Raw genomic sequence first — 44024 nt, 5'->3', positions numbered from 1 at the left:
GCTGTGCTTTCCCCACCCTACAGTCACGGCTACATCGCCGGCACGCTCATCACCACCAGCGCGCAGCCGACGAGTGCCAGCTCGCCCGGCAATGTCTCGCGGGCGCGGCGCACGATGCCTTCGCCGAGACGACCGAAGAAGCGCATCCAGCGCTGCATGCGCCAGTACAGCGAGTTCTCCAGCGTCACGGCGCGCAGTGTGAAGGCCTTGCCCTTGGCCCAGGCATCGCATTCGAGCTTGAGCGGATCGCTGTAATATTGCGCGATCTTCTCGGCGTTCATACCGGGCGTGACCAGCCAGTTCGGGATGTGCACGCTGCACAGCTGCACGACATCGGTGAACACCTTGTCGGTGCCGCAGCCGCTGCCGGGGCACGGCGAAGCAAAAGCATCGCCGACAAGGACGATGCCGGGCTGCACCACATTGTCGCTCTCATAGAGATCGATCGGGCGGATCCGGATATCGCCGGAAATCGAGTAATCGCCGATCAGGCGGCGCAGTTTCGGCAGGCAGCTGTCGAGCGCCGCCTCCGGCGTGCGACGCATGGCGCGCACCCAGGGATCATTCGCCTCGCGATAGACGAACAGATTGCCGCGCATCGTCTCGCCGATCGGAAACAGCGTCAGATAGGCAGTGCGATGGCGCGTTGCTTCTGCAAAATAAGTAAGCGCCGGGAAATCGAACTTTTCACGGTTGATCGGCGCAATGTCGAAGCCGACCGAAATCGAGTGACAGGCCGAGATGACCGGACGGCCGATCTTCAGCTGATCGCGCAACCCGATGCTGGCGCCATTCGCCAACACCACGAGGCGCGCAGAGATGTCTTCGCCGGTGGAGAGACCGATGGTCTGGCGATCGTCGGAAGTGCGGATCGACACGGCCTTGGCATGGATCGTTTCCACCGTGGGCGGGATTTCAGCGCGTACGGTGTTGACCAGCGTCTCATAGAGGAAGCCATGCTGCTGGCTCGGCCGCTTGTCGATGACCCGGCCGAAGCGGGCCAGCCAGATTTCCTGATCGTGGGTCGCGGCATTGAACACCGCGTCACGGAGGCCGGTCCTGGCCAGACGATCGATCTGCTGCTGGCCGCCGATCTTCTCGCAGCGCAGCTCCGGCGGATGCAGGCGATGCGGCTCGATGAGGATTGCGGACACACCGGCGCGGCCCAGCATGGCCGCCGCGGTCGAACCTGCAAGGCCGCCACCAATGATCGCGATATCCGTCTGACGCACGGGAACTCTCCGCCTGCGACATCCGTGCACCCGAAATCTTAAAAATCGGGAAAGGATTGTGATGGGTGGTGAACGGCTACCGCGGGAGTTTTGTTTCGCGAGGTTTCGCGCGTTCTTGTAGCCTGCATGGAGCGTAGCGTAATGCAGGGACCGGCGCTCCGATTGAACAGCCGGTCCCCGGATTGCGCTGCGCTCCATCCGGGCTACGATTTCACACCGATGCCGTTGTCACGCCGCCATCGATCACCATGGTCTGTCCGGTGGTGAAGGTCGAGACATCCGAGCTGAGATAGGCTACCGCGCCGGCGATCTCGTGGGGCTCGCCGATGCGGCGCAACGGCGTGTTGGCGGTGCGCTTCTTGAGATTGACCTCGTCCTCCCATAGCGCCTTGGCGAAATCGGTCTTCACCAGACCCGGCGCGATGCAGTTGACGCGCACGCCCTTCGGCCCCCATTCGCCGGCAAGGCTGCGGCACAGCGCAAAATCCGCGGCTTTGGAAATGCCATAGGCGCCGATCACCGTGGAGCCGCGCAGGCCACCGATGGAGGAGATGATCACCACCGAGCCCTTGCCCCGCTCGGCCATGGCCGGGATCGCCTTGGCACAGAGCCAGATATTGCTCTTCACATTGGAGCCCATGATCTTGTCGAACGCCTCGTCGGTGATGTCGAGCAACGGACCGTAATAGGGATTCACCGCGGCGTTGCAGACGAGGATGTCGATCGGGCCGTAATGCTTCACCGTGCCGTCGATCAGCGCCTCGACCTCGTTCTTGCGCGCGATGTTGCAGGGAATGACATGGGCATCACCGCCATTCTTGCGGATGCCTTCGGCAACTTCCTCGCAGGCGTCAGCCTTGCGGCTGGAAATGACGACCTTGGCGCCGAGCTGTGCCAGCAATTCCGCCGAGGCCCGGCCGATGCCGCGGCTGGAGCCGGTGATGACGGCAACCTTGCCGGTGAGGTCGAATGGATTTTTCACGGGGTGTTTCCTCCTGTTGTTGGAGGCATTGTGGGGATGGAGGTCGCGGGGTCAAGCGCGGTTCGTAGGATGGGTAGAGTGAAGGCGCGTCAGCGCCGTAGCGAAACCCATCAATGCCGGAGCGCGGAATGATGGGTTTCGCTTCGCTCTACCCATCCTACGAATTACGATCGTGCCACCCGCGTCGCGATATAATCCTTGCCCTTCGCCGTAAACGTCTCGCGGATGATGAACCCATCCGCCGGCGACATCGGGCCGATCGGGACCGGGCCGGTCGGCATGATCAGCGTCGCATGGCTGCCAACAAAGATGAGAAGATGCCGCCGCTCCTCGAGCAGCTTTGCCGACCATGCGATCAGGCCATTCAGCAGCGGTTGTTTCTGCCAGGCGGAAGGCGCGCCGGGATCAACCTGCCCATAGATGAAGCCGGTGGTCGGATAGACCGAGAACACGATCTTGGAATGCTCGGGCTTCCAGGCCTCCGCCATCTCGTGGTCCTGCACCCAGACGCAATCGAAGGCGCGGCACTGCTGCGGGCGGGTGTCGTAGATCTTGCAGCCGGAACCGATGGCGCAGTGCTGGCACCATTTGCCGGCCGGCTTCGGCACCTCGTCGATCCGGTAGACCTTGCAGCACATGGTGCAGGTTCCACAGGGACGGTTCTGGGGAGCGGGATCGGCGGTGACGAGCGGCGGCTGCATCCCGGCGATATGCGTCAATCCGGCCCCCGGGATCAACCGGGCCGTGCGGCGCTGACATATGAGTGATCAGCCGGGACATTGGCCGCTGCACGTGCTAAGAGCCGCGCTTCACCCCATATGGAACATGAAATGCCCCCGGGCCGCTTTGACGCGCGGGCATTTTAGAGAGCAAAATCATTGAGTTACGCGGTCAAAGAGATTTTCCTGACGCTGCAGGGCGAAGGCGCCCATGCGGGCCGCGCCTCCGTGTTCTGCCGTTTTGCCGGCTGCAATCTCTGGACCGGCCGTGAACAGGACCGCGCGGCGGCGGTCTGCCAGTTCTGCGACACCGATTTCGTCGGCATGGATGGGACGCTGGGCGGCCGCTACGCCACCGCAGCGGCGCTGGCAGACACCATTGCCGCGCAATGGGCCGGGCCGAACGACAACCGCTATGTGGTGCTGACCGGCGGCGAGCCTTTGCTGCAGGTCAACGACGAGCTCGTCGCCGCATTGCATGAGCGTGGCTTCGAGATCGGCGTCGAGACCAACGGCACCGTGGCGCCGCCAGCTGGCATCGACTGGATCTGCGTCTCGCCGAAAGCCGGCGCCGATCTCGTCATTCGCGCCGGGCACGAATTGAAGCTGGTCTATCCGCAGGCGGCCGCGATGCCGGACAGGTTCGAGTCGCTCGCCTTCGAGCGATTCTCGCTGCAGCCGATGGACGGACCGGATGCGATCAGCAATACCGCGCTGGCAGTGGACTACTGTCTGAAGCATCCGCAATGGCGGCTGAGCGTGCAGACGCACAAGACACTCGGTATCAGGTAATTTGGGATCAGGTAGTTCAGGTATCAGGTGATGTGGGAACTAACGAAATCGTTTCGCTTCGAGGCAGCCCATGCGCTGTCCTATACGACGCTCGGCGAAGCGAGCCAGGAGATTCACGGCCACTCGTTCCGCGCCGAGATCACCATCCGCGGCGAGCCCGATCCGGTCACCGGCATGGTGATGGATCTCGGCCTGCTCGACCGCGGGCTGGATGATCTCCGCAAGACGCTGGACCACAAGTTCCTGAACAAGATCGAGGCGATCGGCATCCCGACGCTGGAGAACCTGTCGCGCTACATCTGGGACCGCGTTGCCGACAAAGGACCGGTGGTCCGCGTCGGCGTCTTCCGCGACAGCTGCAATGAGAGCTGCGTGTATTTCGGACCGAAGACGTAAGCTCGACCGCAGGGCGGATCAGGCGAAGCCGTCATCCGCCCTACAGCTGATCATTACTTCTTGCTGATCTTGTTGCCGATACCCGAGGTCGAGATCGCAGGCGCCTTGACGCCGTTTTCGGCGGTCCAGGTCAATTCGTTCTTCGACCCCTGCACATCGATCTTCGCTGCGCTGCCCACCGTCAGCGAAACGTCCTGTTCTGCACCGGACACCGAGACTTCCGCGGGTGCATTCTCGGACTTCAGCTTGGCCTGCACGGTGTTCTTGTGCAGTTCGACCAGCAGCGCGCCGGTCTCGCCGCCCGTCGCCTTGATCGACATGCCGCTGACAGCGAGCGATTTCGCCTCATCGAAGCGTACCTTGTGATCGGCGCCCAGCACCTTGATGTCACCGCAACGCCCGGTGAGCTCGACCGAATTACCCTGTCCCGCAATGATGACGTTCTGGCCGTCACATGCGAAGTCGCGCGACATCTGCACGCCTTCGACAGTGATCTCTTCCGCGGATGCGGCAACAGGAGCGATCACGGCAAAACTCGCGACAACAACGTGCTTCAGCTTCAAGATAATTCCTCCAGATGAGATGCAGGCCGGCAACCGAATGCGGCTGCCACGGACGGGCCTTTCGACTAGGAAGCGAATATGGCCGCGATGGGGCTGCCTGCATCGCGCCGTCGCGAATAGATGCGTTCTCAAAATGAAGTCGGCATGACGCCGCATTGCGTTGCGCATCTCACCACAAAGTGAGCCCGCGACACATCTTTGTCGCATATGCGATTTCTCATGCTCTGCATTGTCGTAACCATGGGGGCTTCATGGAGTGACAATGAATTTGATGCCGTCCTGGTCATTGCGCGTGCTCGGCACGCTGGCTTTTTTGACTTGCGCCCTCGGTCCGTCGCAGGCATCGGCCGATCGTGCGGTCAACGAACAGATCAGGCGTATCGTGACCAACGAGCTCGCATCCAAGGTCAATAATCACGGCGGCCTCGCCGTGGCGGTGCACGCGGCCGGACATACGCAGATTTTCACCTACGGCTTTGCCGATCAGGCGGCCCAGCGGCGGATCGCATCCGATACGCTGTTCAACCTGGCCTCGGTGCGCAAACTGTTCGAGGCGACGCTGGTGTCACTTGGCTCGATCCGCGGCGAGTTCAGTCTCGACGATCCCGCCAGCAAATACGTTCCCGAACTGACCGGCGACTATGTGAAACGCATCACCATCGGCCAGCTCGCCACCCACACATCCGGACTGCTGCTGCCGACGGATCATCCGCCATGGCCGACGGACTCCTACTCGCTGCCGCGCTTCTTCGACGTCCTGAACAGCTGGACGCCGAAGGCCGGCGAAAAACCCGGCAAGCAGCGTGTCTATACGCATGCAGGCTACGTTCTGCTGCAACTGGTGCTGGAGCGTCGCTACGGCCGGCCGATCGCGGAGCAGATCTCCGAACGCGTGTTGAATCCGCTGGGCATGAAGGAGACGTTCCTGCCCGAGCGTGGCGCGGGTGATCACGCCCTGCTCGCGCCAAAATATCTCGCACGTGTGGTGCAGGGCTATGACGACGACGGATCGACCGTCGGCACGCCCGGCAACCAGCAGGGCTATTACAGCTTCCCCGGCACGGGACAGATGTTTTCTTCGCCGAAGGATCTGGCGATCTTCCTCGCCGCCAGCCTCGACGATCACGTGGTCGATCCACAGCTCCGGCAGGCGCTGAAGGCGACCCAGCTCGAAATGTTTCGCGTCGACAACGATTTCGGCCAGGCCATCGCCTGGGAAAACGTGCATCGCGGCGGCATCGAGGTGGTGGACAAGCCCGGCGGGCTGAACAATGCCACGGCCTATGTCGGCCTGCTGCCGCGGCAGCGCATGGGCGTCGTCGTCCTCGCCAATCGCGGCGAGTTTCCGTACGAGGTTGCGCGATATCGCGTCTTGCCGGAGCTGGCGCGACTGCGCGGACAGTAGCGCGCGCTGGCATTCCTATGCACATGATGCTTGGATGCCGGCATGCGCATCCTGCTGATCAATCCCAACACCACCGACAGCGTCACGGCGCTGGTGACGCAGCATGTCAAGGCCGTCGCCGGTGATGCTGCGACATTCATTCCCGTCACCGGTCGCTTCGGTGCACGCTACATCTCCACCCGCGCGTCTGCCGCGATCGCCGCGCATGCGGCGCTCGATGCCTATGCGGCCCATGGCGCGGGATGCGACGCGGTCTATCTCGCCTGTTTCGGCGATCCCGGCCTGCTGGCGCTGCGTGAAGTCGCCGAGGTGCCGGTGGTCGGCATGGCGGAGGCGTCCTGCCTGGAGGCAGCCAAAAGCGGCCGCTTTGCCATCGTCACCGGCGGCGCGCTGTGGGGGCCCATGCTCACCGAATTCGTCGCCGGCATCGGACTTGCCGACAAGCTCGCCAGCGTCCGGACCATCGCGCCCACCGGCGGCGAGATCGCGACCAATCCCGACGCGGCGCTGACCTCGCTCGCCAGGGCCTGCACGGCCTGCGCGACGGAAGATGGCGCGGAGGTCGTGATCCTCGGCGGCGCGGCGCTGGCCGGGCTTGCCGGGCGCATCCAGCCCGACGTTCCGGTGCCCGTGCTCTGCTCGGTCGCCACCGGCACCCATGCCGTCATCGCCGCGGCGAAGCGACAGCGCGATGACGGCGTGCGTCCGCCGGCGCTGGAGAGCATCGGCCTGTCAACGGAACTTGCGACACTTCTGCATCGGAAATAACGCCGCGCCATCCCGCCGTGTTCGGACTGTCATGACCCGCGCCTAGTCTTTGCGTGCGATTCAACCCACGCACAGGAGCCGATCATGGAATTGAAAGCTGGTGACGTCGTCATGCTGAAGTCGGGCGGCATGCCGCTCACCGTTGCCGATGTGGATGGCAACGATATCGAATGCGTGTGGCTCGGCGAAGAAGGCGACCTGTTCCGCGAGACGCTGCCGCGCGCCGTTCTCGAAGTCGCGCTGCTGGCGACGGATGACGACGAGGATGAAGAAGACGAGGACGAGAAGGCCGCCTGATTCCGGCGGATCGTTTATGCTTTCGCACCGAGCGCGAAGGTTTCGCGCTCGGCCTCTTCGCCACGTTCGCCGTCGATGAAGAAGGCTGCAGTCGTCAATTTCGCCGGGAAATGATAGACGGCGACGGCGCTGCCGGGACCACCGCCGGTGTGCCCGATGACATCCGCGCCATCGCGCGCAGTGCCCGTCATAACGCCGAGGCCATAGGCCGCAGCCAGCCAAGGACGATCGGCACCAGGATCGCCCACGGGCAGACCGATCTTCATCTCAGTCAATAGATTCTGCGGCAGAAGATCCGATGTCAGCAAGCGATGCAGCAACAGCACCGCATCGCGCAGGCTGCCAGTAGCCAGCCCGTGATAGACCCATCGTGGATCGTAGGACGCGCGCGATCCCATCTGCAGTGTTTGCAGATCGCTGCGCCGTTCCGCAATCAGCGGGCCATCGACACCGAGCGGCCTGAAGAGGCGTTCGCGCAATGCCTCGCCGAGCGGGCGCTCCATGATGCGTTCGAGATGACGACGGACCAGCAGATAGCCGATATTCGAATAGGAGAATTCGCCACGCATGACCTTCGCATGCAGCGACGCAACCTGCGCCAGCAGATGCTCCACCGGCCACGCGTCCTGATCCGCAGCCACTGCCTCGTGATAGGCTGCCAGCGCGCCGTAGTCGGCAAGGCCGGCCCGATGTTGCAGCATTTCGCGTAGGCTGAACGGCTCGCCGGGCAACGGATCGTCCAGCGATGTCAAACCGTCGCGTACCAGCGTCAGCGTGAGGGCCGCAATCAGTGTCTTGGTAAAACTCCACCACGGCACCACGGCATCGGCGCCATCAGCGATCTCCGGTCCATCCGCATGAAGAACGAACTTCACGACCGGCGCATCCTATAGCCGATGATCGTGCTTGAACCGTGCGATCGTCTGGTCGGCGATCACGGTGATGACGTCGACTTCCATCGGAAAGTCGTTCGCCATCCAGGCGTCTTCCGCCAGCGCCAGCACATGACCGAGCGCCGGCCCCTTGGCGATGCCGCGGGCCATGAAATCGGCTGCCTTGAGCGGAAAAACCGGCGGCGTCCAGCGGTCGGGCAGCGCGAACAGATGGGCCCAGCCTTCCGCATCGGCGTCGCGGCCGGCACGCGCCCAGCCGAGCAGCATCCGGTTGCGATACCGCGCAGTGCCGAGGCGATACAGCCGCTGCCGGGCGCGGGCCTCATCCATGCCCTTCAGCCGCCACCAGCGATGGCCCATGGAATCCAGTGCCTTGTTCTCTTCATTGGTGAGACGCAGGCGCTGCGTCAGCCGCTTGGCATCCTCGGTCACGGCCACACCGAGCGCGCCGAGCCGCAGCACGGCACTGGGCGCCAGTCCGAGTGAATGCTCGATACCGATCATCTTGCTGAGCGGCCCGAGATAGGTGACCCCGCCCAGGATGCGCAGCATCAGGCCGGCATCGACCATCGCTTCGGTCGCCGCATAGGCGCCCGGCGCCACCAGCAGCTTGAGCAGCTCCATCCGGATGCGCTCGGCGGAAAGACCGGCGATGCCCTCGCGGCCACGGATCGATGCGAGATAGCCCTCGCGATCCGGCGCGCCTTCACCATAAGCGGCATGGATACGGAAGAAGCGCAGGATGCGCAGATAATCTTCGGCAATGCGGCGGTCGGGATCACCGATGAAGCGCACGCGCTTCGCATCCACGTCCGGCAGGCCGCCGACATGGTCGTGCACCACGCCATCGATAGAAACCGAAAGCCCGTTCATGGTGAAATCGCGCCGTTCGGCATCCCGCTGCCAGTCGCGGCCGAACATCACCTTGGCCTTGCGCCCGAAGGTCTCGACATCTTCCCGCAGCGTGGTGACTTCGACGGGTGAGCCCTCGACCACCAGCGTCACCGTGCCGTGCTCGATGCCCGTCGGGACAACCTTGAAGCCGGCCGCCTTCGCACGACGCACGACCTCTTCCGGCAGCGCCGTGGTGGCAATATCGATCTCGCCGACGGCCAGCCCCATCAGCGCATTGCGCACGGCACCGCCGACTGCGCGTGCTTCCTCGCCATCGCCGTTCAGCAGAGCGAGCACGCGTCCGGCCGGGCCGGTGGTCAGCCACGGCGCGTCAACGAGCCGCCGCTGCGAGGTCATTTATTCTGCCCCGGCACAAGCTTGCCGTTCTCGATATGTGCCGGCGTGTAGGTGGCGGAAGGCGCTGCGCCGGAGAAATGCGAGAGCAGGATGAAGCTGAAAATCACCAGGAGGAATGCCGATATCAGCAGCTTGAGCACGACGCGGGCCGGCCATGACGTCGATTCCGTCACACCCTTCGACGTTGCCAGCAGGAACAGCGCATAGATCACGAACGGGATCAGGAAGATGCCGACTTCAGTGAGCACAGGACGGATCATTTCTGCACGATCCGCTCATACAGCACGCGCAGAATGCCTGCGGTGGCGCCCCAGATATATCGCTCGGCAAACGGCATCGCATAATAGCTGCGCTCGACCCCGCGGAAATCCTTGCTGTGCAACTGATGATTGCCCGGATTCATCAGGAAGGACAGCGGCACCTCGAAGGCGCTTTCGACTTCGTTCTCGTTGATGGTGAGATTGAAGCCCGGCTTCACCCGCGCCACCGTCGGCAGGATGCGAAAGCCGAAGCCGGTGGCATAGAGATCGAGATAGCCGATCGGGTCGACGAAGGATCGATCGAGGCCGACCTCTTCTTCAGCCTCGCGCAATGCGGCGTCGAGCGGCGATGCGTCCGTCGCATCGATCTTGCCACCTGGAAACGAGATCTGCCCGGCATGGTCATTCAGATGCGCGGAGCGCTGGGTGAGCAGGATGGTCGGCTGCTCATGCTCGACAATGCCGATCAGCACTGCGGCGGGGCGGATCGGGCGCTCCTGGGCGACGATCTGGATCATACGGTCATTGCCGGCATCGCCGGTGGTCGGGATGATGCTGGCGTCGTTCAGGCCGTCGGGCACATCGAAGGTCAGCCGCGCCTTGGCGCGCGCGAAAAATTCGGCTGAATCCATCACAGCCGATTCCACCGCTGCAGAATTTGCAGCGGGCACATCCGTCTTCAGCACCGAACTAGTCAATCACGCCCCTCGACGACAATCTTACATAGCTTGCCTGACTTGCTCGGCATCTGCCATGGCAAAAAAGGCGCCCCCGGAAGCGATGCCGAACATCGCGGACCCATCGACCATCCGCTCCTCGCCCATGTCAACAAGATCGTAATAGATCGCCCGCGTCACCTTGGCCCATAGATCGGCACGGACATGCAGATAGGGCGTGAGGCCCCCGTCCTCGGCTTCCTCGAAACGGAGCTTGTGGTCGGCATCGCAGGTGACCCAGTCGTCCACATTGGTGCGGAATCTGAGCACGGCGCCCGACGCATCCTGCTCCTTCTGCATCTCGACGGCGAGAAACGGCACGTCGTCCACGGTGATGCCGACTTTCTCCACCGGCGTGACAAGGAAATATTTGCCATCTTCCCGCTTCAGAATTGTCGAAAACAGCCGCACCAGCGCTGGCCGGCCGATCGGGGTACCCAAATAGAACCACGTACCGTCCGCAGCGATTCGCATGTCGAGATCGCCGCAAAAGTCCGGATTCCACAGATGGACGGGCGGCAGGCCTTTGCCTTGTTTGGCGCCATCCGTCGCGGCAGCGGCCAAACCATCCAGTCCCTGCGCCGTCCCTCGCGCCGTTTCTTGCCCTTGCTTCGCCATTGTTTGCCCTGACTTTACCTGCGCCTTTCTGGCACGATCAATGCACGCCTTGAAACGTGCAGCATGGGTTTCCAACTCGCCACAACGTGATGCAGTTCATAGCGGCATCGGGATATTGTGGGGATAGTTTAATTCAACAAATACATGGCCTTCGCTAAAGTCTAGCATCAGGCTTGTGGAATATTGAGACGATATCCGGCGGCATGTTTCAAACGCCGTTCACCCGAAGGAGCAGTTGATGGCTGGCGCTGACAGTGTCGAGAAACTCGAAGACGTGATCGTCCGCTCCGCGGAACAGGTGGCCGGCCAGATGCGCGCCGCCAAGGAGGCGATCGCCACTGTCATTTTCGGCCAGGACCGCGTGGTGGAAAACACGCTGGTGACAATCCTCTCCGGCGGCCATGCGCTGCTGATCGGCGTCCCCGGCCTCGCCAAGACCAAGCTTGTCGAGACCCTCGGCACCACGCTCGGCCTCGACGCCAAGCGCATCCAGTTCACGCCCGACCTGATGCCGTCGGACATTCTCGGCGCCGAAGTGCTGGACGAGAGTGTCGCCGGCAAGCGCTCCTTCCGCTTCATTTCCGGTCCGGTCTTCGCCCAGCTGCTGATGGCTGACGAAATCAACCGCGCCTCCCCGCGCACGCAGTCTGCATTGCTGCAGGCCATGCAGGAGCAGCACATCACCGTCGCCGGCGCGCGGCATGATCTGCCCAAACCCTTCCATGTGCTGGCCACGCAGAACCCGCTGGAGCAGGAAGGCACCTATCCGCTGCCGGAAGCACAGCTCGACCGTTTCCTGATGGAAATCGACGTCGACTATCCCGATCGCGATGCCGAACGCCGCATCCTGTTCGAGACCACCGGCGCTGAAGAAACAGTCGCCAGGGCCGCCGTCGACATCGAGACGCTGCTCACCGCACAGCGCCTGGTACGCCGCCTGCCTGTGGGCGATAGCGTGGTCGAAGCGATCCTGACACTGGTGCGCTCGGCGCGTCCCGGCCCAGATGCCGGCGATGCATCGAAACTGATCGCATGGGGCCCCGGCCCGCGTGCCTCGCAATCGCTGATGCTGGCGGTGCGCGCCCGTGCGCTGCTGGATGGCCGTCTCGCGCCATCCATCGATGACGTGCTCGATCTCGCCGAACCGATCCTGAAGCACCGCATGGCGCTGACCTTCTCGGCTCGCGCCGAAGGCCGCACGGTGGCCGACGTCATCGGGCAGCTCAAGTCACGGATCGGTTGATGGCGGCAGCGCCGGACCACGCCACCCAGGAGATCACCGCAGTCCGCCGCGCCGATGGCGAGAGCCGTTCGCTTGCCGCGTCGCTGCCGCGCCTTGTCCTTGAGGCGCGGCGCATTGCCGCGACCGTGATCCACGGTCTGCATGGCCGCCGCCGCGCCGGCCATGGCGAGAGCTTCTGGCAATATCGCCGCTTCGTGTCCGGCGAGCCGTCGCAGAATGTCGACTGGCGCCGCTCCGCACGTGACGATCATCTCTATGTGCGCGAGCAGGAATGGGAAGCGGCGCATACGATCTGGCTGTGGCCGGATCGCTCGCTGTCGATGGCCTTCGCGTCGAAAGGCGTGCGCGACAGCAAGCTCGAACGCGCGCTGATCGTCACCTTCGCACTGGCTGAACTGCTGGTCTCCGGCGGCGAACGCGTCGGCGTGCCCGGCCTGATGAACCCGACCTCCAGCCGCAGCGTGATCGACAAGATGGCGCAGGCGATGCTGCATGACTCGACCGGCCGCGACAGCCTGCCGCCGGCCTTCGTGCCCTCGGCGCTGTCGGAAGTCGTCGTGCTCGGTGACTTCTGGTCGCCGATGTCGGAGATCAAGACGATGCTTGCGGGCCTGTCATCCGCCGGTGCCCATGGCGCGCTGGTGCAGGTCAATGATCCCGCCGAAGAGACTTTTCCCTATTCCGGCCGTGTCGAATTCGTCGAGCCGGAAAGCGGCAATGTGATCACCGCCGGCCGCGCGCAGACATGGGCGGAGGATTACGTCGCCCGCGTCGCCGCGCATCGCGATGAAATCCGCAGCGAGACCGGCAAGCTCGGCTGGCTGTTCTCGACGCACACGACGGATCGCTCCGCCGCCGAATTGCTGCTGTTCCTGCATGCAGGCATGGCGGTCAATCGCGCCGCGGGCGGCAGCATGGTCAAGGTGGGACGCACGGCATGATCGGTGGCTTCCCGCTCGCATTCGCCCAACCTCTGATGCTGCTTGGCCTGGTCTCGCTGCCGGTGCTGTGGTGGCTGCTGCGCGTGATGCCGCCGCGCCCGCAGCGCATCGCGTTCCCGCCGACGCGACTCCTCTTCGACATCACGCCTAAGGAAGAGACGCCCTCGCGCTCGCCCTGGTGGCTGACGCTGCTACGCTTGCTCGCCGCCGCGCTGGTGATCTTCGCCGCTGCCGGCCCGATCTGGAATCCGCAGACCGCCGGCACCGTTTCAACGGCTCCGTTGACGATCCTGATCGATGATGGCTGGTCCGCGGCCGCGAGCTGGGACGCCCGCGTCCGCGCCGCCGACGAACTGATCGCCAATGCCGACAACAACCGCCGCGGCGTCGCGCTGGTGCCACTGTCGGAGCCCACGCGTGACATCACCATTTTGCCCGGCGGTACCGCGCGCGTGACGCTGCGCCAGCTCGCGCCAAAACCCTATTCCATCGACCGCGTCGATGCGCTGCCAGCGCTGGAGCGTTTCCTGCGCGCCACCGGCGACAGCGAGATCGTCTGGCTCTCTGACGGCGTCGACACCGGCCGCGGCAATGATTTCACGCAGGGACTCACGAAGGCCATCGGCGACCGCACGCTGACCATCTATGACGGCGGCGCGGCACCTGCGCATGCGCTGGTCGCTGCCGAAAACGCCGCGGCCAAGATGACGGTAAAGGTGCTTCGTGCCGCTGCCGGTGGCCCCGAAGCCGGCATCGTCCGCGGGCTCGACGCCAAGGGCTCTCCGGTCGGCGAGGCGAAATTCCTGTTCACGCCGAACGAGCGCGAGACCGAAGCGGCTTTCGACCTCCCCGTCGAGTTGCGCAATGACATCGCGCGCCTCGAAATCGCCAGCGAACGCTCGGCCGGCGCGGTGCAGCTGCTCGACAAGCGCTGGCGCCGCCGCGCCATCGGTATTGTCTCCGGCACCACCGCCGACACCGCGCAGCCGTTGCTCGCCTCGACCTTCTATCTCACCCGCGCGCTCGCTCCCTTTGCGGATGTGCGCCAGGGCGACCGCGGCGCGCCGCAACAGGCGATCACGCAATTCCTCGACCAGAAGCTCCCGATGATCGTGCTCGCCGATGTGGGCACGCTGTCGCCGGAAATCCGCGAACGGCTCAATGCCTGGATCGACAATGGCGGCGTGCTCGTGCGCTTCGCCGGCCCACGGCTCGCGCAGGCCGAAGATGACCTCGTGCCGGTGAAACTTCGTCGCGGTGACCGCAGCCTCGGCGGCAGCCTCACCTGGGAGAAGCCGCAGCGCATGGCGTCATTCGCTGCGGATGGTCCTTTTGCCGGCCTGCCGGTGCCCAAGGATATCACCGTCACCCGCCAGGTGCTGGCCGAGCCGAATGCGGCATTGGCCTCGAAGAGCTGGGCGTCGCTGGAAGACGGCACGCCGCTGGTCACCGGCGAGCGCCGCGGCAAGGGCCTCGTCTCGCTGTTCCATGTGAGCGCCGATATGCGCTGGTCGGACCTGCCTTTGTCTGGCACCTTCGTCGAGATGCTGCGCAGGGTCGTCGATATTTCCGGCTACACCTCCACGCCCGGCGCCGGTGTTGCCGGCGAAACCGGCACCGAGACGGTAGCGCCGCTGCGGACCCTCGACGGCTTCGGCGCCTTCGGCCCGCCGCCCTCGACCGCAAAGCCGCTCTCCGCCGATTATCGCGACCGCGCCACGCCGGAGCATCCGCCCGGCCTCTATGGCCCCGCCGATGGCCCGCTCGCTGTCAATGCCCTCGCCTCCGCCGATCGGATCGCACCACTGGACTTCTCCGCGTTGAAAGCAAACCACGCCAGCTACACCAATGCCGAACCACGCGACCTGCGCGGCATCCTGCTCTCCACCGCGCTCGCGCTGTTCCTGATCGATGCGATCATCGTGGCCCTGCTCGGCGGCGCCATCGCCTCGCTGTTCCGCCGCCGTGCAGTGTCGGCGATGCTGGCCGTGGCTCTCGCACTCGGCACGGTCACGGGCATGCCGACACAGGTGCGCGCCGATCAGGCCAGCGATGATTTCGCCGTCAAGGCGGTGTCGCAGACACGGCTGGCTTACGTCGTCACCGGCAATGCCGATGTGGACGGCATCGTGAAATCAGGCCTCACCGGCCTCACACTGTTCCTGGCACAGCGGACTGCGCTGGAAGCCGGCGAGCCGATCGGCATCGATCCGGCCAAGGATGAGCTGTCCTTCTTCCCGTTGATCTACTGGCCCGTCATCCCCGGCGCGCCGAAGCCGCCGCAGGAAGCCATCAACCGCATCGACGCTTACATGAAGCAGGGCGGCACGGTGCTGTTCGACACCCGCGATGCCGTCGAGGCACCGGGCGGACCGAATGGCGAGTCGCAGACCCCGGGCATGCAGACGCTGCGCACGATCCTGTCTTCGCTCGATGTGCCCGAACTCGAGCCGGTACCGCCGGCGCATGTGCTGACAAAAACGTTCTTCCTGCTCAGCGACTTCCCCGGCCGCTTCAATTCCGGCCCGACCTGGGTGGAAGCCTTGCCGCGCGAGGACACCGACGAAGCCGCCTCACGTCCCGCCCGCGGCGGCGACGGCGTGTCGCCGATCATCATCACCTCGAACGACTTTGCCGGCGCCTGGGCCATGCGCCCGGATGGCCAGCCGATGCTGCCCATGGTGCCCGGCGAACCGCGCCAGCGCGAATACGCCTTCCGCGCCGGCGTCAACATCGTGATGTACACGCTGACCGGCAACTACAAGGCCGATCAGGTGCATGCGCCCGCCCTCATCGAACGTCTCGGTCAATAGGAGCGCGGCATGCAATACGGCATCGCATTCACGCCCCTCGTTCCGACGCTTGTCCTGTGGATCGGCCTCGCAGCTATCGTCGTCATCGCAGCACTTCTGCTGCTTGGCCGTGCGCGTGGTGCGGCAGTGCGTGTCGCGGCACTCGCATTGATCCTGCTCGCGCTCGCCAATCCCTCTTTCACCAGCGAGGAGCGCGAGCCGCTGTCATCCGTGGCGGCTGTGGTGGTCGACAAGAGCCCAAGCCAGTCCTTTGGTGAGCGCACCAGGGAAACCGAAGAGGCGCAGAAGCAGCTCGTCGACCGGCTCAAGCAGGTCAAGGGCCTCGAAGTCCGCACCGTCGAGGCCGGCCAGGCCGATGGCGAGACCGATGGCACAAAACTGTTCGGCGCATTGTCGTCGGCGCTGTCGGACGTCCCCACCGACCGCGTCGCTGGTGCGTTCCTGATCACCGACGGCCGTGTGCATGACATCCCGGCCAATCTCGACGGCCTCGGCTTCAAGGCGCCGCTGCATGCGCTGGTCACCGGCCGCAAGGACGAGCGTGACCGCCGCATCGCCATCACCGCCGCGCCGCGCTTCGGCATTGTCGGCCAGTCGCAGCGCGTAACGTTCCGCCTCGACGATCAGGGCGTCAGCAATGAGCGCGCCCGCGTCGTCATCCGCCGCGACGGCGACACCATCGGCGAGCGCCAGATGGTGTCCGGCCAGACGCTGAGCGTGGATGTCGACATCAAGCATGCCGGCCCGAACATCGTCGAGATCGAGGCTTCGCCCATCGACAATGAGCTCACCCTCGTCAACAACCGCGCCGTGGTCGCCATCGACGGCGTGCGCGACAAGCTGCGCGTGCTGCTGGTCTCCGGCGAGCCGCATTCCGGCGAGCGCACCTGGCGCAACCTGCTGAAGTCCGATGCCTCCATCGACCTCGTGCACTTCACCATTCTCCGCCCGCCGGAGAAGCAGGACGGCACGCCGATCAATGAACTGTCGCTGATCGCCTTCCCGACCCGCGAACTGTTCCAGCAGAAGATCCACGAATTCCAGCTGATCATCTTCGATCGCTATGCCCGCCAGGGCGTGCTGCCGATTGCCTATTTCGACAATATTGCGCGCTATGTCCGCAATGGCGGCGCAGTGCTGGTCTCGGCCGGGCCGGACTATGCGTCGAACACCTCGATCTGGCGCACGCCGCTGGATTCGGTGCTTCCCGCCGAACCGGTCGGTGTCAGCGAGAAGCCGTTCTATGCGCATCTGAGCGACGTCGGCAAACGCCATCCGGTGACGCGCGGCCTCGAAGGCTCCAACAGCGAGCCGCCGAAATGGAGCCGCTTCTTCCGCACCGTGGAGACGCGCAACACCACCACGCCGCCCGTCATGACTGGCGCCGACGGCAAGCCGCTGCTGCTGCTGTCGCGCGCCGGCGAAGGCCGGGTCGCTTTGCTGCTGTCGGATCACATCTGGCTGTGGGCCCGCGGCTATGAAGGCGGCGGCCCGCATCTCGATCTGCTCCGGCGGACCTCGCACTGGCTGATGAAGCAGCCCGATCTCGAAGAGGAATCGCTGAAGCTGCAGACCGCGAACAAGGATCTGGTCGTGGTGCGGCAGACCATGGGTGACACCGTCGCGCCGGTCACCGTGACCTCGCCCTCAGGCAAGACACGCGAGCTTACGCTGAACACTAGCGAGCCCGGCCAGTGGCGCGCAACGACTCCCGCGGACGAACTCGGCCTGTGGCAGGCCACGGATGGCACGCTGAAAGCGCTGATCAATGTCGGTCCGGTCAATCCGAAGGAATTTTCGGAGGTGACGTCGACCACCGAGATGCTGCGCCCGCTCGCCCAGGCATCAGGCGGCGATGCGCGTCGTCTCAACGAAGGTTCGGGCATCGAGATGCCGCGCGTGGTGCCGGTGCGCTCCAGCACCACCTTCCGCGGCGATGGCTGGATGGGTGTTCATATGCGCGATGCCAGCGTGGTCCGCGGCGTCGGCGTGCTGCCGATGTTTGCGGGGCTGGTCGGGCTGTTGCTGCTGCTGGGAGCGTTTGCTGCGACTTGGCTGCGGGAGAGCCGCTAGCCATGAATTTCGTAATCGAAGAATAGTCCGTCCGGATCGATGTAAACACGGCTCAGGAACTCGTCCCACTCGAAGTCGGAGATGCCGTCCGGCTTCTCGAGGGTCGGCGTATCGATCTGGAACACCCGACCCGCGGCCTTGATGTGCAGCGCCTTCTTGATCGACGGCAGGGGATGCACCCATGGCGGCGTCACCTGCAGAGCCCATTTGTTGACCGCCGTGATCATCGCAGTGAATTCGTCCGCATGTTTGCCTTGGCCCATCCAGTCCAAGCACGGATAGTCGCCCTCTACTGTTCCGCTCAGCGTGGCGTTGTGGCTGCCGTGATGACCGACCTTGTAAAAGACCGTCCGCCCGAGCAGATCGCGGACAATGTCGGTCCGGTCCCCCTCTTTCTTGTTGGTGGTCCAGGACTTCCAATTGCCGCGCTGGGCATCGCCGATGAACAGCAGGACTTTACCCGAGGATTTCAGTTCGAAGGCGAGGACGAGACTGGTATTGTTGATGCCCTTGTTGAGCACGAGCGCGAGTTCTTCCGCGGAATGCAGCCAGTCTTGGTCGATCCGTCGCCACGCCGCACTGCTGGAACATTCGAATTCATCTTGTCCCGGCACTTCCGCTGCGCCGCTCTGCCCATAATGGCTTGTAAAGAAGTCGCCATGTTGCGGATCGGAGAAAGCGGCATCGAGCGGGATAGCGAAACGTCGGGAGAAAGGCTGCACCCGGTCCAGCCCACTTCCGCTGCGTGCTGCGGCAAAGAATGACGGACGCCCATCGATGCCATGGCCAGGAAACGCCTCCGATCCCTGCGGATCCTCGTCCTTGAGCAGATCGGCATCGTGCGGCGGCCCCAATGCATGGACGCGCACATCATCGACACCGGGAATTTTCAGCCCCTTCTGATGCGGCAGAATATACTTTGTCCGGGCCTTGCCGACCTTCTCCTTAATCAGCTTCATCCCTTGCTTATTGACGGATTTGTCCGGATCGCTTTTCTTTGCCGCACCGAATTGCGATCGATCGATTCCGAGTTCGAGTTCGAGCAGCTCGTCGATGAGACCCACGCTCGTGCCATCCGCGGCAAACATCATGTTCCGCGCCGCGAGCAACCCGACCAATTGATCACGATGGCGACGCCGCAATTCGTTGGCGAGCTTGTCGGTCGGGCTTTCGGTCCAGGCGAACCACGCTTCGTGCATATTGATCTCGTCGAATGGTGACGATCCGGCTTTGCCGAAGCCGTTGACGTGATCCTGATGCTCATGCGTCACGACGACCAGATCGAGGCGATTGCCGGTCGATTTGCCGATATGAGCGATGATCTCGCCAATGCCGGCGAGGCCATATTTGACGTTCGAGCCCGGCTTGTAGCCACAGTCGATCAGGACATAGACGGGCTTACCGCTCGATCCCGGAAAGGCCAGCAGGAAACAGTCGCCATGCCCTTGGCGATACATCCTGACTTTGACGCCGGATTTCGGCGCCATCATGCGATCGCCTGCATCGTCCTGCTTCGAACCAGAGGTGGCTTTTTTCGTTTTCCTGGCGCTCGATTTCCGAGCCACGCTGCGAGCAGACTTGACCTTGCGGGACTCCGCGGCCTTTTTGACCGACTTGGCCTTCTTTGCGACTTTCGCTGTTTTCGCCACGATTATTCCTCCGAATGGCGATGCAACATCGCGAAGGGCTCGATAGAGGCCCTGTCGCGTGAATCGCGCAGACTGCATTGACGGCGTCCGTCGAACGAATTGCCGTCGGACTCCGCCTCGCCTGCGAGATAGGCTCTCACGAGAGCGAGGTCTTCACCCTTGTCGATCGGAGTCGGCGTGCGGATGATGTGACGAAATGTATTGGTCGAACTATCGATCACCACCGTGCAGCCTGCACGAAATTTGAAATCGCCATCCTCGCGCGGTGCAAACGGGGTCGTCCGTGCGTCTGCGGCTTCCTGTTCCGCCTTGTCGAAATAGCCGCGCCGTCGCTGCGTGAGTTCGATCACGACATCGGTCACGGTCTGCCCACGCGCATCACGGCGCAGTGCGGTACGTACCGAATGTACTTCCACGGTGGGAACACCCTGCTCGTCGCGATAGATGGTCGGTGGCGCATTGCTGTCCACGACAAGACCAAAGGCCGCAAGATATTTCTGGCCGTTGCCCCGAACGAGCCAGCGCCACACCGCGGCGCGACTTTCCTCCATATTTCTCCAGACTTGATAACGCTCGCTGCTGAGATCCCATTTGTGGAAGCGTGAACTGCCGTCATAGGTCGAGGCGTCCGATCCGTCGCCGCTCACCTCCAACAATTCGTTGTCGAACAGCGCTGCGATATCCTGCGCGCTGTCGTCCCGCGCCGACCTGACCGCCGCCTTGGAGGGCATGGCGCGAGAGCCCATAGACATGGCTACCGCCTGGTTCTCGGCAATCACCTCCGCGCCTGATGGCCAGACCAGCGCCTCGATCGACATGCTGCGAATGCCGCGGGGATAGATGCCCCAAGCACGAAAACTCTCTACCAGAGGAACGCGGTAGCCGGCATCGTCATCAGCATTGAGATTGACGTCGCCGGTCACAATGGCGCGCAGATAGGTGCCGAAAGTAATGCCGACGGGCGGACAATAGTCCAGCGCGCGGATGCACATCAGAAGAATATCGCGCGCACAGCGCGACGCTTCCTCGGCCAGACGGTTGGCAAGATCGGGCGAGATGTCGCCTTCGGGCAGGATGCCGGTGCCCTGGGTCGCGATGCGGAAGAGGTCGGCGGTCCGCTGTTCATAGACCAGCAGAAATGCACCGAACACGGCGGCGACGAGAATGGCCCCGCGCGCATGCGGCTCCATGGTGGTTTCGAGCGCGCGCGGATCGGGCTGCCGCCGTCGCCATTTGCCTTTCACTTCGCTGCCCAGTGCATCGCGCAAGGCACCGCCACGCCCAGTCGCACGGCCGAACTGCTGCGCGAGCTGGCCAAGCATGCTTTCCCGATCGCTTAGCTGCCCCCGCGCCCGCATGATCTGGTCGCGCAGCACGCCCGGATAGGAAAAATGCTGAAATATGGCGACGATGTCGGCGAAGCCTTCGTGGAAGGCATGAACGTCGGGGTTGCTCGGCTCGTTGAAGCGCGGGTGAATGCCGTCGAGCAGCGCATGCGTTACTTCATGCGCGACGATGTCATGCGACAGGCAGGCAAAGACGATGGTGCCTGGTGTGTTGTGCCGATCCTTGGCCGTCACCGGAAAATAGCCGAACAGCAGCGCTTTCTTGGCCGGACTGTAATAGGCGTTCTGATCGCGCAGCGCATGCGGATAGATGCGCAGGCGACGGACGAACTCGCTTCGCCACCGACCGGTCGGGCTGTCTTTCGGCTCCAGCCGGCGCGGCGCCCATAATGCAACCCGCCCGAGCGCACGCTCGAAATGGCCGATGGTCGCCATCGCCACGGCATAGACCATCTGCTGATGAAATTGCGGATTGCCCTCGGACGGGGGCAGCCCGTCCTGCGCGAGCAGATAGGGATCGTCCAGATTCACCGGCGGATAAACGACCTGGCTGGCCGGATCGATATCGATCACCTCGATATATTCGCCGATCGGACCCGCGGGGAGCGCACTCCCATCCGGTGCTCGCTCCCAGGGAATACGCACCACGATTTCCTGGATCGCCGACGTTGCCATCTGCTGCGCCAGACTGGGATCGAAGGCAAAAATTCGCAGCCGGCGTGAGCGAGGCGCCTCGATGACGGACAATCGCATCTTACACCCGATAAATTATGAACATCTGAAAGATGCATACTTATATGTAAACTACCTTAAATCAACTTTCTGATGGCGCACTTTGCGTTGAATTTGCAGGTCTTCCGTCGTTGCCGGAAATCCACAGCCACGCGCTTTCGAACGCCTATATTCCTCCGTTCGCACTCCGCTTGTTGACACCCCGCCCCTTACCGCGCGATGTTACATTATAACATCGGTACTGGCTGACCTCTCCGCCGGCCGATGTGGGGGCGCCCTTGGGCATGAAGTGGTTTCGCGACAATCTTGGACATGGGGCAAAACTCGCGCTGTTCGCGCTGGCCGTGCAACTCGTCCTGTCGCTCGGCCATGTCCATCTCGACGACGTCCATGCCGCGCCCGGCGATGCTACCGGGATCACGCATGTGCAGGCGCCCTCGACGCCGGACAGCGATCAGCAACAGCACCGCGTTGGCGTACCTTGCGATATCTGCGCGGTCATGGCGATGGCCGGCAATGCGCTGGTCTCGGCGCCGCCGATCCTGTCGCTGCCGGATGCCGCCGAATTCGCCCATGCGGCCATCAAGGCCGAGTTCGACCATCTCGACGCCATCAGTGGCGCACCGCAGCCGCGCGGACCACCGATTATCTGACTTCACCTGTGACCAACGCCGCCCGGAATCCGTCCGCGCGGCACCACCCATGTGAATTCGCATCACCGCGATCATCGGCTCCGGCGCAACCATGCGCAGCCGGTGAAGTCAGGACCAATCATGCCTATCTCCATCAAGCGCGCTCTCCTGCTCGGCTCCACCGCCGTCATCGGATGGAGCAGCCTTCCCACTTTCGCCCATGCGCAGACGCAGCTTCCCGCCGTGGAGGTCACCGCGCCGAGCCCGATCGTGCGCCGCAAACCGGCGGCCCATCCGCAGGGCCACACCCACGTGACCCGCACCGCGCCAAACCGCACGCAGGGAGTGCCGGTGGAAGCCGAGCCGCCCGTCGCATCAGCGCCGCCGCAGGGCGAGCTGCCCATCGTCACCGACCAGTTCGCCACCGTCACCGTGGTGCCGAATGAGGAAATCCGCCGCTCCGGCGCCAATACGCTGGGCGATCTCCTCGCCAACAAGCCGGGCATCTCCGGCTCCGGCTATGCCCCCGGCAGCGCCAGCCGCCCGATCATCCGCGGCCTCGACGTCAACCGCGTCGGCATTGTCGAGAACGGCCTGTCGAGCGGCGGCGCCTCCGATCTCGGCGAAGACCACTTCGTTCCGCTCGATCCCTTCGCCGCCAATCAGGTCGAGGTGATCCGCGGCCCGGCAACGCTTCGCTATGGCTCGCAGTCGATCGGCGGCGTGGTCTCCGCCTCCAACAACCGCATTCCCGATGCACTGCCCAATTGCGCCGTCGCCGCGCCCTTCATGAGCTATGGCCTGCCGGCCAAGGCGCCGGCCGCGGGCCTCGCCGCGCCGGGCTGCATGAATGCGGAAGTGCGTACCTCGATCAATTCGGCAACGCGCGGCGTTGATGGCGGCATCCTGCTCGACGCCGGCGGCGGCAATGTCGCGGTGCATGCCGACGTCTATGGCAGCAAGGTCGGCGACTACAATGTCCCGTCCTATCCCTATGCGGAGCCCGGCATCCCCTTCAACGGCCGTCAGGGCAACACGGCGGCGCAGAATGGCGGCGCCTCGGTCGGCGGTTCGTATTTCTTCGACGGCGGCTATATCGGCGCAGCGATCACGCATAACCGCGTCAATTACGGCATTCCCGGCGTCGAGGGCGCCGAACTCGGCACCCGCATCGTCGGCGAGCAGACCAAAGTCACCACCAAGGGCGAATATCGCCCCGACGCCGCAGCCATCGAGGCGATCCGCTTCTGGGCCGGCGCGACCAATTACAAGCATGACGAGATCGGCCTGGAGGAAGGCGGCGAAGGCGCGCCGCATGTCCACCAGACCTTCACCAACAAGGAGCAGGAAGGCCGCGTCGAAGTGCAGATGATGCCCTTCAATGCCGGCTTCGCTGCGGTGACCACTGCGTTCGGCATCCAGGCCAGCCACCAGGAACTGACGGCGCCGAGCCCGGAAGCCGCCGGCAGCCCGATCAACGGATTGTTCGATCCCAACAAGAACACCAAGGTCGCGGGCTACGTCTTCAACGAGCTGAAATTCACCGACTGGACCCGCGCCCAGATCGCCGGCCGCATCGAGCACGTGTCGCTGTCCGGCTCGGCACCGAGCTTCGTGCCGGAAGTGTTCGACGTCGATGCCGATCCCACCTCGATCGGCCCGGCACTCGGCCTCAACAAGTCGTTCACGCCGAAGAGCGGCAGCATCGGCCTTATCCAGGACCTGCCATGGGGCGGCCTCTCGGCCAGCGTCACGGCCCAGTACACAGAGCGCGCGCCGAAGCCGGCCGAGCTGTTCTCACGCGGTGGCCATGAGGCGACGGGCACCTTCGATATCGGCAATCCGAATCTCGGCATCGAGACGGCGAAGTCGGTGGAAGTCGGCCTGCGCCGCGCGGCGGGCCCGGTGCGCTTCGAACTCACCGGCTACTACACGCAGTATCAGGGCTTCATCTATCGCCACCTCACCGGCAACACCTGCGAAGGCGGCGCCTGCATGATCGGTGCCGGCATGGAGCTGAACCAGGCGATCTACACCCAGCGTGACGCGACGTTCCGCGGTGGTGAATTCCAGACCCAGATCGACGTCACCCGGCTCGGCAGCGGCATGTTCGGTGTCGAAGGCCAGGCGGATGTGGTGCGTGCGACCTTCGCCGACGGCAGCAACGTGCCGCGCATCCCGCCGGTGCGTGCCGGTGGCGGCCTGTTCTGGCGTGATGCGAACTGGTTCGCCCGCATCAACATGCTGCACGCTTTCGCACAGAACGACATCTCCGATGTCGCAGAGACGCCGACCAATGGCTACAACCTGCTAAAGGCGGAAGTGAGCTACAAGACGCTGCTCGACCCGCGCATTTATGGTGCGAAGGAAATGACGGTCGGCCTCGTCGGCAACAACCTGCTCAACGAGAACATCCGTTACTCCACGTCCTACAACAAGGACAACGTGCTGCAGCCGGGGCTCAATGTGCGGGCGTTTGCGAGCGTGAAGTTCTGAGACGTCACGCTCCAACTGTCGTTACCCGCGAAAGCGGGTAACCCAGTAGACAGCGGCGCTGTTGATGGACGTCGTCAACGTCGAATACTGGATCGCCCGGTCAAGCCGGGCGATGACAGCCAGGAAATTACTTCGCCGCGTTCCAGTCCGGCCGCACGGCACCGGCGAGACCTTCCGCAGCGCCGTCCACCAGCTCAAGCACCAGCAGCCGCTTCTGGTCCACCGGACCCGGCATGGTCACGGCGCCCTTCGGGATCGCCTTGAAGCCCACCCGGCTGTAATAGGGCTCGTCGCCCACCAGTACGATCAGTTTGTGCCCCTTGGCGCGCGCATCAGAAATCGCACGATCCAGCAGCTTGCGGCCGACGCCGCGGCTGCGGAAAGGCGGCTCCACCGTCAGCGGGCCGAGCAGCAGCGCTGGCGTATCACCGACACAGATCGGCAATTGCCGGATGGAGCCCACCAGCAGTGTACCGATCCGCGCCGTGAAGGACAGATCGAGCAGATGGCCCACATGCTCGCGCAGCCGGTAGGCCGACAGCACGAAACGGCCGGGGCCGAAGGTGCGGGCCACCAGCCGTTCGATCGGCTGGGCGTCATTGGCGGTTTCCGCCGCGATGATCAGGTCGAGGTCACTCATGTCGGCCCGCGGGATAGCATCTGGCGGCGGCGCGGTCCATCGCGGGTGTCACCGTGCCCGCCAGGTCGGGATCACGGGCTTGCCATCGAAAATCTCGGCCAGGCGCTGGCGCGTGCCTTCGGTGGTGTCCGAGGGCAGCGCGTTCAGAGCAAAGAAGCCGGTTTCGGCAATCTCCTTGTTCGGCTCTGGCACCCGGTCCTGATGGAAATCCCTGACCACATAGACCACCACATGATCGCGCACCGAGACATGGTCGTTGAGAAACACACCATGCAGCACCGGCTCGCCAGTGAGCGCGATCCGCCCCTCCTCGCGCAGCTCCATCTCCAGCGCCTCGCGAAATGTCTGGCCGACCTCGACGCCACCGCCGGGCAGATACCAGCCGGAGACATAAGTGTGCCGGACCAGGAACACGCGGCCGGCATCATCGACAACCACCGCGCGCACGCCGAGCGTCATGCCACGGGCGAAGCGGAAATACAGATGGATGAACCTGCGCAAGGTCGGCTCCAGCCGCTGGCGTAGCGTCGGCGCAGTCATCGCGGCGGTCCGGAACGGGGCAAACGGCTTGGTCCTTGCGTCATCGGCCCCACCTTGCCAAAACAAAACGGGCTTTCACAGTCGAACGATTTGCCAGCGCACAACAATCCATGACCGCATTCACCCTCGCGCATCTGTCCGATCCGCATGTGCCGCCGATGCCCGAGCCGGCATGGCGCGAACTGCTCGGCCAGCGCGTGCTGGGCTATATCAACTGGAAGCGCAACCGGCATCTGTATCACCGCCGCGACATGCTCGACGTGCTGGTATCCGACATGCAGACGCAGGCGCCGGACCATATCGCCGTCACCGGCGATCTCGTCAATCTGGCACTCGCCGCCGAATTCCCGCGCGCAAGGCGCTGGATCGAAGTGGTCGGCAAGCCCGATCAAGTCTCGCTGGTGCCCGGCAATCACGACGCCTATGTGCAAGGCGCGCTGGAGAAATTTGTCGAGACGTTCGGCGACTACATGCGCAGTGACGGCGCGACCGCGCCGACCTTCCCCTATCTGCGAATCCGCGAGCCCGTTGCATTGATCGGCGTGTCGTCGAGCGTGGCCACCGCGCCGTTCATGGCGACCGGCTGGCTCGGCGATGCGCAGCTCGAGGCGCTGGATCGCCTGCTGGCTAGCCTTGCCGATACACATCTGTTTCGTGTGCTGCTGATCCACCATCCGCTGCGATCGGAGAAGTGGATGAAACGCCTGACGGACTCCGACGCGCTACAGGTTCTGCTCAAGCGCCACGGCGTCGAACTGATCCTGCAGGGTCATGACCACATCCATTCGACCATGTGGTTCGAAGGCCCGCAGCGCCGCATCCCGGCGATCGGCGTGCCAGCCGCCTCGTCGCTTGCACACGGCCACAAACCCGCAGCCGCCTATAATCTGTTTGCGATTGAACGCGACGGCGAACGCTGGCGCTGCGAGCAGACCGTGCGCGGATTCGGCGACGGCAATATGGTGCATGAACTGAAGCGGATGCTGCTCGTCTAGCGCAGCGTCAATGCCCGTGCGTCGACACGAACAGCGCCAGCGCGAACAGGCCGATCACACCAATGATCATGCCAAGCACGAACGGCCAGAACCGGCTGCGCTGCTTCACCACCGGTGCCGGCTTCGCCTCCGGCGGCGGCACCGCTGTTGCCAGCATGTGCTCGCGCTCGACCATGCGGCGGGCGATGTAATCGGTGACCGCCTTCACCATCGCCTGCACATCATGCGATTCGGCGAGCAGCTTGCGGCCGAAGCGGCTGTCCTGCACCAGGCGATAGCTGCGCTTGTCGCGCCCCATCACCACATGGACAATCATGTCGATCCACAGCCGCGGCGTGTCGCCCTGGCTGATGCCGCGATCGAACAGTTCGATATCGTGGGGGATCTCGTTGAACAGCGGGTCGAGTGCCTCGTTCAAGATTTCCAGCCGGGCGACCTCGGCATCGCGCAGGTCGACCACGACGCCGGTGCGGTCCGCAGCCTCGATCCGGGCCTGCCTCAGGGCATCCCGCAGCCGCTTCGGCTGGGCATCGTTCGCTGCACCATTTGCCACAACCATCTCAACTCCGCCTCAAGACTGCCGCAACCCGGTAAATTAACCTATCAGCAACCATAAGCGCCGGAAAGGGCGTTTGTTTCCAGAGGCTTGGTCGCAAACGCGCTGCGGCCCCAGCCGGTTTTCCCGGATGAGGCCGCAGACGATGTTTGAGCGTTTCCGTTGAGGCAGGCTTGCGGCGGCTCTGTGGCCGCCTGGCGGCAAGCGATCCGGCGCGGTTTAGGCGACCTGGCGGCTCGGCTCCTCCACGATGGAGAAGCGAACACCGGCGCGATGGCGGTTTTCCTCGGACACAGTCTTCCAGGCTTCCTCGGCCTGCTTGCGGGTCTTGAACGGGCCCTGCACCTGGGCAGAACCCTCGACCAGCTTGTGGAAGTTCATCGAACCGAACTCGCCGCCGATGACCCAGAAATTGCTACCCTGTGACATCTCGTTCTCCTGGCATTTCTCTTACATTCGTGACATGCGCGCTGCAGTCACCGTGTGAAGAGATAACGACAAACACAGCGAAATCGCCAGATGGCTTGTGTTTGAATGGTGATGCGATGTAACATCATCACTTGTCACAAATGTCATAATGTAAAGATTGTCACAATGGCGGCTGAGACCAACAAGAAGCTGTTCGTGGGCCCCCGTTTCCGGCGGATCCGCCAGCAACTCGGCCTGTCGCAGACCCAGATGGCCGAGGGGCTCGGTATTTCGCCGAGCTACATCAACCTGATCGAGCGCAACCAGCGCCCTGTGACGGCGCAGCTTCTGCTGCGACTGGCGGAGACCTATGATCTCGATCTGCGGGATCTTGCGACGGCGGATGAGGATCGCTTCTTTGCGGAGTTGAACGAGATCTTTTCCGATCCGTTGTTTCGGCAGATCGATCTGCCGAAACAGGAATTGCGCGACCTTGCGGAACTGTGCCCTGGCGTCACGCATTCGCTGCAGCGGCTTTATGCGGCTTACACCGAAGCGCGGCGCGGCGAGACGATGGTGGCGGCGCAGATGGCGGATCGTCATGACGGCGCGTCCTATGAAGGCAATCCGATCGAGCGCGTGCGCGATCTGATCGAAGCCAATCGCAATTACTTTCCCGAACTGGAAACGGCTGCGGAAAATCTGCGCGACGAGATCAATGTGCCGTCGCAGGATCTGTTTGCGGCGCTGAGCACGCGCCTGCGTGACAAATATTCGATCGTCACGCGCATCATGCCGGTAGACGTGATGCGCGAGACGCTGCGGCGCTTCGACCGGCATAGGCGGCAATTGCTGATTTCGGAAATGGTCGATGCGCCGGGCCGCGCCTTTCAGGTCGCATTCCAGATTGGCCTCGTGGAATGCTCTTCGCATTTCGAAAGCATTGTCGGCCGCGCCGGGCCGCTCGCCGACACGCAGCGCCGGCTCTATCGCATCACGCTGGCGAATTATTTTGCCGCTGCCGTGCTGATGCCTTACGCCGCTTTCCATGCAGCGGCAGAAGCGCTGAGCTATGACATGCAGGTGCTCGGCCAGCGCTTCAATGTCGGCTTCGAGCCGATCTGCCATCGCCTCACCACGCTGCAGCGACCGAATGCGCGCGGCGTACCGTTCTTCATGCTGCGCGTGGACAATGCCGGCAATGTCTCAAAACGCTTTTCATCGGGCACGTTCCCGTTCTCGAAATTCGGCGGCACCTGCCCGCTGTGGAATGTGCATTCCACCTTCGATACGCCGGACCGCCTGCTGCAGCAGGTCATCGAACTGCCTGATGGCAATCGCTACTTCTCCATCGCGCAGACGCTGCGGCGTTCACCCGCACCGCATCCACATCAACAACCACGCTTCGCCATCGGGCTCGGCTGCGAGATCCGCCATGCGAGCAAGCTGGTCTATTCGGCGGGACTCGATCTCGACAAGGTCGAGGGCACGCCGATCGGCGTGAACTGCCGCTTGTGCGAGCGGGAGAATTGCAGCCAGCGTGCAGAGCCGCCGATTACACGCACGCTGATACTCGACGAGAACACGCGACGGGTGTCCAGTTTTGCATTCAGCAATGCGCGGGAACTGTAGAACGGTTTGCGCGGCACGATGCGTGTCTCGTCATTTACATGACGTCGCCTGGCAGGAGATAGTGCGATCATCCGAACCAATCATGGAGGTGTGATCGCATGGGATCACTGTCTATCTGGCACTGGTTGACTGTCGCATTCTATCTCGCCCTTCTCGTCCTTCCCGTCGCCAAGATCCTCAGCAAGGCCGGCTTCAGCGGCTGGTGGTCGCTGCTCTCGATCATTCCGATCGTCAATGTCATTTGCCTCTGGCTGTTCGCTTTCATCCGCTGGCCGATCACGGCAGCGCCGCCGCAGCGATAGAGCGCGGCGCGCTTGAGCCTCTCCGTCGTGGCCGGGCTTGACCCGGCCATCCACGTCCTCGACAAAGACATGGATACCCGGCACGAGGCCGGGCTTGACGATGGAGAGGCCCGTTCCATGCTGCAGACGTCCGTGCGACTTGCGATCCTCCTTGCAGCATCGGTCATTACGCTTCTTGCCTCCCCCGCCTCCGCCCAGCGCGGCGCGTCCTGTCATGGCGGGCAGAGTTTTGATCAATTCCTCGCCGGGCTGAAGCAGCAGGCTGTCGCCGCCGGCGTCTCGCAGCGTGCGATGGCGGAAGCGGCGCCTTACCTCGTTTACGACCAGGGCATCGTCAATCGCGACCGCGGACAGAAAGTGTTCGGACAGCTGTTCACACAGTTCGCCGGCCGCATGGCGGCGGATTACCGGATGCAGAACGGGCAGTTGAAGATCAAGCAGCATGCGGCCGCCTTCGCGCGCGCCGAGAAGGAATATGGCGTGCCGCCCGCGGTGATCGCGGCATTCTGGGCGCTGGAAAGCGATTTCGGCGTGCAGATGGGCAACCTGCAGACGCTGCGCTCGCTGGTGTCGCTGGCCTATGACTGCCGGCGCTCAAAAATGTTTCAGGACGAAACGATTGCGGCGCTGAAGATCATCGATCGCGGCGATCTCTCGCCGGCTGAGATGATCGGCTCATGGGCCGGCGAGCTCGGCCAGACGCAGTTTCTGCCGACGCATTATTTCAACTATGCGGTGGACTATGACGGCGACGGCCATCGCAATCTGCTGCGTAGCCCCGCCGATGTGATCGGCTCCACCGCGCATTACATCTCGACCGGATTGAAATGGCGACGCGGCGAGCCGTGGCTGCAGGAAGTGCGCGTCACCAGAGACATTCCGTGGGATCAGGCCGATCTCACCGTGAAGCTGCCGCGCGCGCAATGGGCTTCGTTCGGCGTCAGCTATCCCGACGGACGGGCACTGCCGAATGACAACATGCCGGCCTCGCTGCTGCTGCCGATGGGGCGGCATGGACCGGCTTTTCTCGCCTATGCGAATTTCGCCGCCTACACGGAATGGAATAACTCGCTGATCTATTCGACCACGGCGGCCTATCTCGCCACGCGCATTGCAGGCGCATCGAAGATGCGCGCGCCCTCGGCACCGGTGGCGCAGCTGTCACATGCCGAGCTGCGCGAGCTGCAGCTGCTGCTCCAGAAACGCGGTTTCAATGTCGGCAAGGTGGACGGCATTCTGGGGCAGCAGAGCCGCACCGCTGTGAAGGCCATGCAGGTGAAGTTCGGGTTACCGGCGGATTCCTGGCCGACAGCGGAATTGCTGGCGGCGTTGAAGGCGGGGCGGTAGCTCCTTTGTCCCGAACGCGGCGCAGCGCGCAGCGCTGCTCCGCAGAGCCGGGACCGTATCAAACGCTATCGATTTTGGCGGTCCCGGCTCTGCGGAGCACCACGCCGAAGAGGCGTGATGCACCGCGTCCGGGACACGGTCGACGCGAAAATTTCTACTCTTTTCTGATGCAGGGGCGGTTGAATTCGCCCTGCCGCCCCCCAACTCCATGCAGCAGCATCTTTCTCCGATCCCGCCGCTGCACGTTGACCCGCATCACAAAAGAGCATGCCCATGCCGTTCTATGATTCCGTCGTCCCCGCTTACCTGCAGATGCTGGGCACCATGTCCGCCGGCCTGAAAAAGGCGGAAGCCTATGCGGCGGCGAAGAAGATCGAGCCTGCGGTGCTGCTCGGCACCCGCCTTTTCCCGGACATGCTACCGCTGAGCCGGCAGGTGCAGCTGGCCTGCGACTTCGCCACCAAGGGCAGCGCGCGCCTCTCGGCGAGCGAGGTGCCTTCGGTGCCGGATACCGAAACCACCTTCGACGAATTGCAGGCGCGCATCGCCAAGACGGTCGACTACCTGAAGTCCTTCAAGCCCGAACAGTTCGAGGGCGCGGAGACCCGCGACGTCACCTTCCCGACCGGACCGGGCAAGACCACCACCCTCACCGGCCAGCAATTTCTCACCAGCTTCTCGCTGCCGAGCTTCTATTTCCATGTGGTCACCGCCCACGACATCCTGCGCATGTGCGGCGTGGATGTCGGCAAGCGCGACTATCTCGGCGCCAACTGAGCCATGATGCGGAGAGGACAGTTTTGCGCCCGTCGCCGCGCAGACGACACGGCCATTGCCCGATCCGCATCCATTCAGCGCGAAAATTCTTTCGTCGCGCACGCATCTTCAGCCGCCTTGCCAACCGTGTTTGCAATGCGCAACTGCATCTCACCGATCCCCTCCCGGAGCTTTCCTGATGAGCACGTCCAAACTCTTTGAGCCCTACAAGCTTGGCAACATCACGCTGAGCAATCGCACCGCGATGGCGCCGCTGACGCGTAATCGCGCGCAGCCGGGCTTCGTACCGGGTCCGCTCGCCGCGGAATATTACGGCCAGCGCGCCAGCGCCGGTCTGCTCATCACCGAAGCGAGCCAGATCTCGCAGCAGGGCCAGGGCTATCAGGACACGCCCGGCATCTATTCGCCCGAGCAGGTCGCCGGCTGGAAGCAGGTCACCGATGCCGTCCACGCCAAGGGCGGCCACATCTTCATCCAGCTCTGGCATGTGGGCCGCATCTCGCATAGCAGCCTGCAGCCGAATGGCGGCAAGCCGGTCTCGGCTTCGGCGATCACCGCAAAGACCAAGACCTTCGTCAATAACAGCTTCACCGATGTCTCCGAACCGCGCGCGCTCGAACTGGCTGAAATTCCGGGGCTGATCGATGATTACAAGCGTGCGGCGAGGAATGCCGTCGCGGCGGGCTTCGACGGTGTCGAGATTCATGCGGCCAATGGCTATCTGCTGGAGCAGTTCGCGCGCGCCTCGACCAACAAGCGCACCGATGCCTATGGTGGCTCAATCGAGAACCGCTCGAAGCTGATGCTCGAAGTGGCCGCTGCCGTCGCGAAGGAAATCGGCAGCGACAGGACCGGCATCCGCATCTCGCCGGTGACGCCGGCCAATGACGCCGCCATCGATGATGATGCGCAAAAGCTGTTCGACCACATCACCGACGGGCTGAGCGCCGAGAAGCTGGTCTATCTGCATGTGGTGGAGGGCGCCACCGGCGGCCCGCGCGACAATGCACCATTTGACTATGCGAGCCTGCGCAAGCGCTTTGGCGGGACGTATATCGCCAATAACGGTTTCGATTTTGCACTGGCGGAGAAGCAACTGGCGGCTGACGCAGCCGACCTGATCGCCTTCGGCAAGCCGTTCATCTCGAATCCCGATCTGGTGGAGCGCCTGAAGACCGGCGCGCCGTTGAACGAGCCGGACAAGGCGACGTTCTATGGCGGTGGTGCGAAGGGCTATACGGATTACCCGACGCTGGCGGCAGCGAAATAGACTCCGACTGTCATCCACGCGAACGCGGGGATCCAGTAGACACCGACTATGGTGGTTGAAAAACCAAGGCCTGCGTTTACTGGATCACCCGCTTTCGCGGGTGACGACAAGAGAATGAAATGAAAAGGCCGGGATTGCTCCCGGCCTTTTTGCTTGTTCTCACTCGACGTCAGTTCGCCGAAGCCCTCTTCTGCGGCGGCGTCGCCGGCCACGACTTGATCAGCGTGTCGTAGTCCACCGTCTCGCCCTTCGGCTTTTCGTTCGCCAGCTTGCGCTGGGGCGCGATGTTGCCGTCTTTCGCGGACTTGTTGTACCAGAACTCCGCCGTCTCCTTCTTGTTCAGCTTCGGACCGCACTCGCCCTGCACCTTCGAGCGCTCGAGACGCTCCAGCACCGAGTCCTGGGCTGCGGCGAGCGAGTCCATCGCCTGCTGCGGCGTCTTCGCACCGGACGACGCATCGCCGATATTCTGCCACCACAGCTGCGCCAGTTTTGGATAGTCCGGGATATTGTTGCCGGTGGGCGACCACTGCACGCGGGCCGGCGAGCGATAGAACTCGATCAGGCCGCCAAGCTTTGGCGCACGTTCCGTAAACGACTTGTCCCAGATGTCGCTCTCGCGGATGAAAGTGAGACCGACATGGCTCTTCTTCAGCGACACCGACTTCGAGGTGATGAACTGCAGATAGAGCCAGGCCGCCTTGCGGCGATCCGGCGGCGTCGACTTGAGCAGCGTGCCCGAGCCGACATCCTGATAGCCGAGCTTCATGCCTTCCTTCCAGTAGGAGCCTTTTGGCGATGGCGCCATGCGCCACTTCGGCGTGCCATCGGCGTTCATGACCGGCAGGCCGGGCTTCACCATGTCGGCGGTGAAGGCGGTGTACCAGAACATCTGCTGCGCGATGTTGCCTTGCGCCGGCACGGGCCCTGACTCCGAGAAGGTCATGCCCTGCGCCTGCGGCGGGGCATATTTCTTCATCCAGTCGAGATATTTCACGATCGAATAGACCGCCGCCGGACCATTGGTATCGCCGCCGCGCTCGATGCTTGAGCCGACCGGACGGCAGCCTTCCATGCGGATGCCCCATTCATCGACAGGCAGACCATTCGGCAGGCCCTTGTCGCCATTGCCGGCCATGGACAGCCAGGCATCGGTGAACCGCCAGCCGAGCGACGGATCCTTCTTGCCATAATCCATATGGCCATAGACCTTGGTGCCGTTGATTTCCTTGATGTCGTTGGTGAAGAAATCGGCGATGTCTTCATAGGCCGACCAGTTCACGGGCACGCCGAGATCATAGCCATACTTGGCCTTGAACTTGGCCTTGTAGTCCGGATTGGTGAACCAGTCGTAGCGGAACCAGTAGACGTTGGCGAATTGCTGGTCGGGCAGCTGATACATCTTTTTATCGGGGCCAGTCGTGAACGACGTGCCGATAAAATCCTTGATGTCGAGGGTCGGGCTGGTGACGTCCTTGCCTTCGCCGGTCATGAAGTCCGACAGCGAGATGGTCTGGCCGTAGCGGAAATGCGTGCCGATCAGGTCGGAGTCGTTGATCCAGCCGTCATAGACATTCTTGCCGGACTGCATCTGGGTCTGCAGCTTCTCGACCACGTCGCCTTCCTGGATCAGGTCGTGCTTCAGCTTGATGCCGGTGATCTCGGAGAAGGCTTTCGCGAGCGTGCGCGCCTCGTATTCATGCGTGGTGATGGTTTCGGAGACGACATTGATCTCCATGCCCTTGAACGGGGCGGCGGCCTTCTCGTACCATTGCAGCTCCTTGAGCTGATCGGCCTTCGACAGCGTCGAGGGCTGGAATTCGCTGTCGATCCAGCGCTGGATGGTGGCGTCGTCGGCCTTGGCGGGCGCTGCGAGCAGCGTGGTCGCGGCGATCAGCGCGCAGGCGCTGGTCATCATGATATGGCGCGTCGGGCGACGGGCCTGTGTCGTCAGGTGCCTCATGTCTTCCTCCCATGTGTTCAGGCCGGGTTATCCCGTGCCTGCAGTCCTTGCCGGTCAGACGGTGCGGAAAATTCCGACCGCCGCGACCAGCGAAATCAGTGTCGCGAACCAGAGATTCGAGATTTCAAATCCCTCCTCGCCGATCGGCAGCGTGGCGATCGGGTCGGAGCCGATGAAGCCGATCCACAAGAGATGGATGACGGCGGCCGTGATCAGCGAGAGAAACAGGCGATCGCCGCGCGTGGTGGGGATGCGCAGGATGCCGACGCGCTCGGCTTCGGGATAGCGGATGGCGAGAATGGTCATGGTCGCGAGCGTCAGCGCGATGGCCGCAAAGAAGATCGCGGTCGGCGGCGTCCAGGCCATCCATGCGATGTGCTCCATGATCGCCTCCTAGACGCGGCCGAGCGCGAAGCCGCGCGCGATGTAATTGCGGACGAACCAGATGACGAGCGCGCCGGGGATGATGGTGAGCACGCCGGCGGCAGCGAGCAGGCCCCAGTCCATGCCGGAGGCCGATACCGTGCGGGTCATGATCGCGGAGATCGGCTTGGCATTGACGGAAGTCAGCGTGCGCGCAAGCAGGAGCTCGACCCAGGAGAACATGAAGCAGAAGAAGGCGGCGACGCCGATGCCCGAGGCGATCAGCGGCATCAGGATTTTCACGAAGAATTTTGGAAACGAATAACCGTCGAGAAACGCGGTCTCGTCGATCTCGCGCGGCACGCCGGAGACAAATCCTTCGAGGATCCACACCGCGAGCGGCACATTGAACAGGCAATGCGCCAGCGCCACGGCCCAGGGCGTATCGAACAGGCCGACGGCGGAATAGAGATTGAAGAAAGGCAGCGCGAACACCGCGGGCGGAGCCATGCGGTTCGACAGCAGCCAGAAGAACAGGTGCTTGTCGCCGAGGAAGCGATAACGCGAGAAGGCATAGGCCGCCGGCAGCGCAAAACTGATCGACAGGATCGTGTTGATGACGACGTATTTCAGCGAGTTGATGTAGCCGGAATACCAGCTCTCATCGGTGAAGATGCGGATGTAATTATCCAGCGTCGGCTTGTGCGGCCACAGAGTCATGGTCGAGACGATCTCGCCATTCTCCTTGAAGCTCATGTTCACGAGCCAGTAGATCGGCAGCAGCAGGAAGATCAGGAACAGCGTCAGGATAATGCGACGGCCGGGGATGGAATTGTTCATGCCGCGCCCTCCTGCTTGCTGCGATCGACGCCGGCATTGGTCATCACGGTGTAGAACACCCAGCAGACGATCAGCACGATGATGTTGTAGACCAGCGACAGCGCCGCCGCCTTGCCGAGATCGAACTGGCCGAGCGCGATCTTCACGAGCTCGATGGAGACGAAGGTCGTGGAATTACCGGGCCCGCCGCCGGTGACGACAAAGGGCTCGGTATAGATCATGAAGCTGTCCATGAAGCGGAGAAGCACGCCGATCAGCAGCACGCGGTTCAGCTTCGGCAACTGGATGGCGCGGAACACGGCCCAGCGCGACGCGCCGTCGATCTGGGCTGCCTGATAATAGGCATCGGGGATCGACTTCAGGCCGGCATAGCAGAGCAATGCCACGAGGCTGGTCCAGTGCCAGACATCCATCACGATGACCGTGGCCCAGGCGTCGAATTCGTTGGAGACGTAATTGTAGTCGAAGCCGAGCGAGTTCAGCGTGTAGCCGAGCAGGCCGATATCGGGGCGGCCAAAAATCTGCCAGATGGTGCCGACCACGTTCCATGGAATGAGCAGCGGCAGCGCGAGGATGACGAGGCAGGCGGCGACGTGCCAGCCATCCCGCGGCATCGACAGCGCGACAATGATGCCGAGCGGGACTTCGATGGCGAGAATGATCGCCGAGAAAAGGAGGTTGCGGCCGAGCGATGCGAGGAAGCGGCCGCCGAGATCGCTGGAGGGATCGAGCAATTCCTTGAACCAGCCGACGCCGTTCCAGAAGAACTGGTTGTTGCCAAAGGTGTCCTGCACCGAATAGTTCACCACCGTCATCAGCGGCAGCACCGCCGAGAAGGCGACGATGAGGAACACCGGCAGGACGAGGAACCAGGCCTTGTTGTTGACGGTCTTGTCCATCACTGGGCCCCTTCGATGAGGCGGCTGTCGGCATAAACGTGGACCCGGGCGGGATCGAATACCAGCCCGACATCATCACCTTCCGGCGAAAAACCATCGGGCACGCGGGCCGCGAATTTCACGCCGCCGATGCGGACGCGGGCGAAGCGGATGCGGCCGAGATCGTCGATGCGCTCGATCTGTGCGGTGAGAAGATCGGGGGCCGGCGTTGCCACATGAACGAATTCCGGACGGATGCCGACTTCGATTTTCTTGTTCGGGGGCAGCGCATCATAGCTGCGGTTGAGCCCGATGACATGGCCACCGATGCGGGCCTGCCGGCCGCTGACTTCGGCAGGCACGATATTCATGCCGGGCGAGCCGATGAAATAGCCGACAAATGTATGCGCGGGCTTGTCGAACAGCTCCTGCGGCGTGCCGGACTGCACGACGCGGCCGTCATGCATCACCACCACCGTGTCCGCGAAGGTCAGCGCCTCGGTCTGGTCGTGGGTCACATAGATCATGGTGAGATCGAGCGCGCGATGCAGCGCCTTCAGCTTCGAGCGCAACTCCCATTTCAGCGCGGGATCGATCACCGTCAGCGGCTCGTCGAACAGCACGGCTGCCACGTCGCTGCGCACGAGGCCGCGGCCGAGCGAGATCTTCTGCTTGGCGTCTGGCGTCAGCCGCGTGGCCTTGCGATTGAGCCAGGGCGTGAGGTCGAGCAATTCGCCGATTTCGGCCACACGTGCATCGATCTGCGGTTTCGGCATGCCGCGATTTTTGAGCGGGAATGCGAGATTCTCGCCGACCGTCATGGTGTCGTAGATCACCGGGAACTGGAACACCTGCGCGATGTTGCGCTTCTGGGTCGGCAGCGGGGTGACGTCCTTGCCATCGAACAGGATCTGTCCGCGGGTCGGCGTGACGATGCCGGAGATCATGTTGAGCAGCGTGGTCTTGCCGCAGCCGGATGGTCCAAGCAGCGCATAGGCGCCGCCCTGCCGCCAGGTCATGGAGATCGGCTTCAGCGCAAACGATTCCGGATCAGCATCGCTGCCGCTGTAGGACTGCGCGAGATCGACGAGATCGATGCGGGCCATGCTGTGCTCCTACATCGCCGGTGCCGCGACCAGACGGTCGCTGCTGTCAAAGACGAAGATGTTTGCGGGATCGATGATGGCATCGAGCCGATCGCCGGGCACGAATTCGTGGATGCCCTGCAGCACCGAGACCCAATCGGAGGCGCCATGCTTCACATGGACGAAACTTTCCGAACCGGTGATTTCGGTCACCGTCACCTCGGCAGGAAACACATGGCGGCCGGCGGCGGCATTGCCGACACCGAGCTGATGCGCACGAAAACCGATGCGATAGCTGCCATCGGGCAGTGATGCATAGAGACCGCTCGCAGGCGCGCTGACGCCGCCGACATATTGTACGCTGTCGCCGCTCTTCTCGATGCCCACGGAATTGAGCGGCGGATCGGAAAACACCTCGGCGACTTTCAGCGTATCCGGCTTGCGATACACTTTCGGCGTCTCGCCGAATTGCAGCAGCTCCCCCTCCCACAGGCAGGCAGTGCGGCCGCCAAGCAGCAAGGCTTCGGACGGCTCCGTGGTCGCATAGACGAAGATCGCGCCGGAGGCCTCGAAGATTTTTGGCAGCTCGGTGCGCAGCTCCTCGCGCAGCTTGTAATCGAGATTGGCGAGTGGCTCGTCGAGCAATACGAGATCGGCGCCCTTGACCAAGGCACGCGCAATCGCGGTGCGCTGCTGCTGGCCACCGGAGAGCTGCAGCGGCGTGCGGTTGAGATAGGGTTCGAGCTTGAGCAGCGCCGCAGCCTCGCGCACGCGCGTCTCGATCTCCGCCTTCGGCTTGCCCTGCACGCGCAGCGGCGAGGCGATGTTCTCATAGACCGTGAAGGACGGGTAATTGATGAATTGCTGATAGACCATCGCCACCGAGCGTTTGCGGATGTCGATGCCGGTCACGTCCTTGCCGTCCACCAGCACGCGTCCCTGGGCCGGCTTGTCGAGCCCCGCAAGCAAACGCATGATCGAGGTCTTGCCGGCCAGAGTCGGGCCGAGCAGCACGCTGAGGCTACCGCGCTCCAGCGTGAGCGAGACATCGCGGATCGTCGTGATGCCATCCACCATCTGCGAGACGCGGTCGAGCGTGACGCTCATGCGCGCGCCTCCGCTTTCACAGCATCATCGCGGTGGGCGACGAGCCATTCGTCAAGCGCCACGATCTCCTCCCCAGACAATCGCAGGCCGAGTTTGGAGCGACGCCAGACGATGTCTTCGGCACTCACGGCCCATTCGTGGGCCATCAGATAGCGCACCTCGCGCTCGGTCAATGTGGCGCCGAAGTCGCGGCCGAGATCGGCGGCGGACTTCGCATGCGCGAGAAGTTTTGCGGCGCGGGTGCCATAGGCATGGACGAGACGGCTGGCATGGGCCGGCGCCAGGAACGGATAATCGCGCTGGATTTCGGCGGTCAGTGCTTCCACCGAAGACACATCGAAATCGCCGCCGGGCAGCGGCGCATGGGCCGTCCAGCCTTCCTTCGCCTTGGTGCCCTTCAGATAGGGCGCGAGCTTTTCCAGCGCCTCTTCGGCCAACCGGCGATAGGTGGTGATCTTGCCGCCATAGATCGAGAGCAGCGGTGCGCCGCCGGGCAAATCGAGTTCGAACACATAATCGCGCGTGGCCGCCTTGGCGTCACTGGCGCCGTCGTCATAGAGCGGGCGCACGCCGGAATAGGTCCAGACCACGTCATCGGCGAGCACGGGCTTTGCGAAATATTCGCTGACCGAGCTGCAGAGATAGGCGATTTCATCCGGTGTGATTTTTACGTCCGCGGGATCGCCGTGATAATCGACATCGGTGGTGCCGATCAGCGTGAAATCGTTCTGATACGGAATCGCGAAGACGATGCGGCCATCGGCATTCTGGAAGATGTAGGCGCGATCATGCGCGTAGAGTTTCGGCACGATGATGTGCGAGCCCTGCACGAGGCGGACCTTCGCCTTGGCATTCACGCCGGCACCGGAGGCCAGCACATTCTCCACCCAAGGCCCGCCGGCATTGACCAGCGTGCGCGCCTGGATGGTCTCGCGCTCATGGGTGAGAACATTCTCGACGGTGACCTGCCAGATGCCGTCGGCCTGACGGATCTCTACGGCGCGGCTGCGGGTGCGGATATCGGCGCCGCGATCGGCAGCATCGCGCGCGGTGAGCACGACGAGGCGGGCGTCATCGACGAAGCAGTCGGAATACTCAAAACCACGATGGAAGCGGCCGGGTGTCAGCGGCTTGCCGGTTTCGTCCCTGTCGAGATCGAGGGTGCGCGTGGCGGGCAGCAGCTTGCGGCCGCCGATATGGTCGTAAAGGAACAGGCCGAGGCGCAGCAGCCAGGCCGGCCGCAGCCCGGCATGATGCGGCAGCACGAAGCGCAGCGGCCGGATGATATGCGGCGCGATCGCCCACAGCACCTCGCGCTCCAGCAGCGCGTGGCGGACCAGCTTGAAATCGTAATATTCGAGATAGCGGAGCCCGCCATGGATCAGCTTGGTGGACCAAGACGAGGTGCCCGAGGCCAGATCCTTCATCTCGCAGAGGAACACGGAATTGCCGCGGCCGACCGCATCGCGGGCGATCCCGCAACCGTTCACGCCGCCACCAATGATTGCGAGGTCGTAGATCTGACCCACCCGGCTTCCTCTCCGCGCCAATCGTCTGGCGCCTCACCTGGACGCGCCACCTTCGCTTTCAGCGATTTGGCTTTCGTTTTTGATTAAAGCACAAGTGAAAACGAAAGCAACGGGGGATTTGAGGGATTCAGATGGGGTTTTTAGGGTCACAGGGAGCCGTTTCGGGCAAAATCTGTCATCCCCCGCGAAAGCGGGGATCCAGTAGACACCGGCCTGGATGATTGAACCGGGGTGGAGGTGGTTACTGGGTTGCCCGGTCAAGCCGGGCAACGACAGGGAGTGGCCGCCCTACCCTTCCTCGGCCTCGTCCTCCGCACCCGGCATCGCCGCGATCACCTTCACGCCGCGGCTGTTGCAGATCTCCTGCAAGGCCGGCGGCAACGCGGTGTCGGTCACGAATGTATGGATCTGGCTGAGATGGGCGATGCGCACGGCGGCGCTCCGCCGCAGCTTAGTCGAGTCGCACACCAGCATCACACTGCGCGCATTGGCGATGATCGCCTGGGCCGCCTGCACCTCGCGATAGTCGAAATCGAGCAGCGCGCCCTCCTCGTCGATCGCGGAGGCGCCGATGATGGCGTAGTCGACCTTGAACTGCCCGATCAGCTTGATGGCCGTCGAGCCCGTCACCGCGCCATCGGCCCGGCGCACGCTGCCGCCGGCGACGACCACCTCGATATGCGGATGCCGGTACAGCATCATCGCCACATTGAGATTGTTGGTGATGACCAGCAGGTTTTCGTGATCGGTCAGCGCAGCCGCGACCTCCTCGGTCGTGGTGCCGATATTGATGAACAGCGACGAGCCATTGGGAATCTCCGCCGCCGCCGCGGCGCCGATCGCCTTCTTCTCTTCGGCAGCCACGAAGCGGCGGGCTTCGTAAGCGAGATTTTCCGTGCCCGACGCCACGATGGCGCCGCCATGGATGCGCGTGAGCAGGCGCTGGTCGCAGAGATCGTTGAGGTCCTTGCGGATGGTCTGCGCCGACACTTCAAAGCGGCGCACGAGATCATCGACCATCACGCGGCCGAAGGCGCGCGCATGATTGAGAATTTCGGACTGGCGATGGGAAAGGCCGGACGTCACAGCAACACCTCATGGAGTGATTCCATGGTGCTGATGTTGGACGGGCGCGTCAACGCGGCCGTGCCGCCCGCAACAGGCGGCCGTTTTATCGGGGCGTCATGCCTTACGCGGCGGTCGCCGTTTCCGGCGTGCCCTGGGCGAACTGAAACGCCGCCCGCTCGGCCTCTCGGGCGTTGCGAAAAATCCGGCCATCCATCCCGTTGAAACGGTGGGATGCTGCAAAGAACCGAAAGCCGTCGGGATCGCGAACCACGATACCGGCTGCCTGCGACGAGACTTCGATAATATAAGTGTCTGACATGGCGGCCCCTTTCGCGATACGCAAAGCATATTCCGGGCCACTAACCGAGACGGCGGTAAATCGTTCCCGCCGCGATTTAGAATCCCTATGCCGTGATTGTCGCATCCGGCCTTTTGATCGCCTGCGGGCGGCCGTTTTCATCGATGGAGACGAAGGTGAAATTGCCGTCGGTGACCAGAATCGGGGCACTTTCATTGCGGCGAAGCACCCAGGCCTCGATATGCAGGGTCAGCGAGGTGCGGCCCATGCGCGCCAGATTCGCATGCACAGACACGACATCGCCCACATGCACGGCCTTGCGGAAGGTCATCGCCTCGATGGCGACGGTGACGGTGCGCGTCTTGGCGATCTTCGCAGCGGCCATGCCGCCGCCGAGATCCATCTGGCTGAGCAGCCAGCCGCCGAAAATATCGCCATTGGCATTGGTATCCGCCGGCATCGCCACGGTGCGGATGGTGAGGTCGCCGGTGGGCTCGGTGCCGAGGCCGGTGGGCTGGTTCGGTGATTCAGGCTTTGATGATTCAGTCATGGGCAATCCCTGCCGGAATTTGAGTCAGAATGGTCATGGGCGCCAGACTAGCGCACGGGCGGGCGTCTGACGAAGCTCAGGGCGACACAGAGCCACGCAAGCAGCCAGAGGGTCAGGGCATTGCGGATATCGAGCGCCGCGATCATCAGGACCAGTGCCAGCAAGGTCAGCGGAAGCGCGGCGAAGCGGATCTTGCTCTGCCCGTTCCAGTAGGCGGCCAGCAAGGGCAGGAACAGCACCACCGCCACCACGACGCCCAGCCAGATCGTCTCGCTGTGAAGCAGATCGTGCCGTAGCCGCAAGATCCAGGTGTCCACCGCGGCGATCATGGCCGGCCCGTCATTGCTGGGTCATGTGAATGTCTCCCAGCCTTCATCCGGCGCGAACCGGTCGCCATATTTGGCGGCCAGCGCGCGCAGCGTGGCGGCGACATTGTCGGGCCCACGGGAGCGGGCATAGTGCAGCGGACCGCCGCGGAACGGCGCATAGCCGGTGCCGAAGATCATAGCGCCGTCCACCACATCGGGATCGTCCACGATGCCCTCGCGCAGGCAGGCGACGCAGACATTGGAGATCGGCAGCACCAGGCGGTCGATCATCTCCTGCGACGGCCGGGCCGTGGCGGCGGCGGCAGAGCTCTTCTCGGCCTTGCCGTCCTTCCAGGTGTAGAAGCCCTTGCCGGTCTTCTTGCCGAGTTCGCCGCGATTGACCTTTTCACGCAACCACGCAGGCGTGGGCGGCAGCAGGTCGCCGAATTTCGAGCGCAACATGTCGCCGACGGCCATGCAGATATCGAGGCCGACCTGATCGGCCAGTTCGATCGGGCCCATGGGCATGCCGAACTGCTCAGCCGCCGCGTCGATGGTTTCCTTGTCGACCTTCTCGTCGAGCAGCATCATCGCCTCGAGCATGTAGGGCGTGAGCGCGCGATTGACGAGGAAGCCCGGCGACGACTTCACCGGCAGCGGCAGGCGATCGATGGCGCCGACAAAGGCGGTGGCGCGCTTCAGTACATCCTGATCGACGCCGTCATGGCTGACGACCTCGACCAGCTGCAGC

Annotated in this window: 44 protein-coding genes; 17 read left to right on the top strand and 27 right to left on the bottom strand. The window is 63.4% G+C overall.

All coding sequences use genetic code 11. The features are described 5' to 3' along the window. Positions 1–29: 29 nt before the first annotated feature. From ACIQ17_RS05735 to ACIQ17_RS05725, 3 genes are all read right to left on the bottom strand, one after another. Positions 30–1232: an FAD-dependent oxidoreductase gene (locus ACIQ17_RS05735; RefSeq protein WP_398466317.1), complete on the bottom strand. Its 1203-nt coding sequence runs from the start codon at positions 1230–1232 to the stop codon at positions 30–32. 211 nt (positions 1233–1443) lie between these two features. After that, entirely contained in the window at positions 1444–2214 is a 771-nt protein-coding gene (locus tag ACIQ17_RS05730; RefSeq protein ID WP_398466315.1) for an SDR family NAD(P)-dependent oxidoreductase, read from the bottom strand. Positions 2215–2378: 164 nt separating this feature from the next. After that, positions 2379–2933: a YkgJ family cysteine cluster protein gene (locus ACIQ17_RS05725; protein WP_398466312.1), complete on the bottom strand. Its 555-nt coding sequence runs from the start codon at positions 2931–2933 to the stop codon at positions 2379–2381. Between the two features lie 159 nt (positions 2934–3092). On the opposite strand from ACIQ17_RS05725, the gene queE reads away from it, so the two are divergent. Then, complete coding sequence (gene queE, locus ACIQ17_RS05720; RefSeq protein WP_398466310.1) at positions 3093–3725, top strand: 7-carboxy-7-deazaguanine synthase; 633 nt, start codon at positions 3093–3095, stop codon at positions 3723–3725. A gap of 30 nt (positions 3726–3755) precedes the next feature. Next, on the top strand, positions 3756–4121 hold the full coding sequence (locus ACIQ17_RS05715; RefSeq protein WP_398466308.1) for a 6-pyruvoyl trahydropterin synthase family protein: 366 nt from the start codon (positions 3756–3758) through the stop codon (positions 4119–4121). A 53-nt stretch (positions 4122–4174) separates the two neighbouring features. Here ACIQ17_RS05715 and ACIQ17_RS05710 read toward each other — a convergent pair whose 3' ends face one another. After that, the gene (locus ACIQ17_RS05710; RefSeq protein ID WP_398466306.1) at positions 4175–4684 is read right to left on the bottom strand and encodes a DUF3060 domain-containing protein; all 510 of its coding nucleotides are present in this window, start codon (positions 4682–4684) and stop codon (positions 4175–4177) included. A gap of 262 nt (positions 4685–4946) precedes the next feature. On the opposite strand from ACIQ17_RS05710, the gene ACIQ17_RS05705 reads away from it, so the two are divergent. From ACIQ17_RS05705 to ACIQ17_RS05695, 3 genes are all read left to right on the top strand, one after another. After that, entirely contained in the window at positions 4947–6089 is a 1143-nt protein-coding gene (locus ACIQ17_RS05705; RefSeq protein WP_398466304.1) for a serine hydrolase, read from the top strand. Positions 6090–6131: 42 nt separating this feature from the next. After that, positions 6132–6857, top strand: coding sequence for an aspartate/glutamate racemase family protein (locus tag ACIQ17_RS05700; RefSeq protein WP_398466302.1), 726 nt, complete (start codon positions 6132–6134; stop codon positions 6855–6857). Positions 6858–6941: 84 nt separating this feature from the next. Beyond that, on the top strand, positions 6942–7154 hold the full coding sequence (locus ACIQ17_RS05695) for a YodC family protein (RefSeq protein WP_398466300.1): 213 nt from the start codon (positions 6942–6944) through the stop codon (positions 7152–7154). 14 nt (positions 7155–7168) lie between these two features. Here ACIQ17_RS05695 and ACIQ17_RS05690 read toward each other — a convergent pair whose 3' ends face one another. From ACIQ17_RS05690 to ACIQ17_RS05670, 5 genes are all read right to left on the bottom strand, one after another. Further along, positions 7169–8029 carry a serine hydrolase domain-containing protein gene (locus ACIQ17_RS05690; RefSeq protein ID WP_398466298.1) on the bottom strand — a complete coding sequence of 287 codons (861 nt, stop codon included), beginning with the start codon at positions 8027–8029 and terminating at the stop codon, positions 7169–7171. A gap of 12 nt (positions 8030–8041) precedes the next feature. Next, entirely contained in the window at positions 8042–9298 is a 1257-nt protein-coding gene (locus ACIQ17_RS05685) for a CCA tRNA nucleotidyltransferase (protein WP_398466296.1), read from the bottom strand. Further along, positions 9295–9558, bottom strand: a complete 264-nt coding sequence (locus tag ACIQ17_RS05680) for a DUF6111 family protein (protein WP_398466291.1) — start codon at positions 9556–9558, stop codon at positions 9295–9297. The genes ACIQ17_RS05685 and ACIQ17_RS05680 overlap by 4 nt, the downstream gene beginning before the upstream one ends. Then, positions 9555–10190 carry a CoA pyrophosphatase gene (locus tag ACIQ17_RS05675; protein WP_398466289.1) on the bottom strand — a complete coding sequence of 212 codons (636 nt, stop codon included), beginning with the start codon at positions 10188–10190 and terminating at the stop codon, positions 9555–9557. The genes ACIQ17_RS05680 and ACIQ17_RS05675 overlap by 4 nt, the downstream gene beginning before the upstream one ends. Before the next feature lie 87 nt (positions 10191–10277). Further along, the gene (locus tag ACIQ17_RS05670; RefSeq protein ID WP_398466287.1) at positions 10278–10892 is read right to left on the bottom strand and encodes a DUF1285 domain-containing protein; all 615 of its coding nucleotides are present in this window, start codon (positions 10890–10892) and stop codon (positions 10278–10280) included. Positions 10893–11130: 238 nt separating this feature from the next. Here ACIQ17_RS05670 and ACIQ17_RS05665 point away from each other — a divergent pair, with 238 nt between their 5' ends. The 4 genes from ACIQ17_RS05665 to ACIQ17_RS05650 are packed head-to-tail and all read left to right on the top strand — an operon-like array spanning position 11131 to position 17962. Next, positions 11131–12135, top strand: coding sequence for an AAA family ATPase (locus ACIQ17_RS05665; protein WP_398466285.1), 1005 nt, complete (start codon positions 11131–11133; stop codon positions 12133–12135). Continuing rightward, entirely contained in the window at positions 12135–13076 is a 942-nt protein-coding gene (locus tag ACIQ17_RS05660; RefSeq protein ID WP_398466283.1) for a DUF58 domain-containing protein, read from the top strand. Before ACIQ17_RS05665 ends, ACIQ17_RS05660 begins: the two co-directional genes overlap by 1 nt. Then, complete coding sequence (locus ACIQ17_RS05655; protein WP_398466323.1) at positions 13076–15889, top strand: DUF4159 domain-containing protein; 2814 nt, start codon at positions 13076–13078, stop codon at positions 15887–15889. The genes ACIQ17_RS05660 and ACIQ17_RS05655 overlap by 1 nt, the downstream gene beginning before the upstream one ends. 9 nt (positions 15890–15898) lie before the next feature. After that, the gene (locus ACIQ17_RS05650) at positions 15899–17962 is read left to right on the top strand and encodes a hypothetical protein (protein WP_398466281.1); all 2064 of its coding nucleotides are present in this window, start codon (positions 15899–15901) and stop codon (positions 17960–17962) included. On the opposite strand, the gene ACIQ17_RS05645 is transcribed toward ACIQ17_RS05650, so the two are convergent. Both ACIQ17_RS05645 and ACIQ17_RS05640 read right to left on the bottom strand, forming a co-directional pair. Next, positions 17959–19611, bottom strand: a complete 1653-nt coding sequence (locus ACIQ17_RS05645) for a hypothetical protein (protein WP_398466279.1) — start codon at positions 19609–19611, stop codon at positions 17959–17961. The two genes, ACIQ17_RS05650 and ACIQ17_RS05645, sit on opposite strands and share 4 nt — an antisense overlap. A 2-nt stretch (positions 19612–19613) precedes the next feature. Continuing rightward, a complete protein-coding gene (locus tag ACIQ17_RS05640; protein WP_398466277.1) occupies positions 19614–21710 on the bottom strand; it encodes a hypothetical protein in 2097 nt (698 codons plus the stop codon). 263 nt (positions 21711–21973) lie between these two features. On the opposite strand from ACIQ17_RS05640, the gene ACIQ17_RS05635 reads away from it, so the two are divergent. Beyond that, positions 21974–22342 (top strand): DUF2946 domain-containing protein, encoded by a 369-nt coding sequence (locus tag ACIQ17_RS05635; RefSeq protein WP_398466275.1) that lies wholly within the window; start codon positions 21974–21976, stop codon positions 22340–22342. Between the two features lie 120 nt (positions 22343–22462). Then, positions 22463–24817, top strand: coding sequence for a TonB-dependent receptor (locus ACIQ17_RS05630; RefSeq protein WP_398466273.1), 2355 nt, complete (start codon positions 22463–22465; stop codon positions 24815–24817). Positions 24818–24944: 127 nt separating this feature from the next. On the opposite strand, the gene ACIQ17_RS05625 is transcribed toward ACIQ17_RS05630, so the two are convergent. Both ACIQ17_RS05625 and ACIQ17_RS05620 read right to left on the bottom strand, forming a co-directional pair. Further along, positions 24945–25457, bottom strand: a complete 513-nt coding sequence (locus tag ACIQ17_RS05625) for a GNAT family N-acetyltransferase (RefSeq protein WP_398466271.1) — start codon at positions 25455–25457, stop codon at positions 24945–24947. Positions 25458–25505: 48 nt separating this feature from the next. Further along, the gene (locus tag ACIQ17_RS05620; RefSeq protein ID WP_398466269.1) at positions 25506–25997 is read right to left on the bottom strand and encodes an NUDIX domain-containing protein; all 492 of its coding nucleotides are present in this window, start codon (positions 25995–25997) and stop codon (positions 25506–25508) included. Between the two features lie 110 nt (positions 25998–26107). Here ACIQ17_RS05620 and ACIQ17_RS05615 point away from each other — a divergent pair, with 110 nt between their 5' ends. Then, complete coding sequence (locus ACIQ17_RS05615; RefSeq protein WP_398466267.1) at positions 26108–26992, top strand: metallophosphoesterase family protein; 885 nt, start codon at positions 26108–26110, stop codon at positions 26990–26992. A 7-nt stretch (positions 26993–26999) separates the two neighbouring features. Here ACIQ17_RS05615 and ACIQ17_RS05610 read toward each other — a convergent pair whose 3' ends face one another. Continuing rightward, on the bottom strand, positions 27000–27551 hold the full coding sequence (locus ACIQ17_RS05610) for a hypothetical protein (protein ID WP_398466265.1): 552 nt from the start codon (positions 27549–27551) through the stop codon (positions 27000–27002). A gap of 216 nt (positions 27552–27767) precedes the next feature. Then, positions 27768–27977: a hypothetical protein gene (locus tag ACIQ17_RS05605; RefSeq protein WP_211911886.1), complete on the bottom strand. Its 210-nt coding sequence runs from the start codon at positions 27975–27977 to the stop codon at positions 27768–27770. Between the two features lie 165 nt (positions 27978–28142). Here ACIQ17_RS05605 and ACIQ17_RS05600 point away from each other — a divergent pair, with 165 nt between their 5' ends. The 5 genes from ACIQ17_RS05600 (at position 28143) to ACIQ17_RS05580 (ending at position 33284) form a co-directional block, all read left to right on the top strand. Next, positions 28143–29588, top strand: a complete 1446-nt coding sequence (locus ACIQ17_RS05600; protein ID WP_398466262.1) for a short-chain fatty acyl-CoA regulator family protein — start codon at positions 28143–28145, stop codon at positions 29586–29588. Between the two features lie 98 nt (positions 29589–29686). After that, the gene (locus tag ACIQ17_RS05595) at positions 29687–29890 is read left to right on the top strand and encodes a hypothetical protein (RefSeq protein ID WP_398466260.1); all 204 of its coding nucleotides are present in this window, start codon (positions 29687–29689) and stop codon (positions 29888–29890) included. Positions 29891–30007: 117 nt separating this feature from the next. Then, entirely contained in the window at positions 30008–31237 is a 1230-nt protein-coding gene (locus ACIQ17_RS05590) for a lytic murein transglycosylase (protein ID WP_398466258.1), read from the top strand. A 273-nt stretch (positions 31238–31510) separates the two neighbouring features. Further along, positions 31511–32014, top strand: coding sequence for a DUF1993 family protein (locus tag ACIQ17_RS05585; protein WP_398466256.1), 504 nt, complete (start codon positions 31511–31513; stop codon positions 32012–32014). 178 nt (positions 32015–32192) lie between these two features. Next, on the top strand, positions 32193–33284 hold the full coding sequence (locus ACIQ17_RS05580; protein ID WP_398466254.1) for an alkene reductase: 1092 nt from the start codon (positions 32193–32195) through the stop codon (positions 33282–33284). A gap of 169 nt (positions 33285–33453) precedes the next feature. On the opposite strand, the gene ACIQ17_RS05575 is transcribed toward ACIQ17_RS05580, so the two are convergent. The 12 genes from ACIQ17_RS05575 to ACIQ17_RS05520 all read right to left on the bottom strand — a co-directional run. Then, the gene (locus ACIQ17_RS05575; protein ID WP_398466321.1) at positions 33454–35199 is read right to left on the bottom strand and encodes an ABC transporter substrate-binding protein; all 1746 of its coding nucleotides are present in this window, start codon (positions 35197–35199) and stop codon (positions 33454–33456) included. Between the two features lie 102 nt (positions 35200–35301). Continuing rightward, entirely contained in the window at positions 35302–35631 is a 330-nt protein-coding gene (locus tag ACIQ17_RS05570) for a DUF2160 domain-containing protein (RefSeq protein WP_398466252.1), read from the bottom strand. A gap of 9 nt (positions 35632–35640) precedes the next feature. Continuing rightward, positions 35641–36450, bottom strand: coding sequence for a carbohydrate ABC transporter permease (locus tag ACIQ17_RS05565; protein ID WP_398466250.1), 810 nt, complete (start codon positions 36448–36450; stop codon positions 35641–35643). Further along, a complete protein-coding gene (locus tag ACIQ17_RS05560) occupies positions 36447–37349 on the bottom strand; it encodes a carbohydrate ABC transporter permease (RefSeq protein WP_398466248.1) in 903 nt (300 codons plus the stop codon). The genes ACIQ17_RS05565 and ACIQ17_RS05560 overlap by 4 nt, the downstream gene beginning before the upstream one ends. Then, positions 37349–38434, bottom strand: a complete 1086-nt coding sequence (locus ACIQ17_RS05555) for an ABC transporter ATP-binding protein (RefSeq protein ID WP_398466246.1) — start codon at positions 38432–38434, stop codon at positions 37349–37351. Before ACIQ17_RS05555 ends, ACIQ17_RS05560 begins: the two co-directional genes overlap by 1 nt. A gap of 9 nt (positions 38435–38443) precedes the next feature. Next, positions 38444–39520 carry an ABC transporter ATP-binding protein gene (locus tag ACIQ17_RS05550; RefSeq protein ID WP_398466244.1) on the bottom strand — a complete coding sequence of 359 codons (1077 nt, stop codon included), beginning with the start codon at positions 39518–39520 and terminating at the stop codon, positions 38444–38446. Beyond that, complete coding sequence (gene glpD, locus ACIQ17_RS05545) at positions 39517–41049, bottom strand: glycerol-3-phosphate dehydrogenase (protein WP_398466242.1); 1533 nt, start codon at positions 41047–41049, stop codon at positions 39517–39519. The genes ACIQ17_RS05550 and glpD overlap by 4 nt, the downstream gene beginning before the upstream one ends. A 288-nt stretch (positions 41050–41337) precedes the next feature. Further along, positions 41338–42135 carry a DeoR/GlpR family DNA-binding transcription regulator gene (locus tag ACIQ17_RS05540; RefSeq protein WP_398466240.1) on the bottom strand — a complete coding sequence of 266 codons (798 nt, stop codon included), beginning with the start codon at positions 42133–42135 and terminating at the stop codon, positions 41338–41340. A 103-nt stretch (positions 42136–42238) separates the two neighbouring features. Further along, positions 42239–42436 (bottom strand): hypothetical protein, encoded by a 198-nt coding sequence (locus ACIQ17_RS05535; RefSeq protein ID WP_398466319.1) that lies wholly within the window; start codon positions 42434–42436, stop codon positions 42239–42241. Positions 42437–42521: 85 nt separating this feature from the next. Beyond that, on the bottom strand, positions 42522–42965 hold the full coding sequence (locus ACIQ17_RS05530; protein WP_398466238.1) for an acyl-CoA thioesterase: 444 nt from the start codon (positions 42963–42965) through the stop codon (positions 42522–42524). A gap of 47 nt (positions 42966–43012) precedes the next feature. Next, entirely contained in the window at positions 43013–43294 is a 282-nt protein-coding gene (locus ACIQ17_RS05525) for a hypothetical protein (protein ID WP_398466236.1), read from the bottom strand. 21 nt (positions 43295–43315) lie between these two features. After that, a partial coding sequence (locus ACIQ17_RS05520; protein WP_398466234.1) for a 3-hydroxyacyl-CoA dehydrogenase family protein occupies positions 43316–44024 on the bottom strand: 709 nt, incomplete at its 5' end.

This window comes from Tardiphaga sp., from assembly GCF_044340795.1.
GTDB lineage: Bacteria > Pseudomonadota > Alphaproteobacteria > Rhizobiales > Xanthobacteraceae > Tardiphaga.
The sequence above is the reverse complement of the archived record's forward strand: the minus strand, read 5'-3'. Positions and strand labels throughout refer to the sequence as shown.

Bases quoted from the DNA above. Each gene is read 5' to 3' on its own strand.
- ACIQ17_RS05665 (WP_398466285.1), top strand. From the start codon at position 11,131: ATGGCTGGCGCTGACAGTGTCGAGAAACTCGAAGACGTGATCGTCCGC.
- ACIQ17_RS05590 (WP_398466258.1), top strand. From the start codon at position 30,008: ATGCTGCAGACGTCCGTGCGACTTGCGATCCTCCTTGCAGCATCGGTC.
- ACIQ17_RS05525 (WP_398466236.1), bottom strand. From the start codon at position 43,294: ATGATCGCCGCGGTGGACACCTGGATCTTGCGGCTACGGCACGATCTG.
- ACIQ17_RS05575 (WP_398466321.1), bottom strand. From the start codon at position 35,199: ATGACCAGCGCCTGCGCGCTGATCGCCGCGACCACGCTGCTCGCAGCG.
- ACIQ17_RS05640 (WP_398466277.1), bottom strand. From the start codon at position 21,710: ATGCGATTGTCCGTCATCGAGGCGCCTCGCTCACGCCGGCTGCGAATT.
- ACIQ17_RS05550 (WP_398466244.1), bottom strand. From the start codon at position 39,520: ATGAGCGTCACGCTCGACCGCGTCTCGCAGATGGTGGATGGCATCACG.
- ACIQ17_RS05620 (WP_398466269.1), bottom strand. From the start codon at position 25,997: ATGACTGCGCCGACGCTACGCCAGCGGCTGGAGCCGACCTTGCGCAGG.
- ACIQ17_RS05555 (WP_398466246.1), bottom strand. From the start codon at position 38,434: ATGGCCCGCATCGATCTCGTCGATCTCGCGCAGTCCTACAGCGGCAGC.
- ACIQ17_RS05560 (WP_398466248.1), bottom strand. From the start codon at position 37,349: ATGGACAAGACCGTCAACAACAAGGCCTGGTTCCTCGTCCTGCCGGTG.
- ACIQ17_RS05705 (WP_398466304.1), top strand. From the start codon at position 4,947: ATGAATTTGATGCCGTCCTGGTCATTGCGCGTGCTCGGCACGCTGGCT.
- ACIQ17_RS05700 (WP_398466302.1), top strand. From the start codon at position 6,132: ATGCGCATCCTGCTGATCAATCCCAACACCACCGACAGCGTCACGGCG.
- ACIQ17_RS05610 (WP_398466265.1), bottom strand. From the start codon at position 27,551: ATGGTTGTGGCAAATGGTGCAGCGAACGATGCCCAGCCGAAGCGGCTG.
- ACIQ17_RS05685 (WP_398466296.1), bottom strand. From the start codon at position 9,298: ATGACCTCGCAGCGGCGGCTCGTTGACGCGCCGTGGCTGACCACCGGC.
- ACIQ17_RS05530 (WP_398466238.1), bottom strand. From the start codon at position 42,965: ATGACTGAATCATCAAAGCCTGAATCACCGAACCAGCCCACCGGCCTC.
- ACIQ17_RS05535 (WP_398466319.1), bottom strand. From the start codon at position 42,436: ATGTCAGACACTTATATTATCGAAGTCTCGTCGCAGGCAGCCGGTATC.
- ACIQ17_RS05565 (WP_398466250.1), bottom strand. From the start codon at position 36,450: ATGAACAATTCCATCCCCGGCCGTCGCATTATCCTGACGCTGTTCCTG.
- ACIQ17_RS05615 (WP_398466267.1), top strand. From the start codon at position 26,108: ATGACCGCATTCACCCTCGCGCATCTGTCCGATCCGCATGTGCCGCCG.
- ACIQ17_RS05570 (WP_398466252.1), bottom strand. From the start codon at position 35,631: ATGGAGCACATCGCATGGATGGCCTGGACGCCGCCGACCGCGATCTTC.
- ACIQ17_RS05635 (WP_398466275.1), top strand. From the start codon at position 21,974: ATGAAGTGGTTTCGCGACAATCTTGGACATGGGGCAAAACTCGCGCTG.
- ACIQ17_RS05715 (WP_398466308.1), top strand. From the start codon at position 3,756: ATGTGGGAACTAACGAAATCGTTTCGCTTCGAGGCAGCCCATGCGCTG.
- ACIQ17_RS05595 (WP_398466260.1), top strand. From the start codon at position 29,687: ATGGGATCACTGTCTATCTGGCACTGGTTGACTGTCGCATTCTATCTC.
- ACIQ17_RS05630 (WP_398466273.1), top strand. From the start codon at position 22,463: ATGCCTATCTCCATCAAGCGCGCTCTCCTGCTCGGCTCCACCGCCGTC.
- ACIQ17_RS05625 (WP_398466271.1), bottom strand. From the start codon at position 25,457: ATGAGTGACCTCGACCTGATCATCGCGGCGGAAACCGCCAATGACGCC.
- ACIQ17_RS05605 (WP_211911886.1), bottom strand. From the start codon at position 27,977: ATGTCACAGGGTAGCAATTTCTGGGTCATCGGCGGCGAGTTCGGTTCG.
- ACIQ17_RS05650 (WP_398466281.1), top strand. From the start codon at position 15,899: ATGCAATACGGCATCGCATTCACGCCCCTCGTTCCGACGCTTGTCCTG.
- ACIQ17_RS05695 (WP_398466300.1), top strand. From the start codon at position 6,942: ATGGAATTGAAAGCTGGTGACGTCGTCATGCTGAAGTCGGGCGGCATG.
- ACIQ17_RS05670 (WP_398466287.1), bottom strand. From the start codon at position 10,892: ATGGCGAAGCAAGGGCAAGAAACGGCGCGAGGGACGGCGCAGGGACTG.
- ACIQ17_RS05680 (WP_398466291.1), bottom strand. From the start codon at position 9,558: ATGATCCGTCCTGTGCTCACTGAAGTCGGCATCTTCCTGATCCCGTTC.
- ACIQ17_RS05675 (WP_398466289.1), bottom strand. From the start codon at position 10,190: ATGGATTCAGCCGAATTTTTCGCGCGCGCCAAGGCGCGGCTGACCTTC.
- ACIQ17_RS05585 (WP_398466256.1), top strand. From the start codon at position 31,511: ATGCCGTTCTATGATTCCGTCGTCCCCGCTTACCTGCAGATGCTGGGC.
- ACIQ17_RS05580 (WP_398466254.1), top strand. From the start codon at position 32,193: ATGAGCACGTCCAAACTCTTTGAGCCCTACAAGCTTGGCAACATCACG.
- ACIQ17_RS05660 (WP_398466283.1), top strand. From the start codon at position 12,135: ATGGCGGCAGCGCCGGACCACGCCACCCAGGAGATCACCGCAGTCCGC.
- ACIQ17_RS05600 (WP_398466262.1), top strand. From the start codon at position 28,143: ATGGCGGCTGAGACCAACAAGAAGCTGTTCGTGGGCCCCCGTTTCCGG.